Origin of the sequence: Halalkalibacter sp. APA_J-10(15) (assembly GCF_023017105.1) — a bacterium.
Taxonomy (GTDB): Bacteria; Bacillota; Bacilli; order Bacillales; family Bacillaceae_D; genus Halalkalibacter.
The window spans coordinates 1-57,671 of the sequence record NZ_JALKEV010000021.1; the positions used below are offsets into that span (position 1 = coordinate 1).

The following is a 57,671-nucleotide window of genomic DNA, read 5'->3' on the forward strand; positions in this document are numbered from 1 at the left end:
GTGGCGATAGCGAAGAGGTCACACCCGTTCCCATGCCGAACACGGTCGTTAAGCTCTTCTGCGCCGATGGTAGTTGGGGGCTTCCCCCTGTGAGAGTAGGACGTTGCCGGGCGAACAAGTACAATCCAGTAGGATTGTGCTTTTTTATGTGTACAAATGGTTAAGCACGAGGCGCAGAAGAGCTCTGGGATATTAAGCTCTCAAGCTGAATAAAACTTAAAATTGTACATTTTCGAACCTAAAATAACTCGAAGAACTCTGCCTGCTATTCTGTTTTTTAATGGAGGGAGCTTTAAAAAGTTCTGATTTGTGTTACGGTGATTGTTGAAGGGGGCGTAACTTTATCATTATTGTTCGCCCCAACTGACGTGTTTGATAAGCGTAGTCATTAATTGTATTTAATTGGCTGAATGCTCAACTATCTGTTTTGTAGGTACGTTAAGACGATTCCATAGGTTGGCTGTAGCTAACCCAACAATAAGAGTAGCTAACGCCTGTTCATCATAGTATTTTGTAGCTTCGTTATAGACTTCATCAGGCACAGGGTCTGTTTGATCGCTAAGTTGGGTAACTGCTTCGCTAAGAGCTAGAGCAGCTCGTTCAGCATCGTTAAAGTGTCGTGTTTCACGCCATGCTGCAACAGTGAGGAGGCGGTTTGTTGTTTCGCCTGCTGCAAGCGCATTACGTGAATGGAGGTCAACGCATACGCTGTCCCTATTGATTTGACTTACCCGAAGGTAGGAAAGGAAGAGAGTCTTACTCGGAATACCGGTCTTCTCTGCGGATGAAAACAAGGCTTTACCTAAGGATTGTAAGACTTGATTTACATCGGGTATGATCGTTACGGGATTATTCATTCTTGATTGCATATAAAAAACTCCTTTGTTTTTTATTGGAGCTACAACCTGCCCCTTTACTACAATGACGTATCAAATATCAGGAATGTGACAAATCTTCAAAAGCTCGTAAATAAAAATTAAATATTTTGTCACATCAGTAAAGTTTAATCCGTCATAATTTATAAAGGCTAAATTTATTAAAGGAATTGATACAATGAGCGAACATGAATGGATAGCGGAGCAATTCGAAGTACATAGGAACCATATGAAGGAGGTTGCTTACCGAATGCTTGGGTCATTGAATGACGCGGAGGATGCGGTACAGGAAACATGGTTTCGACTCAGTCGTTCTAATATGAACAGTATTGATAACTTGAGAGGATGGCTGACCACAGTTGTTTCACGGGTATGTCTCGATATGCTACGATCTCGAAAATCAAGAAAAGAGGAATCAATTGAAACGCAATTGCCTGATATGATCACTAACCATCAGGCTAGAATTGATCCTGAATTTGAAACCGTGCTAGCTGAATCTGTCGGTCAAGCACTATTAGTCGTGCTTGACTCTCTGAATCCGTCAGAAAGAATTGCGTTTGTTCTACATGATATATTTGGTATCCCTTTCATTGATATTGCTTCTATTGTAGGGAAATCTGAGACAGCAACTAGGAAACTGGCGAGCCGCGCACGTCGAAGGGTTAAAGGGGTGAAAGAAACGACTGTTGAACAAGATAGGCAAGGTGAACTTATCAATGCTTTTCTTACGGCGGCCTATTCAGGTGATTTTGAAACGTTGATAGCGGCACTTGATCCGGATGTTGTGCTCTATGATGATCGAAAAGGAGCAATCAAAGTAACCCGTGGTGCAAAGGCATTGGCAAAGCAAGTGTTAGGACGTGCACAGTCTGCTCAAATAGCCATTGTAAATGGGTCAGTTGGTGTCATTGTAGCACCTAGAGGAATGCTGCTTTATGTACTTACATTTATCATTTCAAATGGAAAGATTACTAAAATTGACTTGGTCTCCTCTCCTGCACGTATCGAACAACTTGATCTGAAAGTGTTTAGGAGCTAGAGGATGTAATCGGAAAACAATAGAGGGATGAAAAGCTTGCTCTTAAAGGGCAAGCTTTTTAATAACCAATAATAATAAATGAGGCTTATATCTTCGCTTCTCATTTTAAGTTTATTGTTAGTTTGCTCGCTCATCTATTTTGTATTTGCTTATAAGTTAGGAAGAATAGACAGAGCTACTGATTGAAAATCCAAATAAACAAACGTAGTGAGCATAAGCAAAAAAGTGCTATTGCCGGAAAAAAACGTTCATTATATGATTGAAAGAGATATATTAAAAAAGGAGAGGTGACAAAGAAAAAGAAGACCCTGGTCGAAATCGAAACCTCTGACATTAACAGGATTGTTAATGAAACAGGCTTTTACAATACAACTTTTCTAGTGTACTATAGTAGAAAAGAAAGGGCTTACAAAAAGCAGATTTCGTATAAAATCGGGGGAATTGAGTTGATCAAAAATCTCAAACATTCTCAGAGAAATAAGTTTGGATGGAAGAGTCAATATTTCAGAAAGAATTTCATACTCATTCTCTTCATTACATTTATTCCGGGACTGATGATTGGATTAGGGATTTATTGGTTTGGAGTGAATGAAGTAGAAGATTCATTAAAAGAAATGCATGAAAATCAAATATTTGAAAGGGCGCAAAATATAGGTGATCAATTTGACTATTTGGAAAAGTCCCTTTCTCATTGGGCATACGATCCACGGTTTAATTCTTCATTACTAAATTTAAATTATGTGGTTGAATTTCAGGAGACACGTGATATTGTTCAAACCTTACATGTCCTGCAAGGATCACATCCACTCATTGATCATGTAGAGTTATTTGTGGACTCGGCTGTTCCTGTGCTATTTAGTCCCCATTATAATGTGTTAGAGGCCGATGAATACGAGTTCTATCAGTCGATATTAGAACAGCATAAAAATATGAGTTGGAACCGTCTTTATAGCATACCAGAGGAATCAAATATTGAGGATCCACAACCACTTGTGCTGATTCATAGCATCCCTGGAAATAGTAACGCTCCTTTTGGTTCGATTATTGTAACGTTAGACCGTCAGAAAGTGGCTGATCTTATTAAAACGTTAACACCTTACAATGAAGGGGCTACTTTCCTATTAAATGATGCGGATCGAGTGCTAGTATCTGAGAATAGTACAGAGGAGGCTTCATTCGTAAGTAGTTTGAGGGATAGTGTGTTAGAGAAGGCAGAGTTAGATCAGGAGGGTTCTTTTGTATTTAGTGATCAAGATGAGACATACTCTGTTTCGTATGGAACGATGAGAAGGATGGATTCGGAATGGACCTATGTTTCAGCAGCGCCGATGTCTTCTATAACTTCTCCAATTGTAATTGTTTCGACGATGATTATCTCAGTTAGCTTAATCGGATTATTATTTGCTCTTATCCTATCATGGGTTGCATCTAAAACGATTTATAGTCCTATTGCTAAGCTAGTTAAAGTGTTAGATAAAGATTCCAAATGGACTGATCATAATCATAAAGATGAATTTAAAGTAATCGAAAATCAATTTAAAGAAATGTCGATGGAAAGTCAATCATTAGAAAACCGTTTAACGACTCAATTGCCACAATTAAAAAATAGCTTTCTATTACAATTAATTCAAGGCTACTTGTATCATTACAAAGAAGAAGAACTAAAAGAACGAATGCAAAATTACGGTTGGGAGTTAGATGCTCATCAATTTGTTGTCATGGATATTCAAGTGTTAGGGTTAAATGAGTCAAAAACGACGATTATGAAGCAAGATGAGAGCCTAGTTGCTTTTGCTTTAACGAATATTACTGAGGAAGTGTCTCTAGATTATTTTGAGCAATGTAATGTTATCAATTTCTATGATTTGTCTGCAGTTCTTCTTATCGTATATCCCATTCATAGTGAGGTAAGAAAGAGCTTACATGAATTCTCGAATCAAGTTATGGATGTTCTTAACCGCGTTTTAAAAAGACAAATTACGATTACGATTAGTCAGCCAACAGAAAGCATTAAGCGCATTCCTTATTTGTTTGAAGATGTTCGGAAAGGAAAACGCTACAGAAATTTTGAAAAAGAAAATCAAGTTATTGATCTTGAAACATTTGAAACAGCCAATGATATAAGTCAACTGCACTATCCTTTTGAAATCGAGAAGGAAATTCTACAAGCGATTCGGATGGGACAGATTAATGAATCAGAGCAGCTTATTCGAGAGTTTATTCAAGAGCTGAAGGGTAAGGGTGTTAAAGAGATTAATATCCAACCTTGCATTACGCAGTTGTTTGGAAGTGTCCAGCATGAGATTTTGCACTCTAGTATTCACCCGTATGATCTTTTCCAAGGGAAAAATATGTATGAAGAAATTTCGCATATTGGAGATCCTGAACAAATGATTAATTGGTTAACAGTTGAAGTCATTACTCCATTTGTTAAAGCGTTAGAAGGCAAAGTAAACATTGAGATGAAGCAGCTTGTCGAAAAGGTGTGCACGTATATTAAAGAGCAATATATGGAGGATATTTCTTTAGAAAGCTGTGCAGAGGAAGTTCATACAAACCCGTATACTTTAAGTAAAGCGTTTAAAAAAATAATGGGTGTTAATTTCATTGATTATGTAACAAAATTAAGGATCGAGAAAGCGAAGGAATTACTTTTAAATACGAATATGAAAATGAATGATATAGCAGAACAAGTAGGATATCGACATAGTTATTTTAATCGTATTTTTAAAAAGCATATAGGCATCCCACCTAGTCAATATCGAAAGCAGAGGGTAAATGACTCTATCCAAGATGGCACCGAACGAAAATAAAGGAGGGGAATGCAAATGAACCAAGGGTCGATGAGTGGATTTATTACGTATTTTTACCGGTTTGGTGATTATTTTATGGTTCTTTTATATGTCAATTTGTTGTGGATTTGCTTTACTCTTCTTGGTGGTATTATTTTTGGATGGGCACCGAGTACAACAGCTATGTTTGCAGTGCTACGAAAAAGAATTATGGAGAAAAATGAACCGATTTTTTCGGAATTTTGGAAGGTGTATCGTCAAGAATTTTTAAGAACAAATGGTTTAGGGTTTATCGCTCTAGTAGTAGCTTATATTCTGGCTGTAAATATTCAATATTTTGCAGTAGAGACAGCTTGGTTGTTCGTTGCTGTACGTTATATGATAATCGCGATTATGATTATTACGGCCATTATGCTACTGTATGTATTTCCCTTACTCGTCCATTATGAAACGACGTTATATAATCATATAAAAAATTCATTGTTTTTAACAATTTACCAGCCGATTCGAACAGTTGTGACCGTTGGATTATGTTTATTAGTTGTCCAAATACTTGCGATCTTCCCAGTCTTTATTCCATTCTTTGGGGTAAGCTTGTTTGCCTTCGTTGTCATGTGGACGACCTACTATACGTTCCGTCATGTGGAAAGAAGGCAAAAGGAAATACAGGCAGAATTAGAGAATCAAGAAGCGTAAGTGAACTTGCATGATTTAGTTGGGGGAAATGCCCAATTGGATCATGCTTATTTAAATGAATGATGCTATCAAAAATGTACGATAACCTTTGTTAATCAACGATAAAATGTTGCTGTAATAGCAGTGCAAAAATGTAGTAAAAAACAAAAATATGATAAGAAAGGGCTTACAAAGCTGATTTAGTGCGGGTTTTACTACTTTTAAAAAAGTAACCAAGAAATGAATATTGCCGGAAAAATGTAAGCGTTTTATATTTGGTGTGAACCAAGAGCTGTTGGATGTGTAGCTAGTAACCAATAAGAGGGGGACACTAGTCGATAAATCATTTTTGCTCATCATTATGGTTCAAAAAATCTAATGTAATCATAAGGAGGAACAAATGAAAAAATCACTACGTTTATTAGTACCGTTTTTCGCTTTCATACTATTAGTAGCACTTATTGGATGTAGTAATGATGCAAGTCAAGATGCAAGTGATGATTCGGGTGATTCAACTGAAGATACTGCCGAAGGTACAGAGGATATTTCTGAAGAAAGAATGGAAGTAACCATTATGTCGACGGCTTTTGCTCCAGATCCTGTAGATAGTGATAGTCCTGCTTTACAAGCCATTGAAGATTATACAAATATGGATATTAATCTCCAATTGGTCGCGAATGCCAATTACGATGACCGTTTTAATGTAACGTTGGCATCAGGTGATCTTCCTCATATTATGATGGCTTCAAAATCAGCAAGCTTTATTAATGCAGCTAGAGACGGCGCATTTTGGGATATAACGGATTATTTAGACGACTATGATAATCTAAGTCAAGCAAATGATATTGTTCTAAATAATATTTCAGTAGATGGGCGAATTTATGGTGTGTATCGTGCAAGACCATTAGGAAGAAATGCAGTAACGATTAATAAAGAATGGTTAGATAATTTAGGATTAGATATTCCTCAAACGATTGATGAGTTCTATGAAGTGTTGAGAGCGTTTACGTATGATGATCCGAACCAATCGGGTGAAGATGATACGTATGGAATGGTCGTATCTGAATGGCATGGTCCTTGGGATGTGATGCAATTATGGTTTGACGTTCCAAATGTGTGGGGCTTTGATGAAAATGGTGAATTGCAACCAGACTTTATGTTTGATGAATATATGGATGCGTTAAATTTCTTTAAAAAGGTCTATGATGAAGGATTAGTAAACGAAGACTTTGCAGTAATGGATTCAGGACAATGGTTTGATCCGCTTGTTAATGGTACAGCAGGTGTCGTAGTGGACGTTGCTGACCAAGCAAACCGCTTACAAAATCAAATAACGGAAAATTATACAGACGATGAAATCATATTAGATGTATTTGGTGCGGTTGAAGGCCCTAATGGATTCCGAAGTAAGCCGACACCTGGATATCATGGAATGTTAGCGATTTCAACAACGTCTGTCCAAACAGAAGATGAGTTACGTCGTGTTTTGCAGTTCTTAAATGACTTAAATGATGAAGAACCACAAAATTTATCCTACAACGGTATCGAAGGTGTTCATCATGAGGTTGTCGATGGAGAATTAGTAATTACGTCTCAGCAAGATGGTGGAGAATTATTTGATAAAGAGGTTCGTGATTTGAATCAATTCCAAATGGGTATTCCTGAAGACAGATTCCTAGTTGGTCCTCAAACAGCACTACAAGAGAAGGCTGATCAAGTGATGGAAGAAAACTTAGACATTGTCGTTCCAAACCCTGCTGAACCATTAGTTTCACCGACTTATACAGAAAGAGGAACACAATTAGATAATATTATTGAGGATGCTCGAATTATGTATATCGTTGGTCAAATCGACGAGGCTGGCTTACAAGAGGAAATTGAATTATGGTTACGTTCTGGCGGTACTGAGTATATTGAAGAAATTAATGAAGCTTACCAAATTGCGCAAGATGCACAATAAGTAGATTAAAAAAGAGCAGGAGGTAACACCTCCTGCTTTTCTTAAAAGATAAAGGTTTATAACATTTTTAATCATTTAATCAAGATAGGTAAGCTTTAAGTGGGTGCGCGGGAGTCGTCGGCTACGCTCGCTCTACGTTCAGAAATGCTCAAACTCTTGTAACGGCTCAGCACGACGGAATTAAGAAAATATCGCTGTGCGGTTTTTCTTATAGAAAGGAGAAGGAAAATGCCGAAAGTAAATGTAAATCCATCGACACAAATGGAACCTATGCAAGTGAATAAAATAACAAAATGGCAAATGCTTAAAAGAGATAAATGGATTTATTTTCTATTACTACCTGGTCTTATTTGGTTTATTGTTTTTAAGTATGTTCCGATGTGGGGAACGTTGATTGCTTTTCAAAATTATTCGCCCTTTTTAGGCTTTTGGGGGAGTGAATGGGTAGGATTTACTCATTTTGAACGGTTATTTCAAAATCCTGATTTTTACCGGATTTTACGAAATACTTTAATCTTAGCTTTGTATGAAACGATTTTTGTTTTTCCTGCACCGATTATTTTAGCGCTTTTGTTAAATGAAATTCGTTTTAATCCATATAAACGAACGATTCAAACGTTAGTCTATTTACCAAATTTCTTGTCTTGGGTTATCGTAGCCAGCTTAACATACGTATTCTTTACAACAAGTGGTGGAATTGTCAATGTTATTGTTGAGAATATCACCGGGAACACGATTTTCTTTTTAGGGGATCCAGAATGGTTCCGTACGATGATCGTTGGACAACAAATTTGGAAAAATGCCGGTTTTGGAACGATTATTTTCTTAGCCGCATTAGCCAATGTGAGTAAAGAGCAATATGAGGCAGCGATTGTTGATGGTGCTGGTCGATTTAGACGAATGTGGCACGTCACATTACCAGCGATCAGACACGTCATTGTCATTTTGCTCATCCTGAATATGGGGAATTTCCTTGATCAAGGGTTCCAACAAATTTATTTAATGACGAACTCATTAAATCGCTCCGTAGCCGATGTGTTTGATGTGTACATTTATTTCTCAGGTATCACGCAAGGAGCGTTTAGTCATAGTACAGCTGTTGGTTTATTTAAAGGCGTTGTTGGGATTGTTTTAATTTTGACGACGAGATATATTGCCAAGAAGTTAAAGCAGGAGACATTATTTTAAATTGTCTAGCTTAGAAATGGAGGGATAGTGGTTATGAAATCACATAACACACCACTAGGAAGAGTTTTTGATGTGTTTAACCATATCATTCTAGCCTTAATTGCACTTGCGATGATTGTTCCGTTTATGTATGTTATTGCAGGCTCGTTTGCGACTGAAGCAGAGCTAGCAAGGAGACCGTTCTTTATTTTTCCAGAAACCTTTACAATGAGCGCTTATCAATATATCTTCTCAACAGCGACATTTGTGCGAAGTATTGGTGTATCCATCTTTGTAACAGTAGCTGGAACGGTAGTTAGTTTAGCATTAACGTTAACGATGGGGTATGCACTATCGAAAGCACGGATTATTGGACATCAATTTTTTATTTACCTTGTCATTTTCACGATTATTTTCCAAGGTGGAATGATTCCAACGTATATTTTAGTACGTGATCTAGGTTTATTAAATTCTTTATGGGCGCTTATTATGCCAATTGCGATGAATCCGATGTGGCTCATTATCGTCATTTCCTTCTTCCGTACACTCCCACGTGAGCTGGAGGAATCAGCGCGGATTGATGGTTGTACCGATATCGGAGTTTTTTGGAAGATTGCCCTGCCATTATCAAAGCCAATTATTGCGACATTTACATTATTTTATGCGGTGCAATATTGGGGCGACTATTTCAATGCCCTTCTATATATTTCCGATTCAACGAAATATCCGGTCATGCTGTTATTGCAAAACATTATGACGATGGCTGATATGCGTTTTGGTGAAGTGGATGCGCTTATTGATACACCAGATGAATCGTTGAAGCTTGCTGTTATTGTTGTCGCAACGATTCCAATTATGTTTGTTTACCCATTTTTACAAAAGCACTTTGCTAAAGGGATGTTGTTAGGATCGGTGAAAGGATAAAGAAAGCCGTCTTAACAATTAAATTCGTACTTTTACTGGAGAACGTTGAATCCCGTCCTTATCTCTATTTCCAATGATAGTTGTAGGAGTGATATTTATGGAGAGCTATATTCATTTAAATGAAAGTATTTATGCGAAAGTCAATCAGCGCGTAGAGGAAGCATTGGCGATCATTACGAATCGGTATATCGGGCAAAATCCAGCGCATCCAATGGTTTATCGAGCGTTTAGTAACGATGGATTGATGCGATTAAAGGATTATCGATATGAATTTAATTTTGGTGAACGATTCCCTTATTGTCAAAATGGACAGTTTATCTATGCGTGGGGAAAGCTCTGGCAGGATGAAGAGGCTGAGTTCATGTTTGCGCTCAATTGCTATGGCCCGGTGCATATCTATTTGAATGGTGAATTCGTGTATCGCTCGACGATTGTGGAAGAGTTAGATCCAAAGAAAAGAGTCGGCTTTCGTTTCACATTGAAAAAAGGCTGGAATCATTTTGTGCTGCGCTTTGAGAAAACGACGTCCGGAATCGGTGGAATATTTGGAACCGGTTCATTCAAACGACATCCGATGCATGTTCTTTCTCCAACACATGAAAGAGAGGGGCAGGAGGGGTGGATATTCACAGAGCCGCTCGCTCAACCGTTAGAATGCTTGCCTGAAGAGGGAACGGCATCTGATGTAGAATGGCTTCCTGCAATGGATTGGGGGCAGGATCAAAGAAGGCAATTGACGAGATTGTTTGGAAGTGAGGTCGGTCAAGTCGCTGCTGCATGGACGAAGCTAGTGGTGCCTTATACGAGTCAACAACAGGTTACGTTAAAAGGGTATGCCTATGGTGCGATGACACTATTGATTAATGATCAAACCGTTTTCGAAACAAAGGAAGATCAAGAAATCGTTGTTACTTTACCGTTGTCTTATGGGGAACACGATGTAACGGTAATATGTACGTGTGTAAGTGAACAATGGGGCTTTGAGCTTGAGCCTGTTCAAGAGAGTGTTACCTTTACACTTCCGTACCCTGTAAAAGGGGCAAGAGAAAGCTGGCTCTATCTAGGAAGCTTCGCGACGAAGGAGCACGTGGATTTAAAAGAAGCGAAACGATTGGATACAGTCGTTGCAAGTACGAATGGTCCAACGTTTTGGCGCTTAGATCAACCGAATACGTGGGTGAGACCATATTTAGAAAACCGTCTATTTGGAAAATGGGATTATCCGTTAGGGGTGACGCTATACGGCCTCATCCAAACAGGGAAAGAGTTAGAACGAAAGGATATTATCAATTATACGCTGCAGCATATTGAAACGAGCACGTCATTGTATCAATATTCCTTGTGGGATAAGGAGCAATACGGTGCAGCCGGCGTGAATAATCAGCTGTCGGCGATCGACAGTCTTGATGATTGTGGTTCTTTCGGTTCAACGATGCTTTTGGCAACCGAAATTAGAGACATTCGGGATGCGAATAGGATTGCCGATGATATTGCTCATTATATAACGAATGTCCAAGATCGACTATCTGATGGGACGCTTTATCGGCGCTTTGGTAGTGTTTCGTTCATGAAGGATACGATTTGGTGTGACGATCTTTATATGAGTACGCCATTCTTATGTCGCTATTATAAAAAAACTGGTGAGCTCTCCTACTTAGAAGATGCTGCCAATCAGTTTCTCCATTATAAACAATTAATGTATATGCCGGAAGAGAAGATCATGTCGCACGTGTATGATTTCAAGTTTGATACGGCAACGAATGTACCGTGGGGACGCGGAAATGGTTGGGTATTATTCTCACTTTCAGAATTGCTAGAAGTGTTACCAGAAGATCACTCAAAGCGCCCTGCATTAATCAGCTTCTTTCGTGAGCTATGTGAAGGCTTCCTTGCCTTACAAGGGGAACATGGCTTATGGCATCAAGTATTGACTGATTCAACTTCATACGAAGAAACATCTTGTACATCGATGTTCATATATGGGTTTGCACGGGGTGTGCGTCATGGCTGGTTAGTCGATCCCAAACCGTATATAGAGGCATCCATTCAAGGCTGGGAAGGGATGACTAGAAGAGCGATTGATCAATATGGCAATGTGTATGGTGTCTGTCAAGGCTCTGGCTATGCGTTTACGATCAGCTATTATCGTGATGATTTAACGTGGATTTTAAATGATACGCACGGAATTGGGATTGTTCTGTTAGCTGGAATTGAGCTATTAAAGTTAAAAAAGTCATTACATGAACGTAATGAAGTATTGGTTGAACGATAAAGTGGAACCGAGGTGACCTATGAAATTAGACTTACATGAAGCCTTTCAAAACCCGGGTCATGAATTTTCACCGATTCCGTTTTGGTTTTGGAATGATCAATTAACGAATGAAGAGATTAAAAGGCAAATTCACGAGATGGACGATAAAGGGGTCAATGGCTTTGTGCTACATCCTCGTATCGGCATACCTAAGGATATCGGCTATTTGACTGATGCCTTTATGGGTTATGTGAAAGTCGCTGTTCAGGAAGCGAAGCAGCTAGGGATGTCAGTGATTTTATATGATGAGGCGATGTATCCCTCTGGGTCGGCGAAAGGGATGGTCGTCAAACGTCATTCTTCGTTCGCTAGTCGAGGGTTACAGGCTGTTGAGCTACCTTGTGAGGTAGAAAAGGAGCATACGATCGATCTAACTGAAGAGGATCGACTGATTGCCGTCTTTGCTGCGAAGAAAATAGCTGAAAACGAACTGGAGCCAGATTCGATACAAGAGCTTGAGCCTCATGAGCAAACTGTTCGATTTGATGCGCCTCAAGATGATGGACGATGGGTTATTCTGGCTTTTATCGAAACGAATTCGGGAGGAAATATACGCGGTATCCATTTCGGTGAGGACGATGGAGAGGAGCATGCTCCGCCATCAGCTGATTTACTAAATCCCGAAGCGGTTAAGGCGTATATCGAACTCACGCATGAGCGTTATTATGACGTGCTTCAAGACGAGTTCGGCCAAACGGTGATCGCGATGTTTACCGATGAGCCTGATATTGTAGGGCGCAATGCCAAGGAAGGCATCAAGCCGTGGACAGGTGGTTCATTTACCTGGTATGAGCAATATGGGGGCAAGAAGAGTGACCTACCAGCATTATGGTATGACGTGGGAATAGAAACGGCCTCCATACGTAAGCGTTATGAGCAAGCGGTCTATCAACGACTTTCAACTGTGTATTATGAGCCATTAAGCCGCTGGTGTGAGGAGCATGGGATTGCTTTAACGGGACACCCAGCGGAAAGTGATGACATTGGCTTACTGGATCATTTTCAAATACCTGGACAGGATGTCGTTTGGCGCTGGGTCGCACCGGAAGAAGGCAAAGGGATAACAGGACGCCACTCGACCGCTGGAAAATGCTCAGCCGATGCAGCACGGCATCGTGGGAGAAGAAGAAATGCCGATGAAGTGCTTGGTGTTTGTAGCAAAAAGGGTGGATGGGATCTTTCCCCTGGTGATATGAAATGGTATTTCGATTGGCTGTTTGTCAGAGGTGTAAACCTGATTATCCCTCACGCCTTTTACTATTCCATTGATGGGAAGAGACGTAGCCATGAGCGTCCGCCAGATGTTGGGATGCATAGTAGCTGGTGGCCTTATTATCGGTTTTTTAGTAATTATATTAAGCGTGTAAGCTGGCTTATGACCGATAGTGTGAACACGACGAAGGTCGCGGTTCTTTGTCGAGAGAATCACTTGCCGTGGGAAATGGTGAAGCCATTTTATGAACAGCAAATCGAATTTAATTATGTCGAGGAAGCTCTCCTGTTGTCTAAGGCTGAAATGGCAGCTGGCTTGATTCAAATTGAGGCACAATCGTACTCGACTGTTGTCATAGACGGGCGTTATTTGCTTGAGGAAAAGACAAAGCAACAATTACGAGACTGGATAAAGCAAGAGGGTACGGTGATCACCGTTGGCGAAGAACGAATCGTGGAAGGAGCGATCATCGTTGCAACACCTGAAGAAGGAGCGAATCGGTTAATCGAGTCCGAACAGCAAACGGTTCGATTAAATCCACGATGCCCGGACATTCGGATCAGTCATGTTGAAAAGGGAGATCGCTTCTTCTACTTGCTTGTTCATGAAGGCGAAGAGTCATTCAACGGTACGGTCACATTACGTGAAACAGGAACAGTTGAGTTGTGGGATGCATGGACGGGAACGATAGAGGAGCTTGGTCAAGTGAAGGAGGTTTCTCTCACCTTACATCGACGTGAGAGTATCATCCTAATGGTCGATCCGAATAATCGAGAGTCAATCATCAGAGATCCTGAGCCAATAAAGGAACCGATTAAAATGATCGAACTCAATCAAGAATGGACGGTAACAGGAGAAGCATTCGAAAAACAAACGACCGCGTTACAATCATGGACAGAGTGGCCGCAAATGACCTATTACTCAGGAACGCTCACCTATAGGACGACTCTTCACTTGCAGGAAATGATTGCGAAGGCCGTCATCGATTGTGGTGAAGTCGAAGAAATCGTCAAGCTGACGGTAAATGGAGAAGAAATAGGTGTGAAGATGTGGGCACCTTATTCGTTTGAAGTAACAGGTTTGTTATGTGAAGGAGAGAATGTGATCGAGCTAGCTGTGACGAACAGTAAGGCTAATGAAATGGACCGGTTGGCTTTGCCTTCCGGGTTGATCGGGCCTGTTACGGTTGAGGTGTTTGGGAGTAATAGGTATATAAGCGGCATAATGTAAAATATCATGTTCGGTAGACGAAAGAGTAACTTTAGTAGAGGCTTTTCATGAGTTGAGCAAACTTGTGAGAAGCCTTTTTGAATGATAGGAGGAGATTGTTTTAATTTTATGCGATCTTCTATCAGGTCTTTATTCAAAGAGGTAAAAATATTACTTATTAAGTAAAGTTTCTACATTGTTTAAAGAATATGTGGAACCTATAATCAAAATAAGATACTGTTGACTACATTTTAAGGGAGTCAATGGATGAAGAATATATGGTTGAGTTGTTAAGCAGGTTAAAAAAGTTACTTGATGAAGTCAATCAAACTAAGGAATAGCAAGAAAGAGTAGTATATCGAGGGGGGTTGAATTTTTAATGTTATATCCAATAACAACTGAAACAAGAGGACAAATAGACTTAAATGGTATTTGGAAGTTTAAAGTTGATAATGGAAACGGAATTGACGAAAAGTGGTTCGAGAGACCATTACGTAAAACGATGTCTATGGCTGTACCTGCTTCCTTTAATGATTTAGCAGTCACTCGTGAGTTGCGTAACCATGTTGGTTGGGTATGGTATGAACGTGATTTTATTTTACCGAAATACATGCTTGATCAAAGAATTGTTCTTCGATTTGGTTCAGCAACACATTATGCGAAAGTGTATCTTAATGGCGTACAGATAACAGAGCATAAAGGCGGATTTACCCCGTTTGAAGTGGAAATCAATGACTATGTTCGATTAAGTAAAAACCGCTTAACAGTAGCTGTAAATAATATTGTTGATGAATCTACACTTCCAGTCGGAAATTATATAGAGGAGGAAGTAGAAGGGATAGGCAAGGTGATTCGTAATTCACCTAATTTTGACTTTTTTAATTATGCAGGATTACATCGGCCAGTAAAAATATATACGACAGCTAAAAAGTATATTAACGATGTGAATATAGTAACAAACATAGATGGAAATAACGGTGTTGTAGACTACCAAGTCAAAGTATTAGGACAAGCTTCGACGGTAAAAGTATCGATACTAGATGAATTTGGACAGGAAGTTGTTAATGGAAGTGGTTCGGATGGTTCTTTAATCGTTCCCAATGTTACACTTTGGGAGCCGTTAAATGCATATTTATATACTTTACGTATTGATCTAGATAATGGAACAGATATATATGAACAGCCGTTTGGTGTACGAACAGTGGAAGTGAAAGATGGAAGGTTCCTTATTAATAGCAAACCTTTTTATTTTAAAGGGTTTGGTAAACATGAAGACACGCCCATACATGGTCGTGGTTTTGACGAAGCTGCAAATATATTAGACTTTAATTTGTTAAAGTGGATTGGAGCGAATTCTTTCCGAACAGCTCATTATCCGTATTCAGAAGAAATAATGAGACTTGCTGATCGAGAAGGGATTGTTGTGATAGATGAAACACCGGCAGTAGGAGTTCATTTGAATTTTATGGCAACAATTATGAATGAGCAGGCAAAACGGGATACGTTTAAAGAAATTCAAACCTTTGAACATCATAAAGAAGTGATAAAAGAATTAGTAGCTCGTGATAAAAATCATCCTTCTGTTGTCATGTGGTCGGTGGCTAATGAGCCAGCATCAGAAGAAGAGGGTGCATATGAGTATTTTAAACCTTTAATAGAACTTATGAGGGATGGAGACCCCCAGAAACGTCCAGTTACATTAGTAACCTATGTTCAGTCCACTCCACAGGATTGTAAAATTGCAGAGTTAATTGATGTATTAGCTTTAAATCGGTATTATGGTTGGTATATTAATGGTGGAGATTTAGAACAGGCAAAAGTGAAGCTTCATAAAGAGCTAGAAGGGTGGACAGAACGTTGTCCAGGAAAACCGATTATGTTTACTGAATATGGTGCAGATACGGTTGCTGGTTTTCATGATATTGATGCGGTCATGTTTACAGAGGAATATCAAATTGAGTATTATCAAGCAAATCATGAAGTAGTGGATAAGTTTCAACATTTTATTGGTGAACAAGTATGGAATTTTGCGGATTTCCAAACAAGTCAAGGAGTTATAAGAGTTCAGGGAAATAAAAAAGGGATTTTTACACGAGACCGTAAACCAAAATCAGCTGCATTTGAATTAAGAAAGCGTTGGAAAAACATTCCGGATTTTGGCTATAAAAAATAATAGCTCTTAGAAATTTTAGTATCTACACTTCTCAAGTTTCTCAATAACTTGTGATGAATAGAGATGTTTCTCAGATTGAGCCCTTAAAGCTAAAAATGTCATACTGTAAGGGAGACAGGGGCTAACACCATGATGATCAGTTTAAGTGTAATAGTATATTAAAGAAGTTAGAAGAGACCATTGAAAAATGAATATCGTACTTTTTCAGTGGTCTCTTGTTTTTAACTTTTTTCTGTATCCTTTATACAAGGAGCGAAACCTTCTAATTTATTATTGTTACTTCCCCACAAAAAAACTACCCCAAATTCATCCCAAAAGAAAATGTTTTGACATACATTAGTGAATAATAGGCTAATGAACTAGTGTGAGCGTATAAATGAATGAAAAATGAGTCTTTCATTTGGGAGCGGTAGTGTTACAATATAAAGGGAAAATGGATGTGGAGGTTGAATATGAAAATAAAACTTGGGTTATTATACGGTGGGAAATCGGCTGAACATAAAGTATCATTACAAACAGCAAAGGCAGTTATTCAAGCATTAGACTTAACCAAATATGAAATTCATCCTATATATATTTCTGAAACAGGTGAGTGGATCAGAGGAGAGCAGCTACAACGTCCAGTCGAGGGTGTGAAGGAGCTCCAATTAAAAGAAGGAGAAGTCGTTTCTCCAGTTGCACTAAACTCAGAAATCTTCCCGGTTTCAGTCAACCATGAAAAGAAGGCTGATAAGATTGATGTTGTCTTTCCATTGCTTCACGGTCCGAATGGGGAGGATGGGACCGTGCAAGGCTTATTAGAGCTGTTAAATCTCCCTTATGTTGGCAATGGCGTACTAGCATCTGCTGCTGGTATGGATAAAGTAATGATGAAAAATATTTATGAGCAGGCAGGAATTAAGCAAGCGAATTACGTATCCTACATTCGACCTGATTGGGAAAAGGACACGCAAGTAGCGTATCAAAACGTCGAACAAACACTTGGATACCCGTGCTTTGTGAAGCCAGCGAATTTAGGCTCAAGTGTTGGGATTAGTAAATGTAACGATCGAGAGAGCTTAGAAAATGCTTTTAAGGAAGCCTTTGAATATGATCGTAAAATTATAATTGAGGAAGGAATCGACGGACGCGAAGTGGAAATTGCCGTTTTAGGAAACGATGACCCACAATGTTCAGTTGTTGGTGAAATCGTCCCAAAAACCGATTTCTATGACTATAAGGCGAAATATGAAGATGGAGACACGGGGCTTATTATCCCTGCTGACATTACTGAAGCGGAATATAAAGAAATCAAGCGTGTAGCGATACAATCGTTCAAAGCGCTCGACTGCTCTGGGCTCGTTCGTGCCGATTTCTTTTTGACGAAGGACGGTGACGTGCTCATGAATGAAGTGAACACGATGCCAGGCTTTACACCATTCAGTATGTTCCCGATGCTGTGGCAAGAATCAGGCTTGCCATACTCCGAGCTCATTGAGAAGCTCGTTCAGCTAGGAGTAGAGCGTTATGAGGAGAAACAGAAGATTAAATATACCTTTTAAGACACATATATAGTAATGAGGTTGACTCGACGGTGAGTCAGCCTCCTTTTACATAACATATTATGTTTTCAATAAGGAGCGATTGTAATGATAAAGAGGATGTTTAAGGATATTGCTGAATGGGTGAACGGTGATGTGATTGAAGGAGATATTAGCTCTGTAGAAGCAGTAGGCGTTTCGACAGATACAAGAACGATTCAAAGGGGGAACCTATATATCCCTATCGTTGGTGAGAACTTCAATGGTCATGACTTTGTTAGTACTGCTATCGATCATGGGGCAGCTGGAGCACTTTGGCAACGAAATCAGCCGAATCCCCCTGCTCATATACCGCTTATTTATGTAGAGGATACGCTATTGGCGTTGCAAGACTTAGCTAAAAACTATATGGCAAGCCTTTCTACAAAGGTCGTTGGAATTACGGGTAGCAATGGGAAAACAACGACGAAGGATATGGTCACGTCTGTACTCTCGACGACGTATAAAGTTCAGAAGACAGAAGGAAATTACAATAACCATATAGGATTACCGTTAACGATTTTGCGATTAGAGGAAGATACGGAAATTGCCGTGTTGGAAATGGGCATGAGTGGGCGTGGAGAAATTGAACTTCTTTCGTCCATTGCTAAGCCAGACGCTGCGATTATTACAAATATCGGAGAGTCTCACTTACAGGATTTAGGCTCGCGTGAAGCGATTTCCGAAGCGAAGTTTGAAATTACAGCAGGCTTGCGGGAAAGTGGAATGCTTATCATCGATGGTGATGAACCATTATTAACAGAAAAAGTCGTAAATAGCCCGTATCAGGTGACGACGGTTAGTCGTTCTAAGGAAAGTGACTATTACCCAATGCAAATAAAGCAGAAGAGCGAAGGTACTTATTTTACGATAGATGGTGAGGGGGAGTTCTTCATTCCTGTTCTCGGTAAGCATAATATTCATAATGCTCTTTCAGCGATCGCGCTTGCGAAGTCGCTGGGGGTATCGAACGCTAATATTAAAAAAGGGCTAGAAATGATGAAGATAACAGGGATGAGAACGGAATTGCTCGAAGGAAAAGCTGGAGTGAGGATCATTAATGACGCGTACAATGCGAGTCCAACTTCTATGCGAGCCGGGATTGAGTTACTGCAGGATTTACAGGGCTATAAGAAAAAAGTAGTCGTGCTCGGTGATATGCTGGAGCTCGGTGAGAATGAAGAATCGTTCCATTATGATGTGGGAAAAGGAATCGACAAAGAGAAAATCGATTATGTTTTCACATTTGGTGCACTCGGCAGAAAGATTTCGGACGGGGCGAAAGAGAATTTTTCAGAAGAAAGGGTCCATGCATTTAATGAGAAACAAGCATTGATTCAAACATTGAAGGGGATCGTTGAAGGGGGAGATATCGTCTTAGTGAAAGGCTCCCGTGGTATGAAATTAGAAGAGGTTGTTGATGCATTAATTGGTTAATACTAAATAAGGCTCCTGCGGAAAGCGCGCCCTTCATCCCGGGAGCGAGGTCGAGACGCCGTATCGTGGCAACTAAAGCCTGTCGACTGTCGCGCTTTTACGAGGCTTTGTCGACAGGCTATAAGGATCTTGGCATACGCCAGATCCTTATTTGTATATTTTAGCATGACGAGCAGGATGTTGGTTTTAGGATGAAGCCGAGCTTGAAGCAGTGACTACTGCTGCAGTTGTCGCAGCCATAACGGCCGCTTGCATGGCTTGCATCGTATCAGAAACGGCTTTGCCGTGTGGGCTCTTTTTCATCAACATATTAATCTTTTCTTTTGCTTGCTTGTATTCGTCTTTTGAGAAGAGCTGCTTGTCGATTTGGCATGCTTTTAACAAACCAATTAAGCTAAAGATTTGCTCTTCCACCTCCTGATCTTCATTGGATAGGACGGCTTTTCTAATTTTTTCACGAATGCTATCCTCTCTGCCAGACTGAGTGGAAGGATACACGTTTCTAGTGAAAAGAAATAACACCTTTTGTTTATTCTTTGTAAGAATTTCTTTTTCAATTAGGCGTTCAATGAAGGGGATATGTTTCTTATGCCAGTTTATGTGAAATCCGAGTGTTTGTACAACACGTTGCAGCTTAGGTGTTTTTCCGTGGTATTTGTCTTTTAAATAAAGCAAAGAGTCGTTTAAAAGCTCATCTCTACAATTAGCATTCTGTGGAATGTGGATGGTTTTGTCTTTTTCATTATAATCTAAGCAACGTTGCGTCGTTAATTCCATTAAAATCGCACCAGCTAAGCCATAGTGAATGGATTGTGATGCATTCATGTTCATTTTCCCTGTTTGATCATCTAAAGCAATTAATAACAGTTTTTCGGCAAGGGTTAACATACGTCCAACCTCCTTAATGATAAAGGCACTATAAAAGGTAAAAACCAAACTTTTTCAGAGTCCTTTCCTATACTAAGTATACGAAGGGATTAGAAGGAAGGTTTCGGGGATGGATAGGCACAAAGCATACTCCTGCGAATAACGTATAGTATGAGACTTTCCTTGTTTGCCGACAATGGAGTAAGAGGTGATAAAGGTGGTTCGTATCCAATGTAGTGTGTGTAAGAAATGGTGTGTTGAAACGATCATGTTTTGGTCTGTTTCCCTTTGTGATGAGTGCGAAAAGATTGTTGTTCAAACGGAGATAGGTGAAGGGGCTTATGATCAGATCGTTCATACATTTAGTGAAACGATGAAAAAATAATATGGAAAATGCGTAACCCAACTATGATACATTATAGTTGGGTTATAAAACGTGTACAGTTGTTTTAAAAAGGTTTAATACCGATCCTTTTGAGCAAGTGTAAAAAGAAAGAAATAAGGTGAAGGAAATGAAGCAATCAATGCCATTAATTACGGCTATTCAACAGCATATTGAGCAGCAGCCTCTCTCGTTACATGTACCAGGACATAAAAATGGTCACGTTTTCTCACACGCGTTGCAAGATGATTTTCAATCTGTGCTACCGTATGATGTAACGGAGCTAATAGGGCTTGATGATCTCCATGATCCAACTGGCCCGATAGCTCTTGCGCAACAGAAGGCAGCTGATTTTTATCAAATGGGTGAAACCCATTTTCTTGTTGGAGGGTCAACAGCGGGGAATCTCGCGATGGTGTATGGTTTATTTGAGCGAGGAGATACGGTCCTTTTGCAACGCAATAGTCATAAGTCGCTTTTTCATGCATGTGAGATTGCTGGAGTGACACCGATCCTAGTGACACCGGAGTATGATGAGCATTTAGGGCAAGGTGTTGGAATAACAGCAGCTATTGTCAGACAAGCACTAGAGCAATTTCCACAGATCAAAGGTGTCATATTGACGTATCCCAATTATTTCGGTGTGAGCATGGACATTCAAGAGGTGATTGAGGAGGCGAAGAGGCGGGGATTAGCTGTACTAGTCGATGAGGCTCATGGGGCTCATTATGCCATTAGTCAGCAATTTCCCCCATCAGCGTGTGAATTAGGAGCAGATGTCGTTGTTCAATCTGCACATAAGATGCTACCAGCGTTAACGATGAGTTCTTTTTTACATATAAGTAAGCACCTTCCTATGGAGGCTGCTCATAGAATAAAAGAAGCACTAACGATGTTTCAGTCAAGTAGTCCATCTTATTTATTAATGACCTCATTGGATGGTGCTCGCGAGTTTGCTGAAAGATTAACAGAAGGGGATATTACAGAGGTCTTAGCAGGGATTGAAGCGAGTAAGCGAGAATTAAGTACTATAAAACAGATTAAAGTGATAGAGTCGAATAATCAAAGCTATCATTATGATCCGTTAAAAGTTACAATTAGATCAAGAACTGCATTAACAGGCTATCAGCTGCAGGATGTGATAATGGAGTGTGGCATGTACGTTGAATTAGCGACAGAGCGAGATGTTCTGCTCGTGTTTGGCCTGGCTCCCTTACGTTTGGACACAGGTGTGCTAGATAAGCTAAGAGAAAAGCTTTCTACCTATTCTGTCGTGAACGAGAAAGATTCCATTTCTCTCTCCTCATGGGCGTCAGATGTGCGCTTTACTGAAATGAAACTAGGTCGAGTTCATCAACTTCAGCAAACAACAATTCCACTCACCGAAGCGTCTGGACGAATGTCATTAGAGTCGATTATTCCATACCCTCCTGGTATTCCCGTATTACTGCGAGGAGAGGTGATTCAGCAAGGAACGGTTGATTATATTCAACAATTAGCCGATGCAGGTGCTCGTTTTCAAGGGAAGAAACGAGTGGATGAGGTTTTAGTAGTAGATTCGGAGGAAATAGAATGAGTAAAGGTTTGTTTATAACAGTAGAAGGTGGAGAAGGTGCGGGCAAGACGACGACGCTTGATCGCCTTGAGGAAGAGCTTGTCGGAAGAGGTTATGACGTACTACGGACGCGTGAGCCAGGAGGTATTCGAATTGCCGAACAGATTCGCGAGGTGCTACTGAATACAGCCCATACAGAAATGGATGGTCGAACAGAGGCACTCCTCTATGCTGCAGCGAGAAGGCAACATTTAGTGGAGAAGGTCTTACCAGCTATTGAGGCGGGGCAAGTCGTACTGTGTGACCGATTTATCGATAGCAGCTTGGCCTATCAAGGGTATGCGCGAGGTATTGGGGTGGATGCGATCCAGTCAATCAATGACTTTGCGATTGATGGGTGTATGCCTCAATTGACGCTTTTCTTTGATGTTGATCCGAATATAGGATTACAACGGATTGCGGCTAATCAGGAGCGAGAAAACAACCGCCTTGATCAGGAAAAGAAAAGCTTTCACGATCGTGTTCGTCGGGGCTACGAGCTATTGTTAGAGCAATACCCTGATCGTATAAAGAAAATAAATGCTAATGAAGATGTTGAAACGGTGTATCGTATGGCTTTGGCAGAGGTAGAGACTTTATTAAAAGAGTAAGTAAATGGTGGGGGTGCTTTTGGGGTTAACTGAAAGCCGCTTTCACGAAAAGTCACGAATCGATCATTCAAATGAAGGGAGCTGAAAGTTATGAAGCTAATTATGGCGGTTGTGCAAGATAAGGATAGTGTGAAATTATCTGATGCGCTAGTGAAAGCTGATTATCGAGCGACGAAGCTTGCGAGTACAGGTGGATTCTTAAAGGCCGGAAATACAACTTTTCTCATTGGAACAGAAGACGAGAACATACAGGACGTTATGCGAATAATAAAAGAGAACTGTGAAAGCCGTGACCAGCTCGTTGCCCCTATTTCACCGATGGGTGGGAATGCTGATTCATACGTTCCATACCCTGTCGAAGTACAAGTTGGTGGTGCTACGGTGTTTGTGTTACCGGTTGAACAGTTTGAACAGTTTTAAGGAGTTATGATATGAAAACATGGCAGCAGTTAGCAGAAATACAGCCAAGAGTTAGTGGCATCCTCATGAAAACGTTAAAAAAGAACAGGTTAGCTCATGCTTATCTCTTTGAGGGTAGTAAAGGGGCAGGAAAAAAAGACGTAGCTCTTCAACTAGCGAAGAGCTTCTTTTGCGAGAGTCTTGAAGAAACTGAGCCGTGCCAGCAGTGTTTGTCATGTCGTCGAATTGAACATGGCAATCATCCAGATGTACATATAATCGAACCAGATGGTCAATCGATAAAAAAACAACAAATTGAGCATTTACAAAAGGAGTTTGCGTACCGTGGTGTCGAATCTATAAAAAAGGTCTATATCGTAGGAGATGCTGATAAGATGACGGCAAGTGCGGCTAATAGCATTTTGAAATTTCTTGAGGAGCCAAATGGAACAACGTTAGCCGTTCTTATGACTGAGCAAGGAAAAAATATTTTGCCGACTATTCAGTCGAGAAGTCAGCTGCTAAGCTTTGCCCCGCTGGCAAGAGAGCCATTTATCCAATTTCTAATAAATGAGGGTATTTCTAGAACGAATGCTCATTTATTGGCTAGCTTAACAACAAGTTTTGACCAAGTGAAGGAGCTCGTTCAAGAGGATTGGATTGCACAAGCACGAAGCGTAGTGATACAATTGATGGAAGAGCTTTACGGTCGACCTTCACAGTTGCTTTTTACGATTCAAGAAAAGTGGTTGGGAACGTTTAAAGACAAAGCTCAGCAAGAAATAGGACTAGATATGCTCCTATTATGGTTTAGAGATCTTTTGTTTGCCAAGGTGGGCAATTTAAATACGGCTTCCTTTGTTGATCAAGTCGATTCATTAGAGAAGCAAGCGCTTCAAAGCTCCCAGGAACGGCTTAGCAGTCACATGGCTGCTGTGCTCGATGCGAAGAAGCAATTGCATGCGAATGTGAATCCACAATTGGTAATGGAGAAGTTAATGCTTTCGATACAGGAGGGATAGAAGATTGCATCAAGTTGTAGGTATACGCTTTAAAAAAGCAGGCAAAATCTATTATTTCTCTCCAGGTACGTTTCAGTTAGAGAAGGATGAAGATGTCATCGTTGAAACCTCACGTGGAGTGGAGTTTGGACGAGTCGTAATTGAAACGAAAACAGTCGGTGAGAATGACGTCGTTCTACCGCTAAAGCAAGTGATTCGAATAGCAACAGCTAAGGATAAGCTTGTGGTAGAAGAGAATCAAGAAGCAGCGAGAAAGGCGTTTCTCGTCTGTTCAGAGAAAATTAATGAGCATCAGCTTGACATGAAGCTTGTTGATGTTGAGTATACATTTGATCGAAATAAAGTGCTATTTTATTTTACTGCTGATGGTCGAATTGACTTTCGGGAGTTAGTGAAAGACTTAGCATCTGTCTTTCGAACAAGAATTGAATTACGTCAGATTGGTGTTCGAGATGAGGCGAAGATGCTCGGCGGGATAGGGCCATGTGGAAGAGTGTTATGTTGTTCTTCCTTTCTCGGTGATTTTGAGCCTGTTTCGATTAAAATGGCAAAGGATCAAAACCTTTCACTAAATCCGGCTAAGATTTCTGGATTGTGTGGCCGACTCATGTGCTGTCTGAAGTATGAAAATGATATTTATGAGGAAGCGAAGAAGATGCTTCCGGATGTTGGGAAAATTATTCGTACGCCGCATGGAAAAGGGAAAGTGACAGGTTTAAATTTACTAGAGCACCTCGTTCAGGTCGAGTTAGCTGATGGTGAGGGGATAGTTGAATTTACATTAGAAGAATTAACGAATAAACCGGTTGAAGCCACGGAATAGTGGGGTGGAGTACATCGTGGATAAGAAGGCTGTATTTACGCAGGTGAGTCAATTAGAAGAGCGTCTTGGTGAATTGCATCATGAGTTAAGAGGGTTGAAGGAACAATTAGCCTATTTAATTGAAGAAAATCATTATTTGCAAATGGAAAATGAAAAGCTTCGCGAACGTCTTGATGTTGACGTCCAGGAGCATGATTCCGAGGAGTCACCTGGAGAGGATAAGAAGAAAAAGCCATTTGTTGGTGAAGGTTACGATAATTTAGCAAGGCTCTATCAAGAAGGATTCCACGTATGTAATACCCATTATGGTAGCATTCGCGCTGAAGGTGAGGATTGTTTGTTCTGTCTCTCATTCCTCCATCAGAAATAATGGTTTCAACATCATGAAGTGCCCTTAAAAGGTTAGGGATTTACCTTTTAAGGGCTTTTTTTTAAAAAGCTAAGAAAGAAAGTATAAAAATCGAGGAAGAAATGTGAGAAGAACTGAAGAAGTTAGCGGGATCATTCAATAAAGAGTGTTGGCTGCTCGTTTACGTTCCACTTCAGAACAAATGAAACCCGTTCGGCTCCGCACAACGCAATTAAGAAAAGCTGCTAACGCGATTTCTTAAGCCAAATAGAACGGAACCTCATTCCGTTAAAAGGGAGAAATACGTCGTTTAGGCGTATGGAGTGGAACGTCATTCCGCTAATGAGCAAAAAAAAGAGAACAGTGAAGCACAAATGGTCAAATAGCGGAATGAGGTTCCGAAAAGGTAGTCTGAAACAGTTTGATAAAGGAAATAACGGAATGAGGTTTCACTAAGGAGAATGAAGGTGGTGCACGGGTAGTGTCGACCCTGTGCGGTTTCTTAAATTTAAAAGTTAGGATATTAGATGATGAAAATAGAATTATTAGAAGGTGAGCGTCTAGATCGGGTCGCTGGTACAGAGCTCGAAATTATTCAAAGTCGTGATGTTTTTTCATTTTCAATAGACGCGATTTTACTTTCGCGTTTCGTTCAAGTGCCGATTCGTAAAGGAAGAATTCTTGATTTGTGCTCAGGGAATGGAGTGATTCCAATCGCCTTGACGACTCGTACACAAGCTCAGATTGTCGGTATAGAAATTCAAAAGCGTCTCGTTGATATGGCGCGTCGCTCGGTGTTGGTGAATCAATTGGAACATCGTCTTTCGTTTGTGCATGAAAATGTCGTTAATATCCAATTAGAAGGTTCATTTGATGTTGTTACGTGTAATCCTCCCTATTTTCCGACTAACACGAAACGAGATCAAAATATGAATGAATACGTTGCAATCGCTCGACATGAAATTCATTGTACGTTAAGTGATGTTATTCGTGTTGCAAGTCGTTATGTGAAGCATGGAGGGCGTGTGGCCTTCGTTCATCGTCCAGAACGGTTAACGGACTTACTGAATGAAATGCGAGTATGCAAAATAGAGCCGAAACGAATTCAATTTGTTCATGCGAAACCGAGTACAGAAGCGAATATCGTTCTCGTAGAAGGGCGTAAGGAGGGGCAGCCTGGCGTCACTTGTTTGCCACCTATTTTTGTTTACAATGAAGAGGGTAGGTATAATGAAGCTTTTTTACAAATATATGAAGGTGAATTTCGTACGAAGGTAGGGATATAGATGAGACAACAGAAGAGCTTTGTACATGGCGAGGAATTAGGTGTGCTCTATTTAGTTCCAACACCAATTGGAAATCTAGAGGATATGACCTATCGAGCGGTTCGGATATTGGAGGAAGCGGACTTGATTGCGGCTGAAGATACGAGACAAACGAAGAAGATCTGTCATTATTTTGAGATAACGACTCCATTGGTGAGCTATCACGAACATAATCGGAAGGAAGCTGGAACGAAGCTCATAAATGAAATGAAAAGTGGAAAAAAAGTCGCGTTAGTGAGTGATGCGGGAATGCCAGCTATATCTGATCCTGGACAAGAGCTCGTACGAGAATCAATTACGGAGCATATTTCCGTGATTCCATTACCTGGCGCGAATGCTGCCCTAATGAGCTTAGTTGGTTCAGGCTTATCAACGAATTCTTTTCAATTTGTTGGGTTCTTACCTCGTCACGAAAAACGGAGAAAGGAAGAGCTTGAGAAGCTAATCTATCAAGAAGCGACACTGTTATTTTATGAGTCGCCACATCGTTTAAAGGCAACATTAACGACGATGAGAGATGTGCTTGGAAATCGTCCTATTAGTTTATGTCGGGAATTAACGAAGAAGTTTGAAGAGTACATAAGGGGGACGTTAGATGAAGTGCTAGAGTGGACTGTAACGGGTCAAGTGAAAGGGGAATTTTGTATTGTGGTTGAAGGCTTCCGTGGTGAGGTTGAAGCGGACGATTGGTGGGGGGCCTTTAAAATAAATGAACATGTTGATCATTATATTGCGGCTGGTTTGACATCAAAGGAAGCGATTAAAAAGGTGGCTTTGGAACGTAAACAACCTAAACGTGAGATTTATGCTAGTTATCACCTAAATTAAAAAAAGAATGCATCAAAGGGGGATGTTTGCCCCTTTGGTACATTCTAATCATAATTCCTTATGGTTATTACCCTTTGTTAGATGCTAAATATGACTGTAAATCTTTTAGAATCTCTTCTGCACCTTGAGGGCTAAGGATGATCTTTCCGTTTGCAATAGAAAGATTATCATCAGATACCTCGCCAGTAATTTGACAAGTCATGTTTGGCTTGTATTTCTTTAAGATGATACGATCATGATCAACATAAATTTCTAATGCATCTTTCTCAGCGATATCAAGTGTACGGCGCAATTCAATTGGGATTACGACACGACCTAGCTCGTCAACTTTACGTACAATACCAGTAGATTTCATAGTATATGTCTCCTCTCAAACTCAGTTTTTTTTATTAGTTTCATTTAGTCATTATTCGACATAATTCTTTCTTTTCTTAGAGTACCAGTGTTTCCAAAACAAGTCAAATACTTTTTTACATTATTTAAATATTTTATTGCTAATTGTCAGTGAAAAACCTTAAAAGTAAGTCAATCTCGTAAAAGGAGGTGCAAAAGTATGATCCAATTTAATCCAGATTTACTAGAAAAAATAAGAGATATTAATCATCATTTGGAAGAAACGTATGCTTTTTTAACGAGAGAAAAAGATATGATTCGACAAAAGTTAGCGAAAATTCATACTGATCATAGACAAATCAATCTATTATCGGTTGAAGAGCTGACGGAATGGCTTGATGGTCAAGAAGTAGCTGCAGTAGATGGATCAGTGAATCAAACGAAAGGGGAGTACCCGCACGTTCTTTATTTCTTTCAAGCGCTAGCGAAAACGACAACTGGCCACCAATGCATGTCTTCAGAAATCTATACCCCATTAATGGAAAGAGAAAACAATGAACAAACAACAGCTCAGATACGTTCTCATATGTTAGCTAAGCATGAACTTGAAGTTGCTTACAAGCTTATAGATGAAAGGAGAGTACGGTTACTATTAATGGATGGAGCGCTTTACCATTATCGTATTGATGCACCAAATGAATGGGAACAGCTTCGACAAAAGGCATTGAAGGAAGACGTCTTGCTCGTCGGTGTATCTGAGGAAATTACGACAGAGAATTTGGTGAAGTTAAGTGAATTCTCTTCATATGAACGTTATCCCCACACATATGATCGTGATCTATTATTTGGTGTGCTCAAGCAAGGAGAACTATTGTATATTGAGGAGATCCAGCATAAGGCTGGCTTGCAGTCGGTTTGGGTAAGGTTGAGTACAGATCCTGCGATAACAGGATTTGATATTTTGATGGAGCAAGCCGAGTATCGTGATAGAATTGCAGAAGTTTTGCAAACATTAACACCGAAGGACGGACGTGGTATTCCGCTCTGGTTAGATATGATTGATCGTGAAGTCCGTGTGACAGATTCATTAGTTGAAGCGATGGTAGAGCAATATATTCACCCACAATTAAAGCAACGCTTCTTTACGAAGAAACGTACGAGTAGACCTTATTAAGGAGGGAATCGAATGCAAATAGTAGGTGTAACGACACAGCATGAAGTGTATGTTGCTTCAAAGACACATAAATTTCGTATGAATGAAATGCTCGTTATCGAGGATGACTCTCTCTATCAGCCGAAAGGAGAGGTAGTTGAGACATTCTCTTATAATCGCTATATACCGATGGGCTTTGATAAAGGCATTGCTGATGACCAAGTTTTAAAGACGTTAGAGCAAATAGGTTATGATATTGGCTCTGATGATATCCACTTAGCAAAAGCCCGTCTATTTGAAGAAGCGATTCAACCTATTCAAACAGGAGCACAAGTGAGACACCCTCAATTTAAGGAAATTGAACATTTACTAGTGAAGGCTCAGCCGGACGATGGGTTAATTCTCGGAGAAGTGAAATCAACTGATTTTATTTCAGAGACGTTACCTTCAACATTAACAGGCTTGTTATCGATTCATGATCATAATGGCTTGCGCGGACAAAATGGTGTGCCTTTTATCTTTGATATTCGTTCCATGCAGCAATATCCTCATATCGGCGTATTTGGAGGGTCTGGATCAGGGAAGTCCTTTGGGTTACGTGTCATGCTTGAGGAGTTAATGAAGCTACATATACCAAGCCTTGTTTTTGATCCTCATTTTGAAATGAATTTCGCTGCACAGACAGAAGGGGTAGAAGGAAGAAGCTATGAGCAGAATTATACGGTTGTGCAAATTGGACAGGATGTCGGTGTAGATTTTTCAGCGCTTACGACTCGAGATGTAGAGCGATTGTTAGCAGCGGCAGGTTCATTAACAGAGTCGATGATTAACGTCATCCAGTCGATTCATAAACGCAAGGATAGCTACCAGTCATTTAGTGATCGGATCGCGCATTTAGCAGAGGCTCTTGAAATGGGGAAACAAAAGGTGGACGGCTCCTTACATGATGGTGGCATGACAAGAGAAGAGATTGAGCGTTATCAATTATTTAAGCGACTACTTGATCAATATGGTAGTTTACCACTTGCATCGATTAAGGGAATTCAATGGAGAGTTCACCGTCTCCACCAAGCCGGTTTGTTCCAGCAAAACATTCGGGCAATTGAAGAAGGAATGTATGCGGGCAAGCTTGTCGTCGTGCAAGGCGCAGTTTGGTTATTGCAAGTGTTCTCGAGCTATGTGATTGGAGCCCTTTATGGAAAAAGGCGAGCGTACCGTGACGCAAAGCTCCAGCATATGCAAGGAGAGTTCTTCCCACCTTTTTTAGTCGTGACAGATGAAGCACATAACTTTGCACCTAAAGGGTTTGATGCACCAGCTAAATCGGTTTTGAAGGAAATTGCTCAGGAAGGACGTAAATATGGGGTCTTCCTTATATTTGCTACACAAAGGCCGACATTGCTTGATGAGACGATTACGGCACAGTTGAATACGAAGTTTGTCTTTCGGACGGTACGTGGAACGGACATCCAAACGATTAAAGAGGAAACCGATTTAACAGTAGAGGAAGGGAAGCGTCTCCCTTATTTACGATCTGGTGATGCGTTTGTATCATCGGCGATTATGGGACGGTCGATGGCGATTCGAATCAGAATGGCTCATTCAACGAGTCCTCATACGTTAAATCCGTTTGATGAACTTGAGGCAATGAATGCAAAAGGAGTAGATGAGCTTATCTCTGCATTGGATGAGCACCTCCCATTTGCTGAGATGGATCTAATGAAATTATTACCACAATTAAACAGTAAAGCGAAAAAAAGCTGGGATGTACAAGCGTGGAAAAAGGAGCTTGAGCGACTTAGCGCTGATGGTTATATTAAAAAAGAGAAAACACCTTTTGCGACCATGTATACACGATCTTGACGACACAGCGTAAATTCGGTATATTTTGGTTATACTATAAGGTGCTATTCAAGAAAGGACGGTTTTCCTTTTTGAATAGCACGTAGAAAAGAATTTGATAGGAAAAGTCCGATGAAGGGATGAGTACATCTCATTTGTCTATAGGTAGCATATGCTATGCAGAGAGCTGGGGGAGCTGAAAACCAGTATAGATGATAGGTGGAAGATGGTCCAATGAGGAGTGATATGTGAGTGCATAAGCATAAGCATAAGCATATGACGTTGCTGGCGTTAACAGAGAAGTTCATAACTTCGTAAGCCTTTTTTCTGTGAGGAAAAAAGGGAATTTGGGTGGTACCACGTGAGCGATGCTCTCGTCCCGTTGTGGATGAGGGCTTTTTGTATGCACAAAATGTATAAAAAATAAGGAGGGCATGGGTTATGTCGACAAACAAAACCTTTTATTTAACAACACCGATTTATTATCCGAGTGATAAGCTACATATTGGTCACGCGTATACAACGGTAGCAGGTGATGCGATGGCGAGGTATAAGCGTTTAAGAGGATATGATGTTCGCTATTTAACAGGTACAGATGAACATGGACAGAAAATTGAAACGAAGGCAAAGGAGAAAGGGCTCACACCACAGCAATTTACGGATGAAATTGTGAGTGGGATCCAAGCACTGTGGAAGAAGCTCGATATTTCGTATGATGATTTCATTCGTACGACAGAGGAGCGCCATAAGAAGGTCGTTGAACAAATCTTTGAACGGTTAATTGATCAAGGAGATATTTACTTAGATGAATATGAAGGCTGGTATTCAATCCCTGATGAAACGTTCTACACGGAGTTACAGCTAGTTGATCCAGTGAAGGATGAGAATGGGAAGATTGTTGGTGGGAAAAGTCCAGATAGTGGTCACCCTGTTGAAAAAGTCCGCGAACAATCGTATTTCTTTAAAATGAGCAAGTATGCCGATCGTTTGTTGACGTTTTATGAGGATCATCCAGATTTCATTCAACCCGAATCGCGAAAAAATGAGATGATTAATAACTTTATCAAACCAGGACTCGAAGATCTTGCTGTATCGAGAACATCCTTTACTTGGGGCGTGAAGGTACCACGTGATCCAAAGCACGTTGTGTACGTTTGGATCGATGCGCTATCGAATTATATTACGGCTCTAGGCTATGGTCACGACGATCAAAGCTTATACGAAAAGTATTGGCCAGCAAATGTTCATATTGTCGGTAAGGAAATTGTTCGCTTCCATACGATCTATTGGCCGATTATGTTAATGGCTCTTGATTTGCCCCTCCCTAAGAAGGTGTTCGGTCACGGATGGTTATTAATGAAGGATGGCAAGATGTCGAAGTCAAAAGGAAATGTCGTTGATCCCGTACCATTAATTGATCGTTACGGATTAGATGCTCTTCGTTATTATCTATTACGTGAAGTACCGTTTGGATCTGATGGCGTATTTACACCAGAAGGCTTCGTTGAGCGAGTTAATTATGATTTAGCAAATGATTTAGGAAATCTTCTAAACCGAACGGTTGCGATGATTAATAAGTATTTTGACGGTGTCGTACCAGCGTTTGTGAAGGATGCTACTCCATTTGATCGCGAGCTAGTGGAATCAGTTGAGGCGACTATTGCAAAGGTGGAAAATGCACTAGAGGATATGGAATTTTCTGTAGCATTAACGGCTATTTGGCAGCTGATTAGCCGTACGAATAAATACATTGATGAGACACAGCCGTGGATGCTTGCTAAGGAAGAGGAGAAACGGGAAGAGCTCGGTTCTGTCATGTATCATTTAGCTGAATCGTTACGGATTACTTCTATTATGTTACAACCATTCATGACAGAAGCGCCGAAGAAGATTTGGCAGCAATTAGGCGTTGTTGAGAATGAAACCGATTGGTCAACGATACATTCATTTGGCAAGCTTACAAGTGGAGTAAAAGTTGAAAAAGGAAATCCGATTTTCCCACGACTAGATGTTGAGGAAGAGGTTGGCTATATTGTTGGTCAGATGGGTGGAACGATGAAATCGGATAACCAAATAGAAGAAATTGAGGACGAAAATGAAATAACGATTGATGACTTTTCGAAAGTAGAGTTAAAGGTAGCAGAAATTATAAAAGCAGAGAAAGTGGATGGTGCTGACCGGCTATTGAAAATTCAGCTCGATGTTGGAAGTGAGAAGCGACAAGTTGTGTCAGGGATTGCTAAGTTTTACACACCTGAGGAATTAGTTGGTAAGAAAGTGGTTTGTGTCACGAATTTAAAACCTGTTAAATTACGTGGAGAACTATCCCAAGGGATGATTTTAGCAGGAACTAAAGGAAAGAAGCTCCAACTAGCGACAATAGATGGTTCATTACCAAATGGAGCAAAAGTAAAATAAAGTTTTGGAAATAGTCTTGCTACGCGCCTAATGAGGTGTATGTTGGAAGCCACTGAAAAGTACAAATCGACTTTATCAGTGCCATTGTTTAGACTAGCAATGGATTTACTCGTTGCTCGGGGCTGAGACATAACTAAAGTGTCTATCTGGAAACCCGAACAAAAGATGAACGTAGCGGATGAAATATACGTAGACTCCTGCGGGATGAAAAGCAAGGTCACTGAAAAAGTTAAAACCAAACTTTTTCAGTGGCCTCATGAAAAGCCAAGGGTGAGACCCCGCAGTGAAGCACGAGGAGGCTCACCGGCTTCCCGCGGAAAGCGAAGTATATTTCAGGAGCGGTTTACGTCCACCATCTATCATTGTTCGGCTTTTCTTTTAGTTAAACCACTTTTGTCCCAGCCTCTTTTCAACATAGGCAACGGTTTCGCTCATTGTTTAAAGGGCACCAAAAAAGTTAAAAATCAAACTTTCAGTGCCCTTGTATGTTGCTCTTCATCAAGCTTTATGATTAACTGAATACTATTACGTACAAGGAGAATGGAAATGTTATTTGATACTCATGTACATTTAAATGCTGATCAATTTGAAGAAGATCTAGACGAAGTTATAAAAAGAGCAGAGACTGCTGGCGTTAAAAATATGGTTGTGGTCGGTTTTGATGAAAAGACGATCAAAAGAGCGCTAGAACTGGTCAATACGTATGAATGGATGTACGCTGCAGTTGGTTGGCATCCTGTTGATGCGATCGATATGACTGATGCACATTTAAAATGGCTTGAGGAGCTTTCTTCTCATCCGAAAGTCGTCGCTCTCGGTGAAATGGGTCTTGACTATCATTGGGATAAGTCACCGAAAGAGGTACAAAAGGACGTATTTCGCAAGCAGATCGCATTAGCTAAAAAGGTCAAATTACCTATTATTATTCATAATCGTGATGCAGATCAAGATATTGTTGATATATTGAAAGAGGAAAACGCCACTGAGGTCGGTGGTATTATGCATTGCTTTGGTGGTAGTGTAGAAATTGCGGAACAGTGTATGAATATGAACTTCTATATTTCATTAGGAGGACCTGTGACATTTAAGAATGCAAAACGACCGAAACAGGTTGCGAAAGCGATTCCATTAGAGAGGTTATTAATTGAGACTGATTGTCCATATTTAGCTCCTCATCCAAATCGTGGGAAGCGTAATGAACCTGCTTATGTTCGTCTTGTTGCTGAGCAAATTGCTGAATTAAAAGAGGTAGATTTGGAAGAAATTATAGAACGGACAACAGCTAACGCAAAAGAAATTTTCAACATAAAACCCTAACAGTTATTGGGGGATATTGTAATAATGTGTCAAATGATCAATCATTTCGAAATGGTTCTACACCTTGGTGGCATTGCATAAATTGGACTTGTCGATAAGTTTTTGTTTTCTTTTAGGACACCTTCATAGATAATAAGGGAGATGTGTCAATCAAAAACAATCAGTTGACAAAGAGGAGGTACAGTGTTTATAATTCGGTCGATACCAAAGAGGAGGGCATATCATGGATTTAAACAGGATAAAGTTTCTTCCCAAGAAGCTATTCGGGAAGAAGACGATTGTATCCTCGATTAGTCTGGTACTCTTCGTTAGTTTGATCACATACGCTGTATACGAAACGACAAAAGCAACGGTAACCGTTATGATTGATGGTGAAGAAACCGTTGTTGAGACACACGCTAATACAGTTGCAGATCTGTTGGAAGAGTATGAGTGGGAAGTCCAATCATATGATCATATTGAACCTAGTGTCGATACAGAGATAGAGAATGAAATGACAATCACCTGGGAGCAAGCGAAGCAAGTTTTCACGATGATTGATGGTCAAGAGGATGCAGTATGGACGACGTCAAAGACGGTCCAAGAACTAATAGACGAGTTAGAAATTGAATACAAAGAACACGATGTAGTAGAGCCAGAGTTAAGTGCAGCGATTGAAGAGCAAATGGAGTTAACCTATGAATCTGCTTTTCAAGTGGAGCTAATTAGTGATGGTGAGCAACATGAGTTTTGGACAACTTCGACGACTGTCGCTGACTTTTTAGAGAGAGAAGAAGTAACGTTAGATGAACTGGATCGAGTAGAGCCAGAATTAGATGAACGATTAGAAGAAGAAACATCGATTCAAGTCGTACGTGTAGAAAAAGTCACCGATGTGGTGGAAGAAGCGATTGATTTTGCAACCGTTACTCGTAAGGATGATGACTTACTTTCAGGAAGTGAGGAAGTCGTACAATCGGGTGAGGATGGTAAAGTTGAAAAGCATTATGAGGTTATCCTTGAAGATGGTGAAGAAGTATCTCGTGAACTTGTGAAAGAGGAAACGGTTAAGGAAAGCTCAGATCGAATTGTTGCTGTTGGAACGAAGGAACCTGCACCGACACCGTCAAGAAGTCAATCTACAACGAGTAGTGGCGATAGTGCATCAACATCTAGTGGTACAACGCTGACAGTGGAATCTACCGCATATACGGCAAATTGCAGTGGATGTAGTGGGGTAACGGCAACCGGAATTAATTTAAATAATAACCGGAACATGAAGGTGATTGCTGTTGATCCGAATGTCATTCCACTCGGTTCAAAAGTGTATGTAGAAGGGTATGGAACGGCTATTGCTGGTGATACAGGTGGCGCTATTGTTGGTAATAAGATTGATGTGCATATGCCAACGAAAGCAGATGCGCATAGTTGGGGAACTAGAACAGTTGAAATTAAGATTCTAGATTAATAAATTGTTGGACACAGAGTTGCGTTGTGACTCTGTGTCTTTTGTTATAAGATAAGAAAGTGTAAATGGATGGCTAGTTTAGGATAAAAGGGCAGTAAGAGCCTGATTGAGCCTCGCTGACTCCATTTTTCAGTTTTAGATAATGAAAAGACTCAGTTTGTGTTCTGTATGAGTTATTGAGTGATTAAGGAGAAGGAAATGAAAATAAAGGAAATCATCGTAGTGGAAGGTAAGGATGATACAGTCGCTATTAAACGAGCAGTTGATGCTGATACGATTGAAACGAATGGCTCGGCCATTGGAGAGCATGTGTTGGCTCAAGTCGAATTGGCGCAAAAGCGAAGGGGAGTCATTATTTTGACCGATCCTGATTACCCAGGAGAGCGGATTCGTACTATTATTAGTCAGCGTATTCCTGAATGCAAGCATGCGTTCTTACCTAAAGCAGAAGCTATAGCGAAACGAAAGGGTAGCGTTGGTGTGGAGCATGCATCTCCGTCAGCGATTCGGGAAGCACTGCGTCATGTTCATATAGAAAAGGAATATGTTGAAGCTAGTATACCGCTAAAGGATCTCCTTGATGCAGGACTTATTGCTGGGGCGTCAGCGAAACGGAGGCGAGAGCGCTTAGGAGAGCTTCTACACATTGGTTATGCGAATGGGAAACAATTACAAAAGCGTTTGCAGATGTTTCGTATTTCACAAACGGAGTTTTCATTGGCGATGAAGACAGTATTTGAGGAGGATCAGTGTTGAATAAGGATATTGCTACCCCGTTACGAACAAAGGCCATTTTAGAGAAGTATGGGTTTGAGTTTAAAAAAAGCTTAGGTCAAAATTTTTTAATCGATTTAAATATACTACATAATATTGTGAAAGCTGCAACTGTTACGAATGAAACGGGTGTTATTGAAGTAGGACCGGGAATTGGCGCTTTAACGGAGCAATTGGCAAAACAAGCTAAAAAGGTCGTTTCATTTGAAATTGATCAACGCCTTTTACCTGTTCTAGAAGATACCCTTTCTTCTTATCAGAATATCGATATTGTTCATTCAGATGTACTAAAGGTCGATCTTCATCGATACATCGCTGAACACTTTCAAGAAGTAAATGATGTGATGGTCGTTGCAAACCTGCCATACTATGTGACAACACCGATTTTAATGAAATTATTAGAAGAGAAGCTGCCTATTCGAGGGATTGTCGTTATGATCCAAGCGGAGGTTGCTGATCGTATAGCGGCGAAGCCAGGAACGAAGGATTATGGAGCCCTATCGATAGCCGCACAATATTTTGCTGAGGCGGAGAAGGTTATGACTGTTCCAGGGTCTGTCTTTATCCCGCAACCCCGTGTTGATTCTGCTGTACTTCGCTTAACAGTGAGAGAGGAGCCGCCTGTAGAGCTCATTGATGAGGCCTTTTTCTTTCGCGTGTTTCATGCGTCCTTTGCCAATAGGCGCAAAACACTACTTAACAATTTAACGCATAATTTATTAACGAAAGCGGAGAAAACAATGATTGAGGATGTGTTGTCTGATATCCAAATCGACCCACGCAGACGTGGAGAAACATTGTCATTAGAAGAGTTTGCCTCATTAAGTAATGCCCTTTACAAAAGGGTCATGGACTAGCACCTTCTCCCTATTCACAACATAGGGTAAGTGGAGAGGGGGCGTGGTTATGAAGCTTAATAAAGGGGATCTCGTCACTCGTCTGTCTTATAATCGAGATCTATTATTTCGAATATCTGAGATTCGTTCGACGGTTGTTGAACTTGTTGGTGAGGATATGCGTTTATTAGCGGATGCGCCAATAGAAGACCTTGTGCTTGTTTCAGAAGAAGAACGAACGAAAATGCTTCAAAAGTCGAAAGAGGTTGAAGAAAGTTCTTATCACCTTTTTCGACAAGATGCAAAGCTATTAAAGCAACGTGGTGAATATGAAGTTACGTCTGGATATGCAAGCGATATTGATTTTTTTGAATTGCGTGGACGTGTGCTTCATATTGATGGTGATAGTCTGTATTTAAAAAAATGCACAGCTTTGTATGAAAAGCTAGGTGTACCTGTTTATGGTGTCCACCTACATGAGAAGGAGATGCCGGAACAAATAGGGTCATTGATCGAGATTGTCCAGCCCGATATCATTGTTGTTACTGGACATGATGCGTATTTAAAGTCCAGGGGTAATGAGGGTGATATTCGGTCATATCGTCATACGAAATATTTTGCAGAATGTGTTCGGATCGCCAGACGATATACGTGGCATCGGGATGACCTTGTGATTTTTGCGGGAGCATGTCAATCGCATTTTGAAACACTTATTAAAGCAGGAGCAAATTTTGCTAGCTCACCAGAACGAGTAAATATTCACGCACTAGATCCTGTGTATATCGCTTCTCGTATTAGCTTAACGTCCTTTATGGATCGGATTCACTTAACAGAGATTTTGCGAAATACGATAACCGGTGAAAGAGGGCTGGGAGGCATTGAAACAAAAGGTATCATGAGACGTGGGATGCCTTTGAAAGAAGGGTACAATCGCATATATATTGAACAGTCATGATGGCTAAACAGAAGGGCCTTCAGTGAGGGCACCAAAAAGTTAAAACTAAACTTCTTCAGTGTCCTTTCTTCTTTCTCCCATTCTCTTTGTACACATAGTGTGAAAAATAGTCGACCTGTATCGTTCATGCAGTCGACTATTTTATACATATTTTTTCAACATTTTTCACATACTATTTGGGAGTTATGAAAAATGTGTGAAGAAAATACGAGTAAAAGCATTGACAGAGGAGTTGAACCCTTGTTATAATTTTACGTTTGCTTGACTTGTTGTGTTGGGTGTGGTATGATAACTATACAGTGAGGTGGGTGTTCGAATGCCAAAAACGTTGGTTGATATTAAACGCACATTAGATGCTAATGTTGGAAAACGCATTACAATTAAGGCGAATGGTGGTCGTAAGAAGACATCAGAACGTTCAGGTTTGCTTGAGGAGACGTATCCTTCTGTTTTTATCGTCAAGTTAGATGAACAGCAAAATGCTTTTGAACGCGTGTCTTATAGCTATGCTGATATTTTGACCGAATCAGTAGAATTATTATTGTGTGAAGAGGGTTCTGAATTAACAGCTTTGAAAGCATAAGGTGTTTATGATAGTGACAAGAGGATGCTTACCTACTGGATAGATTAGGTGGGCATCTTCTTGTGTATCATGGCACATAATAAGGGTGCTCCTATTTCATAGGTGCACTATCTATCTTCTGGATAAGGAGTTGTTAAGGCATGAGTAGACGGCGTGGTGTCATGTCAGATCAATTTAAGGAAGAGCTTGCCAAGGAGTTAGGTTTTTATGATACAGTCCAAAGGGAAGGCTGGGGTGGCATAAGAGCCCGAGATGCAGGTAATATGGTGAAGCGTGCGATTGAAATAGCTGAACAACAACTAGCTCAGAAGAAATAACAGGAAAGGCACCTCTAGAAGCATCTTCGTTTCTTTCTAGAGGTGCCTTCTTTTTGTTTATATTAGGGCAAGGAAAATTGAACTGATAGCTATTTGACTTCATTAAGGAATTATAAGATGATAAGTGTATCTTGTATGCTAAGAAGGAGGTGAATATAGATGTTATTTGAATCGTTTCAGGATATCATCCCGCTGTTACTCTCCATGAGTATCTTTTTGACTGTTGCAAGCTATAAAGTACTTCAGTATATGGAACGGTCTTTAATGATTAAGCAACGCATGTTGACGAAAAGTAGTTTATATTCGTTTGATGTGTTTATACCAAGTAAAATAGATCCAATCGGTCCTATGCAACGTCGTCAAACGTGGCTAACCTGTTTGACAAAACGAAAGGAATCTCCTGAAGATGATGGTGACTATGGAAACTCTTCGTTAACGAATGAAATCATACGAGGAGGATTTATATGGAACGATCATCTATATTCACATCATCGTTTAAAAGAATTTATTTCATACTAGTCATGATTGGCTTATTCATTATTTTAAGTGGTTGTCAGGCGACGACAGAGCCAATTAATGCGGAAACGACTGGGGTCTTTAATCATTACGTTGTGTACCCTTTTTCTTATTTAATAAAATCAATTGCGATTCTTTTTAATGGAAATTACGGCTTGTCGCTTGTGTTAGTAACGTTATTGGTTCGTATCGCCCTTATGCCACTTATGCTAAAGCAATACAAAAATCAATTGACGATGCGTGAGAAAATGAATGTCATTCAGCCAGAGATGAAGGAGTTGCAAGAAAAGTTCAAGGATAAAAAGGATTCGGAAAATCAGAAGCAGTTTCAAAAGGAAATGATGGAGCTTTATACGAAGCATCAATTTAATCCAATTGCGTCGATTGGATGTTTGCCAATGTTGATCCAGTTCCCGATATTAATTGGATTTTATTATGCCATTATGAGGACACCGGAAATAGCTGAGCACTCTTTTCTGTGGTTCCATCTAGGCGAAACTGATTTTATTTTACCGTTTCTTGCTGCTCTCGTTTATTTTATTCAATTTAAGGCTTCACAAATGGGAATGGAAACGCAACAGTCAAAGCAGTTTGCTGTTATAGGATATATAGGTCCTGTTTTAATGGGAGTGTTTTCATTTACGGTACCAGCGGCACTTCCGCTCTATTGGACGGTAGGGGGACTGTTTTTAATTGCTCAAACTCTACTTTCAAAGGCGATTTATAAGTCTAAGCCGATTCAGTCTACTCATGAAGTCGTTAGTGAAAAGTAACGTTGTTATCCGGATTTATGCACGTTTGTGCTAATCCGGATTTTTTTAAAGTATCATAATAAGAAAAGAACGCTACCGCGGTTTTTCTTATAAAAATGATTAGGCTATGGTATGATGTTTAGACTAATGATAAAATAGCGTAAGCAAAAGGAATATAGAAGGTGACTAGATTGAAATGTTCGGTGAAAGCTCCTGCGAAAATTAATTTATCGCTTGATGCGGTAAAAAAACGTGAAGATGGATATCACGAAGTAGAGATGATTATGACAATGGTTGATTTAGCCGACCGCATTGATCTAACCCTGACACAGAGTGGCGATATCAAGGTGGAAGTATCGGAAGGCTTTGTTCCAAATGATCATCGTAATTTAGCTTATAAAGCGGCTGAATTGTTAAAGGAACGTTTTGAGGTTCGTCTAGGTGTTGATATATACATAACAAAATGTATTCCCGTTGCGGCAGGTTTAGCTGGTGGTAGTAGTGATGCGGCTGCAACGTTAAAAGGTCTTAATAGACTGTGGAAGTTAGGGTTAAGTTTAGATGAGTTGGCAGAATTAGGAGCGGAAATTGGCTCGGATGTTTCGTTTTGTGTTTATGGGGGCACGGCATTGGCGACAGGAAGAGGAGAAGTTATTCAATCGATACCATCTCCTCCCTCCTGTTGGGTCATTTTAGCGAAACCGCCGATCGGTGTATCGACAGCTGATGTATACAAGAGATTAGATTTACGTAATGTAGAGCATGCGCCTACAGCGGAGATGATAAAAGCCATTGAACAGCAAGATTTTAAAGCGATATGTCATAACCTCCACAATGTATTAGAATCTGTTACATTAGATTTGTATCCTGAAGTGAGAAGAATTAAGGAGCAAATGGCACGCTTTGGTGCGGATGGAGTACTGATGAGCGGAAGTGGACCAACTGTTTTTGGACTTGTTGAGCATGAGTCCCGTATGCATAGAATTTACAACGGTTTACGCGGTTTTTGTCACGATGTTTATGCTGTTCGGTTAATTCGTTCAACGAGCTCTTGCTAAAAGCCGGATAAAAGTGTTATGTTTATAAAAAATATTCGGTTTTGGTGGAGGTAGCATGAAAAAAATAAAGCGCAGTGGTCGTTTAGTTGATATGACTTATTTTTTACTGCAACACCCACATGAGGTCATATCTCTCACACACTTTTCAGAGCGTTATCAATCTGCAAAGTCTTCGATTAGTGAAGACTTAGTCATTGTCAAAGATATATTCGAGGAAGAAGGATACGGCTCATTATTAACAATATCAGGTGCAAGTGGCGGAGTGAAATTTATTCCCCGTATTGAAAGTAAGCAAGCGGAGCTACTAGTAGATGAAGTGATTGATTCGTTGGCTGTACCGGAACGAATATTACCTGGCGGTTATTTATACATGATGGATCTATTAGGGAATCCAACCTTTATGCAGCGTGTTGGTCGAGTATTTGCTTCGATTTTGGCTTCTGAAAAGATTGATGCTGTTTTAACGGTTGCAACTAAGGGAATTCCATTGGCCTACGCAGTTGGGCAACAACTAAATGTTCCTGTAAGTATTGTACGCCGAGATCACTTAGTGACAGAGGGCTCAATGGTTAGTATTAATTACGTGTCAGGTTCGTCGAAACGAATTCAAACGATGACGCTTGCGCGTAGAAGTTTAGCGCCTGGCTCTCGTGTTTTCATTGTTGATGATTTCATGAAAGCAGGAGGAACGATTCGTGGGATGATGGATTTGCTAGAGGAGTTCCACGCGGAATTAGTAGGCATTGGTGTGTTAGTGGAGACTGTAGGAGTGGAAGAACGTTTAGTTGATGAGTATATGTCGATTACTCGTTTATCAGAAGTGAATGTCCGCGATAAATCAATTAAAGTTGAACGTGGAAATGTATTAGGATTACTAAAGGAAGCAGAGGGGGAGTAAAAAAATGAGAACTATTTATACATCAGATGCACCGGGTGCAATTGGACCATATTCGCAAGGGGTAGTCGTTAATAATATGTTCTACAGCTCAGGTCAAATTCCATTAACGGCAACAGGTGAACTGATTCAAGGTACAGTGGAAGAGCAAACTCATCAAGTATTCAAAAACTTACAGGCTGTACTGAAGGAAGCAGGAGCTTCTTTAGAAACAGTTGTTAAGGCGACAGTATTTATTAAAGATATGAATGATTTCCCGCTTATTAACGATGTGTATGGTGAATATTTCGATAAGCATAAGCCCGCTCGTTCTTGTGTAGAAGTAGCAAGGCTACCGAAAGATGTGCTTGTTGAAATTGAAGTGATTGCGTTAGTGAAAGAGTAGTTCGAATAGATGGATGTAGGAAAGAAGGCGAAGTTGTCGCCTTCTTTTTTATATGGTTAGAAAATATAAATTAGTGAATATCATGAAGTTGTCATTTCTCAAAGACGCTTTGTCTATGGTAAGAAACGAATAAGCAGTTTTTCTTATAAATTCAAAAAAATAAAAAAAGTTTCGAAAAAAAGAAGGAAATCCCATATTTTTAGAGAAATGTCTATGTATGAATAAACATTCTTATAGGTGGTGACTTAAATGCAGGTGACAGATGTGAGATTACGTCGTGTAAATACGGATGGACGAATGCGTGCCATTGCTTCTATTACAATTGATCACGAGTTTGTTGTCCATGATATTCGTGTTATTGATGGTAATAATGGTTTGTTTGTAGCAATGCCAAGCAAAAGAACTCCAGATGGCGAATTTCGAGATATTGCCCACCCAATTTCTTCGCAAACAAGAGAAAAGATCCAAACAGCTGTTTTAACGGAATATGAAAAGGCTGGCGAAGTAGAAGAAGTGGAGTATGAAGAAGCAGGTGCTTCGTAGTCTCGTTTTATGGATAAGCAAAACCACTATGATCGAAATACATAGTGGTTTTTTGCGTCTGATTTTTTTCAAAGTGAGAAGAATAGCATGGATCGATTTTTGTCGGATATTAATAGCATATTTGTGAAGGTTATCGATAAATCCTTGAAATAGCCTTAGTTTTAGAGTATATTCGTAATGGAAAATGGAAGATCTGGAGGGAAACCATGAGCAATCGTTATGCGGTTATTTTAGCAGCGGGACAAGGAACACGGATGAAATCAACGTTATATAAAGTGTTACATCCTGTATGCGGGAAGGCAATGGTTCAACATGTCGTTGATCAAGTCGCAGCTTTAGAAGTGGAAGAACAGGTTGCTGTTGTCGGTTATGGCGCTGAAGTTGTACAAGAGCAGTTAGGTGAACAGGTTTCGTATGTTGTACAGGAGAAGCAGCTAGGCACAGGGCATGCGGTTATGCAAGCTGCTGATTTACTTGAGCAAAAAGAAGGCATTACGCTCGTTTTATGTGGAGATACACCCCTTCTGACAGCAGATACGTTGAATGAGTTGTTAGAATGTCATGAACGTGAAGATGCGAAGGTGACTGTATTAACAGCAAAGGCCGAAGATCCTAGTGGTTATGGACGGGTTATACGAAATGAGCATGGACTTGTTGAACGAATTGTTGAACAGAAAGATGCTTCAAAAGAAGAGCTTGAGGTGCAAGAGATCAATACCGGTACGTATTGTTTTGATAATGCTTTACTCTTTAAAGCGTTGAAGCAAGTTGGTAATGATAATGCGCAGGGTGAATATTATTTACCAGATGTTATTGAAATATTGAAGAAGCAAGGTGAAGCCGTAGCTGCCTATCAAACACCGATGTTCGAAGAGACCTTGGGAGTAAATGACCGGGTAGCATTATCTCAAGCTGAACAATTGATGAGAAAGCGCATTAATGAGTATTGGATGAGACAAGGGGTTACGTTAATTGACCCTGGAAATACGTATATTTCTGCACAAGCAATGATTGGGCAGGATACAATCATCCATCCTGGCACACACTTACAAGGAAATGTGTCAGTCGGTCGTAACTGTATCATTGGTCCAAATACTGAAATCAAAGACAGCTTAATTGGTGATGAGACAGCTATTAGACAATCTGTTGTCCATGATAGTGAGATTGGTAAAGTGGTTTCGGTTGGTCCGTTTGCTCATATTCGTCCACAGTCAAACATCGGGGATGAAGCGCGAATTGGCAACTTTGTTGAAATTAAGAAATCAAGCTTAGGTCATGGAAGTAAAGCTTCGCATTTAAGTTACATAGGGGATGCAACGGTTGGATCAAATGTGAATTTTAGCTGTGGCGCTGTAACTGTAAACTACGATGGAAAGAATAAATTTAAGACGGTCATTGAAGATGGTGCCTTTATTGGATGTAATGCGAACCTGATTGCGCCTGTAACGGTTGGTAAGCAAGCGTTAGTTGCTGCTGGTTCCACGATAACGGATGATGTACCAGAGTCGTCTCTCTCCATCGCACGCTCTAGGCAAACGAATAAACATGATTACATCAACAAGAAAAATTAGATAAATAAGTGATTTCGGAGGGAAAAAAAGATGCCCAAATACGGCGATCCACGGTTAAAGATTTTTACACTTAATTCAAACCCTGATTTAGCACACCAAATTACAGAGCATATTGGTGTTCCAATGGGAGATTGTTCGGTTACACGATTTAGTGATGGGGAAGTCCAAATAAATATTGAAGAAAGTATTCGTGGCTGTGATGTTTACTTGATTCAATCGACATCTGCACCAGCAAATGAACATATTATGGAACTTCTCATTATGATTGATGCATTGAAACGAGCATCTGCACGTACAATTAATTTGGTTCTCCCATACTATGGTTACGCTCGTCAAGATCGCAAGGCGCGGGCAAGAGAGCCGATTACGTCAAAGCTTGTCGCTAATTTAATGCAAACAGCTGGGGCAACAAGAGTATTAACGCTAGATTTACATGCGACACAAATACAAGGCTTCTTCGACATTCCAGTTGATCAGTTAGTAGGGGTACCAATTTTGGCTGATTATTTTCAAGATAAGAAGCTAGAAGATATTGTCATTGTTTCTCCTGATCATGGAGGAGTAGTTCGGGCACGTAAAATGGCTGATCGCTTAAAAGCACCAATTGCGATTATTGATAAGCGCAGACCGAAGCCTAACGTATCTGAAGTTATGAATATCGTTGGTCATATTGAAGGGAAAACAGCGATTATTATTGATGATATTATTGATACGGCTGGCACGATTACATTAGCGGCAAATGCGTTAGTTGAATCAGGTGCCAAGGAAGTATATGCATGCTGTACACACCCTGTTCTATCAGGTCCGGCCATGGAACGTATTAATAATTCAAAGATTAAAGAGCTTGTTGTCACCAATTCTATTCCACTAACGGACGAGAAAAGAAGTGAAAAGGTTACAGAACTATCGGTCGCAGCCTTACTTGGGGAAGCGATTATCCGTGTCCATGAGCACGCTTCCGTCAGTAAGTTATTTGATTGATTTGAAAAAGTGGTTTGAAAAGGTCGTATTCGGGGAAAACATGAAATAGAGACATCTAAAAATCAAATTAGAGGTGGTATAAATCATGGCAACCGTTTTACAAGCAAATCCGAGAGAAGACTTAAGAGGTTCTGCAACGAGAAAAATACGCAAAAAAGGATATGTACCTGCTGTTATATATGGAAGTAAGACAGAGAGTAAGCCTGTGGCAGTTGAAGGAGTAGACCTATTAAAAACGATTCGGGATGTAGGTAAGAACGGATTATTTTCCTTGGATATAGAAGGAAAGTCAAAACACCAAGTGATGGTACACGACATTCAAGTAGACCCGCTTAAAAATGAATATTTGCATATTGATTTCTTTGAAGTGGATATGCAATCTGAAATTGTGGCAGAGGTAGCTGTTCAACTTGATGGTGATGCGCCTGGTGAAAAAGAGGGCGGTGTTGTCTCTCACTTATTATATGATTTATCAGTGAAATGTTTACCAGCTGATATACCTGAAGAAATTGTTGTAGATGTATCAAATTTAGCGATTGGTGATTCCATACAGGTAGCCGATATTCGATCTTCTGTTAAGGTCGATGTCGTTAATGAAGATGAGGAAACGATTGTAACCGTTCAAGCTCCTGCAGCTGAAGTTGAGCCAGAAGGAACGGAAGCTGAGGAGCCAGAAGTCATTAACGAAAAGCCTGATAACGAGGAATAAAGAAATCTATATTATGAAAATAGCCTGTAATGAGATATACTCATTATGGGCTCTTTTACAGTGAATTGTGAGGGCCTTACCAAATGTGGGGTAGATATGAGCTGCCACGTGTGGATTGTAAGGGAGAGAATAGCCTTGAAATTAATTGTTGGACTAGGAAATCCAGGTGAAAAATATCGAGGAACACGCCACAATGTAGGCTTTGACTGTATTGACTATTGTGCGAAAGAGCTAGGAATTGAACTTAATCAATTGAAGTTTAAAAGCTTGTACGGTAAGGGACTTGTTAATGGCGAAAAAGTGATTTTGTTGAAGCCACTAACGTATATGAATTTATCTGGTGAAGCGATACGTATGATTAGGGATTATTACAAATTGTCCGTTGAGGATCTTGTTGTCATTTATGACGATATGGACTTGCCACCCGGAAAGATTCGCTTACGGCAAAAAGGGAGTGCGGGTGGTCATAATGGGATTAAGTCCACTATTCAACAGTTAGGCACGAATGAGTTTAATCGAATTCGAATTGGGATTAATCGACCTGATCCAGGTCAATCGGTTGTAGATTATGTCCTCGGTAGCTATAAGCCTGAGGAAAAAGAATTTGTATCAAATGCCGTGAAACAAGCTACAGAAGCAGTAGAGGCCTGGACAGAGATGCCTTTCCTTCAAGTGATGAATCGTTTTAATTAGTGTATAGGTCATGTTCAATTCGCTCATACTAATGACAAGTATACGGGTGAAAGGAGCGCTAGTATTGGCTATTCATTATCAATGTAGGCATTGTCATGCAAAGGTTGGGACGATTGAACATTCCATACATGCAAACGTATTAGGCTTTGATATGCTCACGAGTACAGAGCGAACCGAGATGGTATCGTATTTGGAAAATGGTGATATACACGTAAAGGTCATTTGTGATGATTGTCATGAAGCACTTATTCGAAATCCTGACTTGCATGAAGTCGATATTGTCGTACAATAGAGGGAGACTCTATTTTAAAATGAGAGGATTATTACAAGGCTTCGAAGGTATCTCAAAGGATAACGTGCCCTTTTGAGATGCCTTCCTTTTCTATGGCAGGAACTTTAGTTACAGAGCACGAATACAAAAGAAATAGCATTCATACATATATTATCATGTTGAACGTGAGGTTAAGACATAACAGGGGGAGAAGTATGAAAGGATTGCAACAGTATTTTCGTACAAGTGAAGATATACAAACGATTGCTACAACAGTCAAATCTGGAATGAAGGAGCAGCTAATAACGGGACTAACAGGTTCAGCTAGAGCGTTGTTTGCTTCGTCATTGTTTCTAGAAACGTCACAGCCGATGCTGATCGTCACACATAATTTATATCAAGCACAGAAGCTCTATGAGGACTTTATTGAATTCTTAAACGAGGATCAAGTTCTATTATATCCTGTAAATGAGCTTATTTCAGCCGAAATAGCCGTTGCTAGTCCGGAAATGAAAGCGCAACGCATTGAGGTGTTAAATAAGCTTGTACAATCATTTAATGGTGTAGTGATTGTTCCTATAGCTGGAATGAGAAGACAGCTTCCTCCAAAACATGTCTGGGAGCTTCATCAGCTTGAATTGAAAGTCGGATTGGATATAGGTGATACGACGAAGCTACTTGATCAGCTTATTACTATGGGTTTCCAAAGAGTAGATATGGTCGCCTCGCCAGGTGAAGTGAGCGTACGTGGAGGTATTATTGATCTGTATCCGCTTACAGTCACGAATCCGATTCGAATTGAATTATTTGATACAGAGATTGATTCAATTCGTAGTTTTCAAGTTGAAACGCAACGTTCGGAGGAGGAAATGCAAAGTGTACTCATTTCTCCAGTACAGGAAGTGCTATTACGCCATGACGATTATAAGCGAGCGGAGGAACGCTTAAGAAGTAAGCTTTCTAGTACGGTCACAAAAATTAAATCTAAGGAAATAAAAGAAAAACTAACACAGCATATATCTTTTGAAGTAGGGCAGCTAAAACAGCAAACATCGTTTCAAGGAATGTATAAATACATGTCTCTTTACTATGAGGAAGAGTACTCGCTTGTATCCTATTTACGAGAAGATACGTGTATTTTGTTTGATGAAATGTCACGAATTAAAGAAATGGCCGATCATTTAGATCAAGAGGAAGCGCAATGGAGTATGGCGTTATTAGAGCAAGGAGAGATGGTTCATGACGTTAGGATGTCTCTCCCTGTATTTGAAGAAATTAAACAAAAGCGTTTTTCATCAATCTATTTATCTTTATTTTTAAAGCATGTTCCGTCGACAAATCCAGAAAACATCATGTCTATTACATGTAAGTCGATGCAGGAGTTTCATGGGCAATTACCTTTATTAAAGTCTGAGGTGGAGCGTTGGCTGAAACAAGATCAAGCGCTTGTCTTTTTAGCGAGTTCAACTGATCGAGCAAAGCGCTTAGTTTTACAGCTTGAAGAAGAGGGGATTGATAGTCAGCTTGTTGAGGACCAGACGGAATTAATCCCTGGAAAAGTTCATATGATGGTAGGTGCGCTTCATAAAGGCTTTGAGCTGCCAAAGAGCAAACTCGTTGTCATTACAGAGGAAGAGATTTTTGCGAAAAAAGCGGTCAAACGGCCACAGCGTAAGAACAAATTGTCAAATGCTGAGCGAATAAAAAGTTATTCTGAATTAAAAGTGGGAGATTTAATTGTTCACACGAATCATGGGATTGGGAAATATTTAGGTGTAGAAACGTTAGAGATAAATGGTCTTCATAAAGATTACTTACATTTGCGTTATGCTGGAAATGACAAGCTGTATGTGCCAGTTGAACAAATCGACCAAGTGCAAAAATATGTTGGCTCAGAAGAAAAAGACCCGAAAATCTACGCATTGGGTGGAAATGATTGGAAGAAAGTAAAGAAAAAAGTACAATCATCTGTAGAAGATATAGCGGATGATTTGATTAAATTGTATGCTGAGCGTGAGGCGAGTAAAGGCTTCGCTTTTGCAAAGGATACTGAGGAGCAAAGAACGTTTGAGTCATCGTTTCCTTATCAAGAAACGGAAGATCAAATTCGAGCAAGCGATGAAATTAAAGAGGATATGGAAAAAGGGCGTCCAATGGATCGTCTATTATGTGGAGATGTAGGTTACGGGAAGACTGAGGTAGCTATTCGGGCAGCATTTAAAGCGATTATGGATGAGAAGCAAGTAGCCATCTTAGTTCCAACGACGATTCTAGCGCAACAGCACTATGAAACGATTAAAGAGCGTTTTGCCGATCATCCTATTAACATTGGTGTATTAAGTCGTTTCCGCTCTCGAAAGGAGCAAAATGAAACATTAAAAGGATTAAAGGCTGGTTCGATTGATTTAATTGTAGGTACTCACCGTTTGTTATCAAAAGATGTGGAATATAAGGATCTCGGTTTGCTAATTGTTGATGAGGAGCAACGGTTTGGTGTTACACACAAAGAAAAGATAAAAAAACTTAAGGCAAATATCGACGTACTGACGTTAACTGCGACACCTATTCCTCGTACGTTACATATGTCAATGTTAGGTGTCCGTGATCTATCTGTCATAGAGACACCTCCAGAGAATCGATTTCCTGTTCAGACGTATGTCGTTGAATACAATGGAGCACTAATACGTGAAGCTATTGAACGTGAGTTGTCGCGTGGTGGTCAAGTTTATTTCTTATACAATCGGGTGGATGATATTGAGCGGATGACTGAGCAAATTTCTATGCTTGTTCCAGATGCGCGTGTTAGCTATGCGCATGGACAAATGAATGAAAGAGAATTAGAAACGATTATGCTGGACTTCCTTGAAGGTAATAGTGATGTGCTTGTGACGACGACGATTATTGAAACAGGTGTCGATATACCAAATGTTAATACGCTTATCATCTACAATGCAGATAAAATGGGTCTATCACAGCTGTACCAAATTCGAGGGCGTGTGGGTCGTTCGAATCGGGTTGCCTATGCATACTTTACGTATCAACGCGACAAAGTTTTAACAGAAGTAGCAGAAAAACGTTTGCAGGCTATTAAAGAATTTACTGAGTTAGGCTCTGGATTTAAAATTGCGATGCGTGATTTGTCTATTCGTGGTGCGGGGAATTTATTAGGAGCGCAGCAGCATGGGTTTATTGAATCAGTTGGATTCGATTTGTATTCACAAATGCTAAAAGAAGCTATTGATGAGCGAAAAGGTGATAAGCCTACAGAGAAACCATTTGCAGTTGAATTAGATGTGAAGGTTGATGCTTACATTCCTGAAAGCTTTATTCAAGATGCTCAACAGAAGATCGAAATTTATAAACGATTTAAAGGGGCTAGCACGGTTGAAGATATTGGTGATTTACGCGATGAAATCTTCGATCGCTTTGGAGAATATCCAAAGCAGGTTGATTTCCTGCTACGGTTAACGAATATCAAGCTGATTGCAAATAAAATTCGAATTGAAAAGATTTCCGAGCAGAAGGATCAAATCGAGATTTTGATATCTGAGGAAACGACGCAAACAATCGACGGTGCCAAATTAATGGAACTCATTCTTCCTATTGGAAGGGAGGTTAATATTGGCACAAATAATCGTCAAATCAAATGTACAATTAAGACGAAATCATTAACGGACGAGCAAATACTTGATCGAATGGAAAAAGTAATGGATTCTATTCCACGAACTCAAAAAAGCCTCACTTCATAATTGCTAATGTACTGAAAGACTTATGTGCTTAAGGGCACCGAAAAAATTTGGGTTTTAACTTTTTCGGTGCCCTCGGTTTGTTTGGTTCAGTACGCTCTAATTGTTGAATTGGGAAATTTAGCTAAGTGGATAAAATGAGTAATTGGTGAATAGTTCTTTTTTTACGAAAGATACTATAGCTAAGAAAAGAAATGGATATTTTTCTTATCACTTACCATCAAGTGAATACATCATTAGAAAGTGAGGCAATAACGTATGAAAGCTACAGGTATCGTTCGTCGTATTGATGATTTAGGACGGGTTGTCATTCCGAAAGAAATTAGACGGACTCTTCGTATTCGTGAAGGTGACCCTTTGGAGATTTTTGTTGACCGTGACGGGGAAGTTATTTTAAAGAAATATTCACCAATATCAGAGCTTGGCGATTTTGCGAAGGAGTATGCAGAAGCTCTCTATGATAGTTTGAATCATTTTGTTTTAATTGCTGATCGAGATACTTTTATTGCTGTAGCAGGTGCACCGAAAAAAGAGTTCTTAAATAAAGCAGTTGGTCAGGTTATTGAAAAAGTAATCGATGGTCGAAAAACTGAACTTGTGACATCCCAAGGTGATTATAACATCGTTAGCGATCATCAGGATGATTTGAAAGGGTATGTGGCAACGCCAATTATCGCCAATGGTGATCCGATTGGTGCGGTTGTGATCTTTAGTCGCGATGAAGAGTTGACAGGTGCGATGGAGCAGAAGCTGGCTGAAACTGCCGCTGGTTTCCTTGCTCGGCAAATGGAGCAGTAAGAAAGGATAAGGAAGAGAGAATATTTTCTTGAACAACAGCCTGTTAAAGCCTTAATTATTTCAATTTTATATTTTCTCTATACGAAGGTCGTTACAATGTTTTTTAGTTGTAGCGACCTTTTAGCTGTTATAACCCTATATTTTCTTTGCCGTTTGGCCCAACTTTCAGTATGATAATACGTAACGGAAAAAAAGTGAGGAGAATAGCTAGTGCAGGAACAACAGCAAATGATGAAAGGGCTAGCCGTTGTATCAATAGCCGCATTAATAGCAAAAGTGTTAAGTGCGATTTATCGTGTGCCTTTTCAAAATCTAGCAGGAGATGTAGGTTTTTATGTTTATCAACAAATCTATCCATTATATGGGATCGTTATGGTGTTATCCATGTATGGCTTACCTGTCGCACTATCAAGAAAAAGAGTGGAGCTTCTTGAATTAGGTAAAAAGAAGGAAGCGAGACAATTAACGGCTTTATTTTTTTATAGTTTATTGCTAATGGTTGTGCTCATATGGTTAATCATATATTTCCAAGCAGGAACGATTGCAACGATAATGGGAGATGCTCAGTTAAAAGAACCTCTTCAAGCAATGAGCTATATTTTATTTGTTATTCCTTTTTTAAGTGTCGGGCGTGGCTATGCACAAAGTGAAGGGGAGCTTATATCGACGGCTGTTTCACATATTGGTGAACAAATTATTCGTGTGTCAGTCATCATCGGCCTTACAGTTTATTTTGTATACTATGGGTTCGATGCTTACCAAATCGGAGCAGGAGCAGCTTATGGTTCTTGGATAGGGGCGGGGTGTGGCGTCTTCTTGCTGTTAATCATGACAAGAGGTAATTGGTTCAAACAAGTATGGATTGTCCAGACAAACTCTACTTCGTTTAAGCAGTTGCTACCTATCTGCCTTTCGCTAGTAAAGCATAGCTTCTATATTTGCATGAGTGTTCTTGTGCTCATATTGTTTCAGCTTGTTGATGCATTTACAATCGTTCGTTTACTGGAATCTTCGGGTATGGATTCATTAACAGCATATATTGAAAAAGCGGTCTATGATCGTGGACAGCCTCTTATTCAAGTAGGGGCAGTGTTAACGACTACATTTACGTTAGCATTGGTTCCAATGATTACAAAGGCTGTTACAGCAGGACAACCGAAAGAAGCAAAACGCCATCAACAGACTGCTTTTCGATTAACATTCTTAATAGCAGGAGCGGCAACGATCGGATTGTTCATCATTATGAACGAGACGAATCATATGTTATTTACAGATGGAAAGGGTTCAGATGTTCTTAGGGTATTAGTACTTGTGATTTTGTTGCAATCTCTATTTATCACAATGTCCGCCATTTATCAAGGATACTCCTTTCTTCATTTACCCTTTATTGCCGTGCTCGTAGGACTTGCAATCAAGATAGCTGGTCAGTTTCTTTTTGTCACTCACCTAGGTGTAATGGGAGCAGCATGGTCAACCGTTATTGGGTTTGTCTGTATGCTAGTCTATTTAATGTATAATGGGTATAAAAGACGGATTCTTTCGTTTGGCCGTATTCGTTCATATAGTACGATTCTTGTTGTATTAATAGGATTGGCGGTTGTTAGCTTTGCATTTAAGCAATGGCTTATTCTGTTTATACAGGAATCGAACCGTTTATATGACACTCTTATAGCAGTATCTACCTCGTTCGTTGGTATGGTGGTAGTTATGGTTACAATTAGCCTTCTTCCTGTATTTAGCAAAAGCGAATGGGAGATGGTACCTGTGTTGAATAAAATGAGAACAATCGTCATGAAAAGAAGGTGAATAAGATGAAAAAAATAACAGTCATTGGCTTAGGTGCTGGTGGTCTTGAGCAAATGTCATTAGGTATATATCGTTATATAACAAAGCACAAAAAACTCCTTGTTCGGACAATGGAGCATCCAGCGATCAAGGAGCTGGAAGCAGAAGGGGTTGTCATTGAGTCGTTTGATCATTTGTATGAAGAATATGATGATTTTGAAAGGGTTTATGAAGCGATTGTCGAACAATTAAAAGAAAAGAATGATACAGAATTGATATATGCCGTACCAGGTCATCCATTTGTCGCAGAAAGAACGGTTCAATTATTAAAGGATGATCAAGACGTGACGCTACACGTATTAGGTGGACAAAGCTTTTTAGATGACATGTACACAGCGTTACAAGTTGATCCAATTGAAGGCTGTCAGATCATTGACGGGACAAGCATGAATAGAGATGAGCTTGAGCTGACTCATCATATGATTATTGTACAAGTGTATGATTCGTATATTGCCTCAGAAGTGAAGTTAACATTGATGGATCGCCTACCCGATGATTATGAGGTGACGATTGTGACGGCGGCTGGCTCTCGTGATCAAATCATTAAAACCGTACCATTGTATGAGCTTGATCGTGATCTAGCTCTTTCTAATTTAACGGCTGTCTACGTCCCTCCAGTTAAGAATGATCAGTTATTATATGGGGAATTCGATGCGTTGCGTCAAGTTATTGCCAAGCTTCGTGGGCCTGGTGGTTGTCCGTGGGATCAGAAGCAGACGCATGCTTCATTAAAGAAATATTTATTAGAAGAAGCGTATGAAGTATTAGAAGCGATTGATCAAGAGGATGATGAGCATTTAATCGAGGAATTAGGCGATGTCCTCTTGCAGGTCATGCTGCATGCACAAATTGGTGAAGATGAAGGCTATTTTTCAATTGACGATGTTGTCCGTTCGCTAACAGAAAAGATGATACGACGTCACCCTCATGTGTTCGGTGATGTGAAGGTAAAGGACATTGACGATGTTGTCCTAAACTGGGATGTGATCAAACAGCAAGAAAAGGGGCAACAGCCTGAGCAGCTGCTGTTAGATGGAGTTCCAAAGGGAATTGCCGCGTTAATAGAGGCGAAGAAGCTTCAAAAGCAAGCGGCAAAGGTTGGCTTTGATTGGTCAGAGGCAGCTCCGATTCTCGTCAAGCTACAAGAAGAGATTGGAGAATTCCTACAAGAAGTGAAGGACGAGCGTATGAATGAAATGACGAAAGAGCTCGGTGATATGTTGTTTGTCGTAACGAACTTGGCTCGTTTTTATGGAATAGATGCTGAAGAAGCGTTATTAGGAGCTAATCAGAAATTTAGAAGGCGCTTTAATCATATTGAAATGGTTACGCGAGAACGAGGATTGGCCATGTCGAATCTGACTCTGGAGCAATTAGATGATATTTGGGAAGAAGCAAAACAATTAGAGAAAGAAGGGGATTTAACATGAGACTTGATAAATTTCTTAAAGTATCTCGAATTATTAAAAGAAGAACATTAGCGAAAGAGGTTTGTGAGCAAGGACGGATTACAATTAATGACCAAGTGGCAAAGGCCGGTTCGAATGTGAAGCCTGGAGATATACTTGTGATTCGTTTTGGACAAAAGCTCGTAACGGTTGAAGTTAATGATGTGAAAGATGTTGTTCGTAAGGAGCAAGCAGGTATGCTGTATACGATTGTAAAAGAGGAGCCTGTATCGTAAGGTTGAGGCCACTAAAAAAAGTAAAAGTTATATAGGAGTATGAATTTGTTTATCTGAGAGAGCTTGTTCTAAATAAAATTCTTTGTTCATACATTTCATTAAAGAAGTGAATGGAGGAGGAATGAGCATGGATAATCAATATGAATACGGTACTCCAATGGGGAGAAAAAGGGAAACAAACGATCACGATATTCGTTTAATTAGTAGGAAGCAGTTAGATATTACCGGAGTGAAACAGGTTGAGAGCTTCGATAATGAGGAATTTCTGCTTGAAACGGTTATGGGATTTCTATCTGTTCGTGGGCAAAATTTACACATGAAAAACCTAAATGTCGATCAAGGGATTGTGTCTATTGAGGGAAAGGTATATGATCTCGTTTATTTAGATCAAAGTCAGCAAGAGAAATCTAAAGGATTATTTGGGAAGTTATTCAAGTGAATGTCACCATTCAATTTTATACAATCCTATCAATGATTGGTATGGGTCTTTATATTGGAGCAGCTATTGATACGTACCATCGCCTTCTAAAGAATAGGACGACATATTATTGGTTTTTTGCTTTAAATGATGTTTTATTTTGGTTCATTCAGGCATGTATCGTATTTTATGTTCTATTGTTTGTGAATAATGGTGAAGTGCGTTTTGTGATGTTTGTTGCGCTTCTTTGTGGTTACGCAGCGTATCAAGCTCTTTTTCAACGAGCGTATCAAAGTTGTTTAGAGTATTTGATTAATAAAATACTAGCCATATATCGAATGGTCGTTCGATTATTTGTTGTTCTTCTTATAAACCCTACTAAGTATCTATTGAAAGTAGCATATTCATTGTGTATGATGATAGTATCGATAGTCTTGACGGTTTTCCACGGACTGTGGAAATGTATTTGGAAAATAGGCTATTTATTAAGTATTCCGCTATTTAAATGGACAGGTCTTCTATCTCTTTTCGAGAAATGGCAGCCTTTTTTGAAAAGAATAAAAGGATTTTTGTTGTTTAAGAAGAAAAATGATTAATAAAAGGGAGGGAATCATCATGGTCACTAACCGAATGTCAAGAGTAAGAGAATTAGACAATCAGTATATTCAGCAAAAAGAGCGTGAATTGGAACTATCCACAAAGAAACGCCGTGGTCTCATTCGACGCTTAACGGTTATCGGAATTGTAACGGTCGTATTACTAGGCTTTGGTGGTGTGACCATATCCTCTCAGCTTGCCGTAGTAGATGAAAAAAGGCAGGAGAAAGCAGAGCTAGAAGCTTTTCTAGTTGAGCTTAAGCAAGAAGAAGATCGGTTGCATGTAGATGTGGAAAATTATCAAGATGTGTATTACATAGCTGAAATTGCTAGACGTGATTACTATTTGACAATGCCAGGTGAAACGTTGTTTAAAATACCTAACATACCAATAGATTGACACATTTTTTTCGATTCGAGTATAATGTAAACAAACGAATATTTTTAAGATTTCTTAAGGAGGATCTATTTTTTCATGTCAATCGAAGCAGGCAGCAAGTTACAAGGCAAGGTTACGGGGATTACACATTTTGGAGCTTTTGTAGAGCTTCCAGGTGGTTCAACGGGTCTTGTTCATATTAGCGAAGTCGCTGATAATTATGTTAAGGACATTAATGAGTTTTTAAAGGTTGGAGATGAAGTAACAGTTAAAGTTGTGAACGTTGAGAAGGATGGGAAGATTGGTTTATCAATTCGTAAAG

At 39.9% G+C, this 57,671-nt stretch carries 53 protein-coding genes and 1 rRNA gene (1 of these 54 running past the window's edge); 51 read left to right on the forward strand and 3 right to left on the reverse strand.

All coding sequences use genetic code 11. The features are described 5' to 3' along the window. Positions 1–112 (forward strand): 5S ribosomal RNA (rrf, locus tag MW695_RS19820); the annotation flags it as partial. A 286-nt stretch (positions 113–398) separates the two neighbouring features. On the opposite strand, the gene MW695_RS19825 is transcribed toward rrf, so the two are convergent. Then, a complete protein-coding gene (locus MW695_RS19825; protein ID WP_247107229.1) occupies positions 399–857 on the reverse strand; it encodes a carboxymuconolactone decarboxylase family protein in 459 nt (152 codons plus the stop codon). 196 nt (positions 858–1,053) lie between these two features. On the opposite strand from MW695_RS19825, the gene MW695_RS19830 reads away from it, so the two are divergent. The 11 genes from MW695_RS19830 to MW695_RS19880 all read left to right on the forward strand — a co-directional run bounded on the left by MW695_RS19830 (position 1,054) and on the right by MW695_RS19880 (position 19,334). Beyond that, entirely contained in the window at positions 1,054–1,914 is an 861-nt protein-coding gene (locus MW695_RS19830; protein WP_247107230.1) for a sigma-70 family RNA polymerase sigma factor, read from the forward strand. Between the two features lie 446 nt (positions 1,915–2,360). Continuing rightward, positions 2,361–4,727 (forward strand): AraC family transcriptional regulator, encoded by a 2,367-nt coding sequence (locus tag MW695_RS19835; RefSeq protein ID WP_247107231.1) that lies wholly within the window; start codon positions 2,361–2,363, stop codon positions 4,725–4,727. Positions 4,728–4,742: 15 nt separating this feature from the next. After that, positions 4,743–5,402, forward strand: coding sequence for a YesL family protein (locus tag MW695_RS19840; RefSeq protein ID WP_247107232.1), 660 nt, complete (start codon positions 4,743–4,745; stop codon positions 5,400–5,402). Between the two features lie 379 nt (positions 5,403–5,781). Beyond that, entirely contained in the window at positions 5,782–7,341 is a 1,560-nt protein-coding gene (locus MW695_RS19845) for an extracellular solute-binding protein (RefSeq protein ID WP_247107233.1), read from the forward strand. Between the two features lie 270 nt (positions 7,342–7,611). Beyond that, on the forward strand, positions 7,612–8,529 hold the full coding sequence (locus MW695_RS19850) for an ABC transporter permease (protein ID WP_373648026.1): 918 nt from the start codon (positions 7,612–7,614) through the stop codon (positions 8,527–8,529). Between the two features lie 33 nt (positions 8,530–8,562). Then, the gene (locus tag MW695_RS19855) at positions 8,563–9,432 is read left to right on the forward strand and encodes a carbohydrate ABC transporter permease (protein ID WP_247107234.1); all 870 of its coding nucleotides are present in this window, start codon (positions 8,563–8,565) and stop codon (positions 9,430–9,432) included. 97 nt (positions 9,433–9,529) lie between these two features. Beyond that, on the forward strand, positions 9,530–11,704 hold the full coding sequence (locus MW695_RS19860) for a glycoside hydrolase family 88/105 protein (RefSeq protein WP_247107235.1): 2,175 nt from the start codon (positions 9,530–9,532) through the stop codon (positions 11,702–11,704). A gap of 19 nt (positions 11,705–11,723) precedes the next feature. Continuing rightward, on the forward strand, positions 11,724–14,186 hold the full coding sequence (locus tag MW695_RS19865; protein ID WP_247107236.1) for a glycosylhydrolase-like jelly roll fold domain-containing protein: 2,463 nt from the start codon (positions 11,724–11,726) through the stop codon (positions 14,184–14,186). 358 nt (positions 14,187–14,544) lie between these two features. Next, positions 14,545–16,338, forward strand: a complete 1,794-nt coding sequence (gene uidA, locus MW695_RS19870; RefSeq protein ID WP_247107237.1) for a beta-glucuronidase — start codon at positions 14,545–14,547, stop codon at positions 16,336–16,338. A 452-nt stretch (positions 16,339–16,790) separates the two neighbouring features. After that, positions 16,791–17,879 (forward strand): D-alanine--D-alanine ligase, encoded by a 1,089-nt coding sequence (locus MW695_RS19875; protein ID WP_247107238.1) that lies wholly within the window; start codon positions 16,791–16,793, stop codon positions 17,877–17,879. An 87-nt stretch (positions 17,880–17,966) separates the two neighbouring features. Continuing rightward, entirely contained in the window at positions 17,967–19,334 is a 1,368-nt protein-coding gene (locus tag MW695_RS19880; RefSeq protein WP_247107239.1) for a UDP-N-acetylmuramoyl-tripeptide--D-alanyl-D-alanine ligase, read from the forward strand. A gap of 186 nt (positions 19,335–19,520) precedes the next feature. Here MW695_RS19880 and MW695_RS19885 read toward each other — a convergent pair whose 3' ends face one another. After that, positions 19,521–20,222, reverse strand: a complete 702-nt coding sequence (locus tag MW695_RS19885; protein ID WP_247107240.1) for a GOLPH3/VPS74 family protein — start codon at positions 20,220–20,222, stop codon at positions 19,521–19,523. A 196-nt stretch (positions 20,223–20,418) separates the two neighbouring features. Here MW695_RS19885 and MW695_RS19890 point away from each other — a divergent pair, with 196 nt between their 5' ends. The 9 genes from MW695_RS19890 (at position 20,419) to rsmI (ending at position 27,534) form a co-directional block, all read left to right on the forward strand. Then, positions 20,419–20,586 carry a sigma factor G inhibitor Gin gene (locus tag MW695_RS19890; RefSeq protein WP_247107241.1) on the forward strand — a complete coding sequence of 56 codons (168 nt, stop codon included), beginning with the start codon at positions 20,419–20,421 and terminating at the stop codon, positions 20,584–20,586. Positions 20,587–20,713: 127 nt separating this feature from the next. Further along, on the forward strand, positions 20,714–22,159 hold the full coding sequence (locus tag MW695_RS19895) for an aminotransferase class I/II-fold pyridoxal phosphate-dependent enzyme (protein ID WP_247107242.1): 1,446 nt from the start codon (positions 20,714–20,716) through the stop codon (positions 22,157–22,159). Further along, positions 22,156–22,788 carry a dTMP kinase gene (tmk, locus tag MW695_RS19900; protein ID WP_035345745.1) on the forward strand — a complete coding sequence of 211 codons (633 nt, stop codon included), beginning with the start codon at positions 22,156–22,158 and terminating at the stop codon, positions 22,786–22,788. Before MW695_RS19895 ends, tmk begins: the two co-directional genes overlap by 4 nt. A gap of 90 nt (positions 22,789–22,878) precedes the next feature. Beyond that, a complete protein-coding gene (locus MW695_RS19905; protein ID WP_035345747.1) occupies positions 22,879–23,208 on the forward strand; it encodes a cyclic-di-AMP receptor in 330 nt (109 codons plus the stop codon). Positions 23,209–23,219: 11 nt separating this feature from the next. Then, entirely contained in the window at positions 23,220–24,209 is a 990-nt protein-coding gene (holB, locus tag MW695_RS19910) for a DNA polymerase III subunit delta' (protein WP_247107243.1), read from the forward strand. 4 nt (positions 24,210–24,213) lie between these two features. After that, the gene (locus tag MW695_RS19915) at positions 24,214–25,032 is read left to right on the forward strand and encodes a PSP1 domain-containing protein (protein ID WP_247107244.1); all 819 of its coding nucleotides are present in this window, start codon (positions 24,214–24,216) and stop codon (positions 25,030–25,032) included. Positions 25,033–25,048: 16 nt separating this feature from the next. Beyond that, entirely contained in the window at positions 25,049–25,402 is a 354-nt protein-coding gene (yabA, locus tag MW695_RS19920) for a DNA replication initiation control protein YabA (protein ID WP_247107245.1), read from the forward strand. A 506-nt stretch (positions 25,403–25,908) separates the two neighbouring features. Continuing rightward, positions 25,909–26,667: a tRNA1(Val) (adenine(37)-N6)-methyltransferase gene (locus MW695_RS19925; RefSeq protein ID WP_247107246.1), complete on the forward strand. Its 759-nt coding sequence runs from the start codon at positions 25,909–25,911 to the stop codon at positions 26,665–26,667. Continuing rightward, on the forward strand, positions 26,668–27,534 hold the full coding sequence (gene rsmI / locus MW695_RS19930) for a 16S rRNA (cytidine(1402)-2'-O)-methyltransferase (protein ID WP_247107247.1): 867 nt from the start codon (positions 26,668–26,670) through the stop codon (positions 27,532–27,534). Positions 27,535–27,601: 67 nt separating this feature from the next. Here the strand turns inward: rsmI and MW695_RS19935 are convergent, their stop codons facing one another. Beyond that, entirely contained in the window at positions 27,602–27,889 is a 288-nt protein-coding gene (locus tag MW695_RS19935) for a transition state genes transcriptional regulator AbrB (protein ID WP_035345759.1), read from the reverse strand. Between the two features lie 198 nt (positions 27,890–28,087). Between MW695_RS19935 and MW695_RS19940 the strand changes: the two genes are divergently transcribed. The 30 genes from MW695_RS19940 to MW695_RS20085 form a co-directional block, all read left to right on the forward strand. Continuing rightward, on the forward strand, positions 28,088–29,041 hold the full coding sequence (locus MW695_RS19940; RefSeq protein WP_247107248.1) for a DNA double-strand break repair nuclease NurA: 954 nt from the start codon (positions 28,088–28,090) through the stop codon (positions 29,039–29,041). A gap of 12 nt (positions 29,042–29,053) precedes the next feature. Next, positions 29,054–30,883: an ATP-binding protein gene (locus tag MW695_RS19945; RefSeq protein ID WP_247107249.1), complete on the forward strand. Its 1,830-nt coding sequence runs from the start codon at positions 29,054–29,056 to the stop codon at positions 30,881–30,883. 420 nt (positions 30,884–31,303) lie between these two features. Next, a complete protein-coding gene (gene metG, locus MW695_RS19950; RefSeq protein ID WP_247107250.1) occupies positions 31,304–33,280 on the forward strand; it encodes a methionine--tRNA ligase in 1,977 nt (658 codons plus the stop codon). A gap of 546 nt (positions 33,281–33,826) precedes the next feature. Continuing rightward, complete coding sequence (locus MW695_RS19955) at positions 33,827–34,597, forward strand: TatD family hydrolase (protein WP_247107251.1); 771 nt, start codon at positions 33,827–33,829, stop codon at positions 34,595–34,597. Between the two features lie 223 nt (positions 34,598–34,820). Further along, a complete protein-coding gene (locus tag MW695_RS19960; RefSeq protein ID WP_247107252.1) occupies positions 34,821–36,044 on the forward strand; it encodes a resuscitation-promoting factor in 1,224 nt (407 codons plus the stop codon). A 198-nt stretch (positions 36,045–36,242) separates the two neighbouring features. Then, the gene (rnmV, locus tag MW695_RS19965; RefSeq protein ID WP_247107253.1) at positions 36,243–36,800 is read left to right on the forward strand and encodes a ribonuclease M5; all 558 of its coding nucleotides are present in this window, start codon (positions 36,243–36,245) and stop codon (positions 36,798–36,800) included. Next, complete coding sequence (rsmA, locus tag MW695_RS19970) at positions 36,797–37,675, forward strand: 16S rRNA (adenine(1518)-N(6)/adenine(1519)-N(6))-dimethyltransferase RsmA (RefSeq protein ID WP_247107254.1); 879 nt, start codon at positions 36,797–36,799, stop codon at positions 37,673–37,675. Before rnmV ends, rsmA begins: the two co-directional genes overlap by 4 nt. A 49-nt stretch (positions 37,676–37,724) precedes the next feature. Continuing rightward, the gene (yabG, locus tag MW695_RS19975) at positions 37,725–38,609 is read left to right on the forward strand and encodes a sporulation peptidase YabG (RefSeq protein WP_247107255.1); all 885 of its coding nucleotides are present in this window, start codon (positions 37,725–37,727) and stop codon (positions 38,607–38,609) included. Between the two features lie 316 nt (positions 38,610–38,925). After that, positions 38,926–39,192 (forward strand): biofilm formation stimulator Veg, encoded by a 267-nt coding sequence (gene veg / locus MW695_RS19980; protein WP_035345775.1) that lies wholly within the window; start codon positions 38,926–38,928, stop codon positions 39,190–39,192. Between the two features lie 140 nt (positions 39,193–39,332). Beyond that, on the forward strand, positions 39,333–39,509 hold the full coding sequence (locus MW695_RS19985; RefSeq protein ID WP_247107256.1) for a small, acid-soluble spore protein, alpha/beta type: 177 nt from the start codon (positions 39,333–39,335) through the stop codon (positions 39,507–39,509). Positions 39,510–39,668: 159 nt separating this feature from the next. Beyond that, a complete protein-coding gene (locus MW695_RS19990; RefSeq protein WP_247107257.1) occupies positions 39,669–40,028 on the forward strand; it encodes a hypothetical protein in 360 nt (119 codons plus the stop codon). Continuing rightward, the gene (yidC, locus tag MW695_RS19995) at positions 39,974–40,798 is read left to right on the forward strand and encodes a membrane protein insertase YidC (protein ID WP_247107258.1); all 825 of its coding nucleotides are present in this window, start codon (positions 39,974–39,976) and stop codon (positions 40,796–40,798) included. Before MW695_RS19990 ends, yidC begins: the two co-directional genes overlap by 55 nt. 170 nt (positions 40,799–40,968) lie before the next feature. Continuing rightward, on the forward strand, positions 40,969–41,835 hold the full coding sequence (ispE, locus tag MW695_RS20000; RefSeq protein WP_247107289.1) for a 4-(cytidine 5'-diphospho)-2-C-methyl-D-erythritol kinase: 867 nt from the start codon (positions 40,969–40,971) through the stop codon (positions 41,833–41,835). Positions 41,836–41,890: 55 nt separating this feature from the next. After that, positions 41,891–42,733, forward strand: coding sequence for a pur operon repressor (gene purR / locus MW695_RS20005; protein ID WP_247107259.1), 843 nt, complete (start codon positions 41,891–41,893; stop codon positions 42,731–42,733). Positions 42,734–42,737: 4 nt separating this feature from the next. Then, positions 42,738–43,115 (forward strand): RidA family protein, encoded by a 378-nt coding sequence (locus MW695_RS20010; protein ID WP_247107260.1) that lies wholly within the window; start codon positions 42,738–42,740, stop codon positions 43,113–43,115. Positions 43,116–43,364: 249 nt separating this feature from the next. Beyond that, positions 43,365–43,658, forward strand: coding sequence for a septation regulator SpoVG (gene spoVG / locus MW695_RS20015; protein ID WP_035345789.1), 294 nt, complete (start codon positions 43,365–43,367; stop codon positions 43,656–43,658). A 206-nt stretch (positions 43,659–43,864) separates the two neighbouring features. After that, the gene (gene glmU / locus MW695_RS20020; RefSeq protein WP_247107261.1) at positions 43,865–45,229 is read left to right on the forward strand and encodes a bifunctional UDP-N-acetylglucosamine diphosphorylase/glucosamine-1-phosphate N-acetyltransferase GlmU; all 1,365 of its coding nucleotides are present in this window, start codon (positions 43,865–43,867) and stop codon (positions 45,227–45,229) included. Positions 45,230–45,259: 30 nt separating this feature from the next. Then, positions 45,260–46,210, forward strand: coding sequence for a ribose-phosphate diphosphokinase (locus MW695_RS20025; protein ID WP_247107262.1), 951 nt, complete (start codon positions 45,260–45,262; stop codon positions 46,208–46,210). An 85-nt stretch (positions 46,211–46,295) separates the two neighbouring features. Continuing rightward, on the forward strand, positions 46,296–46,919 hold the full coding sequence (locus MW695_RS20030) for a 50S ribosomal protein L25/general stress protein Ctc (RefSeq protein WP_247107263.1): 624 nt from the start codon (positions 46,296–46,298) through the stop codon (positions 46,917–46,919). 135 nt (positions 46,920–47,054) lie between these two features. Continuing rightward, positions 47,055–47,612: an aminoacyl-tRNA hydrolase gene (gene pth, locus MW695_RS20035; protein ID WP_247107264.1), complete on the forward strand. Its 558-nt coding sequence runs from the start codon at positions 47,055–47,057 to the stop codon at positions 47,610–47,612. 64 nt (positions 47,613–47,676) lie between these two features. Continuing rightward, entirely contained in the window at positions 47,677–47,904 is a 228-nt protein-coding gene (fin, locus tag MW695_RS20040) for an anti-sigma-F factor Fin (RefSeq protein WP_247107290.1), read from the forward strand. Between the two features lie 194 nt (positions 47,905–48,098). Next, positions 48,099–51,632, forward strand: a complete 3,534-nt coding sequence (mfd, locus tag MW695_RS20045) for a transcription-repair coupling factor (protein ID WP_247107265.1) — start codon at positions 48,099–48,101, stop codon at positions 51,630–51,632. Between the two features lie 255 nt (positions 51,633–51,887). Beyond that, a complete protein-coding gene (spoVT, locus tag MW695_RS20050) occupies positions 51,888–52,427 on the forward strand; it encodes a stage V sporulation protein T (protein ID WP_247107266.1) in 540 nt (179 codons plus the stop codon). A 210-nt stretch (positions 52,428–52,637) separates the two neighbouring features. After that, on the forward strand, positions 52,638–54,233 hold the full coding sequence (locus tag MW695_RS20055; RefSeq protein WP_247107267.1) for a putative polysaccharide biosynthesis protein: 1,596 nt from the start codon (positions 52,638–52,640) through the stop codon (positions 54,231–54,233). Positions 54,234–54,238: 5 nt separating this feature from the next. Further along, on the forward strand, positions 54,239–55,702 hold the full coding sequence (gene yabN, locus MW695_RS20060; RefSeq protein ID WP_247107268.1) for a bifunctional methyltransferase/pyrophosphohydrolase YabN: 1,464 nt from the start codon (positions 54,239–54,241) through the stop codon (positions 55,700–55,702). After that, positions 55,699–55,956 (forward strand): RNA-binding S4 domain-containing protein, encoded by a 258-nt coding sequence (locus tag MW695_RS20065; RefSeq protein ID WP_035345809.1) that lies wholly within the window; start codon positions 55,699–55,701, stop codon positions 55,954–55,956. Before yabN ends, MW695_RS20065 begins: the two co-directional genes overlap by 4 nt. Before the next feature lie 157 nt (positions 55,957–56,113). Further along, on the forward strand, positions 56,114–56,395 hold the full coding sequence (gene yabP / locus MW695_RS20070) for a sporulation protein YabP (RefSeq protein ID WP_373648024.1): 282 nt from the start codon (positions 56,114–56,116) through the stop codon (positions 56,393–56,395). After that, entirely contained in the window at positions 56,392–56,970 is a 579-nt protein-coding gene (gene yabQ / locus MW695_RS20075) for a spore cortex biosynthesis protein YabQ (RefSeq protein ID WP_247107270.1), read from the forward strand. Before yabP ends, yabQ begins: the two co-directional genes overlap by 4 nt. A gap of 19 nt (positions 56,971–56,989) precedes the next feature. Further along, the gene (locus tag MW695_RS20080; protein ID WP_247107271.1) at positions 56,990–57,370 is read left to right on the forward strand and encodes an FtsB family cell division protein; all 381 of its coding nucleotides are present in this window, start codon (positions 56,990–56,992) and stop codon (positions 57,368–57,370) included. 75 nt (positions 57,371–57,445) lie between these two features. Further along, positions 57,446–57,671 carry the beginning of a S1 domain-containing RNA-binding protein gene (locus tag MW695_RS20085; RefSeq protein ID WP_247107272.1) on the forward strand. The gene runs 269 nt beyond the window's last position, so only the first 226 of its 495 coding nucleotides appear in the window; its start codon is at positions 57,446–57,448; its stop codon lies off the right edge, out of view.

Bases quoted from the DNA above. Each gene is read 5' to 3' on its own strand.
- MW695_RS19825 (WP_247107229.1), bottom strand. From the start codon at position 857: ATGAATAATCCCGTAACGATCATACCCGATGTAAATCAAGTCTTACAA.
- MW695_RS19830 (WP_247107230.1), top strand. From the start codon at position 1,054: ATGAGCGAACATGAATGGATAGCGGAGCAATTCGAAGTACATAGGAAC.
- MW695_RS19840 (WP_247107232.1), top strand. From the start codon at position 4,743: ATGAACCAAGGGTCGATGAGTGGATTTATTACGTATTTTTACCGGTTT.
- MW695_RS19845 (WP_247107233.1), top strand. From the start codon at position 5,782: ATGAAAAAATCACTACGTTTATTAGTACCGTTTTTCGCTTTCATACTA.
- MW695_RS19850 (WP_373648026.1), top strand. From the start codon at position 7,612: ATGCAAGTGAATAAAATAACAAAATGGCAAATGCTTAAAAGAGATAAA.
- MW695_RS19855 (WP_247107234.1), top strand. From the start codon at position 8,563: ATGAAATCACATAACACACCACTAGGAAGAGTTTTTGATGTGTTTAAC.
- MW695_RS19860 (WP_247107235.1), top strand. From the start codon at position 9,530: ATGGAGAGCTATATTCATTTAAATGAAAGTATTTATGCGAAAGTCAAT.
- MW695_RS19865 (WP_247107236.1), top strand. From the start codon at position 11,724: ATGAAATTAGACTTACATGAAGCCTTTCAAAACCCGGGTCATGAATTT.
- uidA (WP_247107237.1), top strand. From the start codon at position 14,545: ATGTTATATCCAATAACAACTGAAACAAGAGGACAAATAGACTTAAAT.
- MW695_RS19875 (WP_247107238.1), top strand. From the start codon at position 16,791: ATGAAAATAAAACTTGGGTTATTATACGGTGGGAAATCGGCTGAACAT.
- MW695_RS19880 (WP_247107239.1), top strand. From the start codon at position 17,967: ATGATAAAGAGGATGTTTAAGGATATTGCTGAATGGGTGAACGGTGAT.
- MW695_RS19885 (WP_247107240.1), bottom strand. From the start codon at position 20,222: ATGTTAACCCTTGCCGAAAAACTGTTATTAATTGCTTTAGATGATCAA.
- MW695_RS19895 (WP_247107242.1), top strand. From the start codon at position 20,714: ATGAAGCAATCAATGCCATTAATTACGGCTATTCAACAGCATATTGAG.
- tmk (WP_035345745.1), top strand. From the start codon at position 22,156: ATGAGTAAAGGTTTGTTTATAACAGTAGAAGGTGGAGAAGGTGCGGGC.
- MW695_RS19905 (WP_035345747.1), top strand. From the start codon at position 22,879: ATGAAGCTAATTATGGCGGTTGTGCAAGATAAGGATAGTGTGAAATTA.
- holB (WP_247107243.1), top strand. From the start codon at position 23,220: ATGAAAACATGGCAGCAGTTAGCAGAAATACAGCCAAGAGTTAGTGGC.
- MW695_RS19925 (WP_247107246.1), top strand. From the start codon at position 25,909: ATGATGAAAATAGAATTATTAGAAGGTGAGCGTCTAGATCGGGTCGCT.
- rsmI (WP_247107247.1), top strand. From the start codon at position 26,668: ATGAGACAACAGAAGAGCTTTGTACATGGCGAGGAATTAGGTGTGCTC.
- MW695_RS19935 (WP_035345759.1), bottom strand. From the start codon at position 27,889: ATGAAATCTACTGGTATTGTACGTAAAGTTGACGAGCTAGGTCGTGTC.
- MW695_RS19940 (WP_247107248.1), top strand. From the start codon at position 28,088: ATGATCCAATTTAATCCAGATTTACTAGAAAAAATAAGAGATATTAAT.
- MW695_RS19945 (WP_247107249.1), top strand. From the start codon at position 29,054: ATGCAAATAGTAGGTGTAACGACACAGCATGAAGTGTATGTTGCTTCA.
- metG (WP_247107250.1), top strand. From the start codon at position 31,304: ATGTCGACAAACAAAACCTTTTATTTAACAACACCGATTTATTATCCG.
- MW695_RS19955 (WP_247107251.1), top strand. From the start codon at position 33,827: ATGTTATTTGATACTCATGTACATTTAAATGCTGATCAATTTGAAGAA.
- MW695_RS19960 (WP_247107252.1), top strand. From the start codon at position 34,821: ATGGATTTAAACAGGATAAAGTTTCTTCCCAAGAAGCTATTCGGGAAG.
- rnmV (WP_247107253.1), top strand. From the start codon at position 36,243: ATGAAAATAAAGGAAATCATCGTAGTGGAAGGTAAGGATGATACAGTC.
- yabG (WP_247107255.1), top strand. From the start codon at position 37,725: ATGAAGCTTAATAAAGGGGATCTCGTCACTCGTCTGTCTTATAATCGA.
- veg (WP_035345775.1), top strand. From the start codon at position 38,926: ATGCCAAAAACGTTGGTTGATATTAAACGCACATTAGATGCTAATGTT.
- MW695_RS19985 (WP_247107256.1), top strand. From the start codon at position 39,333: ATGAGTAGACGGCGTGGTGTCATGTCAGATCAATTTAAGGAAGAGCTT.
- MW695_RS19990 (WP_247107257.1), top strand. From the start codon at position 39,669: ATGTTATTTGAATCGTTTCAGGATATCATCCCGCTGTTACTCTCCATG.
- yidC (WP_247107258.1), top strand. From the start codon at position 39,974: ATGGAACGATCATCTATATTCACATCATCGTTTAAAAGAATTTATTTC.
- purR (WP_247107259.1), top strand. From the start codon at position 41,891: ATGAAAAAAATAAAGCGCAGTGGTCGTTTAGTTGATATGACTTATTTT.
- MW695_RS20010 (WP_247107260.1), top strand. From the start codon at position 42,738: ATGAGAACTATTTATACATCAGATGCACCGGGTGCAATTGGACCATAT.
- spoVG (WP_035345789.1), top strand. From the start codon at position 43,365: ATGCAGGTGACAGATGTGAGATTACGTCGTGTAAATACGGATGGACGA.
- glmU (WP_247107261.1), top strand. From the start codon at position 43,865: ATGAGCAATCGTTATGCGGTTATTTTAGCAGCGGGACAAGGAACACGG.
- MW695_RS20025 (WP_247107262.1), top strand. From the start codon at position 45,260: ATGCCCAAATACGGCGATCCACGGTTAAAGATTTTTACACTTAATTCA.
- MW695_RS20030 (WP_247107263.1), top strand. From the start codon at position 46,296: ATGGCAACCGTTTTACAAGCAAATCCGAGAGAAGACTTAAGAGGTTCT.
- mfd (WP_247107265.1), top strand. From the start codon at position 48,099: ATGAAAGGATTGCAACAGTATTTTCGTACAAGTGAAGATATACAAACG.
- spoVT (WP_247107266.1), top strand. From the start codon at position 51,888: ATGAAAGCTACAGGTATCGTTCGTCGTATTGATGATTTAGGACGGGTT.
- yabN (WP_247107268.1), top strand. From the start codon at position 54,239: ATGAAAAAAATAACAGTCATTGGCTTAGGTGCTGGTGGTCTTGAGCAA.
- MW695_RS20065 (WP_035345809.1), top strand. From the start codon at position 55,699: ATGAGACTTGATAAATTTCTTAAAGTATCTCGAATTATTAAAAGAAGA.
- yabP (WP_373648024.1), top strand. From the start codon at position 56,114: ATGGGGAGAAAAAGGGAAACAAACGATCACGATATTCGTTTAATTAGT.
- MW695_RS20080 (WP_247107271.1), top strand. From the start codon at position 56,990: ATGGTCACTAACCGAATGTCAAGAGTAAGAGAATTAGACAATCAGTAT.